This is a genomic window from Vibrio crassostreae 9ZC13, assembly GCF_000272045.2.
GTDB classification, from domain to species: domain Bacteria; phylum Pseudomonadota; class Gammaproteobacteria; order Enterobacterales; family Vibrionaceae; genus Vibrio; species Vibrio crassostreae_C.
On the sequence record NZ_AJYZ02000041.1, the window covers coordinates 105703 to 163373 of the forward strand.

General features: G+C 45.2%; 47 protein-coding genes (1 of these 47 running past the window's edge). 24 read left to right on the forward strand and 23 right to left on the reverse strand.

The window, feature by feature from the left end; genetic code table 11:
• The 5 genes from A136_RS14970 to rplS form a co-directional block, all read left to right on the forward strand.
• Nucleotides 1-1047 (forward strand): signal recognition particle protein (locus tag A136_RS14970; RefSeq protein ID WP_017063235.1); only part of this gene is annotated, 1047 nt, incomplete at its 5' end.
• Nucleotides 1048-1259: 212 nt separating this feature from the next.
• Nucleotides 1260-1508: a 30S ribosomal protein S16 gene (rpsP, locus tag A136_RS14975; protein ID WP_004410028.1), complete on the forward strand. Its 249-nt coding sequence runs from the start codon at nucleotides 1260-1262 to the stop codon at nucleotides 1506-1508.
• Nucleotides 1509-1532: 24 nt separating this feature from the next.
• On the forward strand, nucleotides 1533-2087 hold the full coding sequence (gene rimM / locus A136_RS14980) for a ribosome maturation factor RimM (RefSeq protein ID WP_017063236.1): 555 nt from the start codon (nucleotides 1533-1535) through the stop codon (nucleotides 2085-2087).
• A 26-nt stretch (nucleotides 2088-2113) separates the two neighbouring features.
• Nucleotides 2114-2854 carry a tRNA (guanosine(37)-N1)-methyltransferase TrmD gene (trmD, locus tag A136_RS14985; protein WP_017061056.1) on the forward strand — a complete coding sequence of 247 codons (741 nt, stop codon included), beginning with the start codon at nucleotides 2114-2116 and terminating at the stop codon, nucleotides 2852-2854.
• A gap of 59 nt (nucleotides 2855-2913) precedes the next feature.
• A complete protein-coding gene (rplS, locus tag A136_RS14990; protein WP_004735514.1) occupies nucleotides 2914-3267 on the forward strand; it encodes a 50S ribosomal protein L19 in 354 nt (117 codons plus the stop codon).
• A 304-nt stretch (nucleotides 3268-3571) separates the two neighbouring features.
• Here rplS and yacG read toward each other — a convergent pair whose 3' ends face one another.
• The 8 genes from yacG to nadC all read right to left on the reverse strand — a co-directional run bounded on the left by yacG (nucleotide 3572) and on the right by nadC (nucleotide 10655).
• Nucleotides 3572-3769, reverse strand: a complete 198-nt coding sequence (yacG, locus tag A136_RS14995; protein ID WP_004735515.1) for a DNA gyrase inhibitor YacG — start codon at nucleotides 3767-3769, stop codon at nucleotides 3572-3574.
• An 81-nt stretch (nucleotides 3770-3850) separates the two neighbouring features.
• Entirely contained in the window at nucleotides 3851-4591 is a 741-nt protein-coding gene (zapD, locus tag A136_RS15000; protein ID WP_017063237.1) for a cell division protein ZapD, read from the reverse strand.
• A 26-nt stretch (nucleotides 4592-4617) separates the two neighbouring features.
• Entirely contained in the window at nucleotides 4618-5232 is a 615-nt protein-coding gene (gene coaE / locus A136_RS15005; protein ID WP_017058946.1) for a dephospho-CoA kinase, read from the reverse strand.
• Nucleotides 5233-5234: 2 nt separating this feature from the next.
• Entirely contained in the window at nucleotides 5235-6104 is an 870-nt protein-coding gene (locus A136_RS15010) for a prepilin peptidase (RefSeq protein ID WP_017063238.1), read from the reverse strand.
• A gap of 65 nt (nucleotides 6105-6169) precedes the next feature.
• Nucleotides 6170-7399 (reverse strand): type II secretion system F family protein, encoded by a 1230-nt coding sequence (locus tag A136_RS15015; RefSeq protein WP_017063239.1) that lies wholly within the window; start codon nucleotides 7397-7399, stop codon nucleotides 6170-6172.
• 15 nt (nucleotides 7400-7414) lie between these two features.
• Nucleotides 7415-9100, reverse strand: coding sequence for a type IV-A pilus assembly ATPase PilB (gene pilB / locus A136_RS15020; protein ID WP_017063240.1), 1686 nt, complete (start codon nucleotides 9098-9100; stop codon nucleotides 7415-7417).
• Entirely contained in the window at nucleotides 9101-9511 is a 411-nt protein-coding gene (locus A136_RS15025; protein ID WP_017063241.1) for a pilin, read from the reverse strand.
• 253 nt (nucleotides 9512-9764) lie between these two features.
• The gene (gene nadC / locus A136_RS15030) at nucleotides 9765-10655 is read right to left on the reverse strand and encodes a carboxylating nicotinate-nucleotide diphosphorylase (protein WP_017063242.1); all 891 of its coding nucleotides are present in this window, start codon (nucleotides 10653-10655) and stop codon (nucleotides 9765-9767) included.
• 83 nt (nucleotides 10656-10738) lie between these two features.
• Here nadC and ampD point away from each other — a divergent pair, with 83 nt between their 5' ends.
• The 5 genes from ampD (at nucleotide 10739) to lpdA (ending at nucleotide 18946) form a co-directional block, all read left to right on the forward strand.
• Entirely contained in the window at nucleotides 10739-11338 is a 600-nt protein-coding gene (gene ampD / locus A136_RS15035) for a 1,6-anhydro-N-acetylmuramyl-L-alanine amidase AmpD (protein WP_017063243.1), read from the forward strand.
• 483 nt (nucleotides 11339-11821) lie between these two features.
• The gene (pdhR, locus tag A136_RS15040; protein ID WP_009847596.1) at nucleotides 11822-12583 is read left to right on the forward strand and encodes a pyruvate dehydrogenase complex transcriptional repressor PdhR; all 762 of its coding nucleotides are present in this window, start codon (nucleotides 11822-11824) and stop codon (nucleotides 12581-12583) included.
• A 62-nt stretch (nucleotides 12584-12645) separates the two neighbouring features.
• Nucleotides 12646-15309 (forward strand): pyruvate dehydrogenase (acetyl-transferring), homodimeric type, encoded by a 2664-nt coding sequence (gene aceE / locus A136_RS15045; protein WP_017063244.1) that lies wholly within the window; start codon nucleotides 12646-12648, stop codon nucleotides 15307-15309.
• A 26-nt stretch (nucleotides 15310-15335) separates the two neighbouring features.
• Nucleotides 15336-17273 carry a pyruvate dehydrogenase complex dihydrolipoyllysine-residue acetyltransferase gene (gene aceF, locus A136_RS15050; protein WP_017063245.1) on the forward strand — a complete coding sequence of 646 codons (1938 nt, stop codon included), beginning with the start codon at nucleotides 15336-15338 and terminating at the stop codon, nucleotides 17271-17273.
• Between the two features lie 242 nt (nucleotides 17274-17515).
• Entirely contained in the window at nucleotides 17516-18946 is a 1431-nt protein-coding gene (gene lpdA, locus A136_RS15055) for a dihydrolipoyl dehydrogenase (RefSeq protein WP_017059440.1), read from the forward strand.
• Between the two features lie 203 nt (nucleotides 18947-19149).
• Here the strand turns inward: lpdA and A136_RS15060 are convergent, their stop codons facing one another.
• The gene (locus tag A136_RS15060; protein WP_019824386.1) at nucleotides 19150-19755 is read right to left on the reverse strand and encodes a LuxR/HapR/OpaR family quorum-sensing transcriptional regulator; all 606 of its coding nucleotides are present in this window, start codon (nucleotides 19753-19755) and stop codon (nucleotides 19150-19152) included.
• 337 nt (nucleotides 19756-20092) lie between these two features.
• Here A136_RS15060 and hpt point away from each other — a divergent pair, with 337 nt between their 5' ends.
• Complete coding sequence (hpt, locus tag A136_RS15065) at nucleotides 20093-20623, forward strand: hypoxanthine phosphoribosyltransferase (protein WP_017059438.1); 531 nt, start codon at nucleotides 20093-20095, stop codon at nucleotides 20621-20623.
• A gap of 74 nt (nucleotides 20624-20697) precedes the next feature.
• Here the strand turns inward: hpt and can are convergent, their stop codons facing one another.
• Entirely contained in the window at nucleotides 20698-21366 is a 669-nt protein-coding gene (gene can, locus A136_RS15070) for a carbonate dehydratase (protein ID WP_017063246.1), read from the reverse strand.
• 286 nt (nucleotides 21367-21652) lie between these two features.
• On the opposite strand from can, the gene A136_RS15075 reads away from it, so the two are divergent.
• The 3 genes from A136_RS15075 (at nucleotide 21653) to A136_RS15085 (ending at nucleotide 25296) form a co-directional block, all read left to right on the forward strand.
• Nucleotides 21653-23284, forward strand: a complete 1632-nt coding sequence (locus tag A136_RS15075; RefSeq protein ID WP_017063247.1) for a SulP family inorganic anion transporter — start codon at nucleotides 21653-21655, stop codon at nucleotides 23282-23284.
• A gap of 322 nt (nucleotides 23285-23606) precedes the next feature.
• Complete coding sequence (locus A136_RS15080) at nucleotides 23607-24524, forward strand: ABC transporter ATP-binding protein (RefSeq protein WP_017059435.1); 918 nt, start codon at nucleotides 23607-23609, stop codon at nucleotides 24522-24524.
• A 1-nt stretch (nucleotide 24525) separates the two neighbouring features.
• Entirely contained in the window at nucleotides 24526-25296 is a 771-nt protein-coding gene (locus A136_RS15085; RefSeq protein ID WP_010435987.1) for an ABC transporter permease, read from the forward strand.
• 85 nt (nucleotides 25297-25381) lie between these two features.
• On the opposite strand, the gene panC is transcribed toward A136_RS15085, so the two are convergent.
• The 7 genes from panC to sfsA all read right to left on the reverse strand — a co-directional run bounded on the left by panC (nucleotide 25382) and on the right by sfsA (nucleotide 31521).
• Nucleotides 25382-26272 (reverse strand): pantoate--beta-alanine ligase, encoded by an 891-nt coding sequence (gene panC / locus A136_RS15090; RefSeq protein WP_017059434.1) that lies wholly within the window; start codon nucleotides 26270-26272, stop codon nucleotides 25382-25384.
• A gap of 8 nt (nucleotides 26273-26280) precedes the next feature.
• Entirely contained in the window at nucleotides 26281-27075 is a 795-nt protein-coding gene (gene panB / locus A136_RS15095) for a 3-methyl-2-oxobutanoate hydroxymethyltransferase (protein WP_017063248.1), read from the reverse strand.
• 22 nt (nucleotides 27076-27097) lie between these two features.
• Nucleotides 27098-27583, reverse strand: a complete 486-nt coding sequence (gene folK / locus A136_RS15100) for a 2-amino-4-hydroxy-6-hydroxymethyldihydropteridine diphosphokinase (RefSeq protein ID WP_004735459.1) — start codon at nucleotides 27581-27583, stop codon at nucleotides 27098-27100.
• A complete protein-coding gene (gene pcnB / locus A136_RS15105; protein WP_017063249.1) occupies nucleotides 27580-28935 on the reverse strand; it encodes a polynucleotide adenylyltransferase PcnB in 1356 nt (451 codons plus the stop codon). The genes folK and pcnB overlap by 4 nt, the downstream gene beginning before the upstream one ends.
• A 183-nt stretch (nucleotides 28936-29118) precedes the next feature.
• On the reverse strand, nucleotides 29119-29994 hold the full coding sequence (gluQRS, locus tag A136_RS15110) for a tRNA glutamyl-Q(34) synthetase GluQRS (protein ID WP_017063250.1): 876 nt from the start codon (nucleotides 29992-29994) through the stop codon (nucleotides 29119-29121).
• A gap of 219 nt (nucleotides 29995-30213) precedes the next feature.
• On the reverse strand, nucleotides 30214-30660 hold the full coding sequence (dksA, locus tag A136_RS15115; protein WP_004738189.1) for an RNA polymerase-binding protein DksA: 447 nt from the start codon (nucleotides 30658-30660) through the stop codon (nucleotides 30214-30216).
• A 135-nt stretch (nucleotides 30661-30795) separates the two neighbouring features.
• Nucleotides 30796-31521, reverse strand: a complete 726-nt coding sequence (sfsA, locus tag A136_RS15120; RefSeq protein ID WP_017063251.1) for a DNA/RNA nuclease SfsA — start codon at nucleotides 31519-31521, stop codon at nucleotides 30796-30798.
• A 34-nt stretch (nucleotides 31522-31555) separates the two neighbouring features.
• On the opposite strand from sfsA, the gene hrpB reads away from it, so the two are divergent.
• From hrpB to acnB, 4 genes are all read left to right on the forward strand, one after another.
• On the forward strand, nucleotides 31556-34054 hold the full coding sequence (gene hrpB, locus A136_RS15125) for an ATP-dependent helicase HrpB (protein WP_081326296.1): 2499 nt from the start codon (nucleotides 31556-31558) through the stop codon (nucleotides 34052-34054).
• On the forward strand, nucleotides 34051-36450 hold the full coding sequence (mrcB, locus tag A136_RS15130; RefSeq protein ID WP_017063253.1) for a penicillin-binding protein 1B: 2400 nt from the start codon (nucleotides 34051-34053) through the stop codon (nucleotides 36448-36450). The genes hrpB and mrcB overlap by 4 nt, the downstream gene beginning before the upstream one ends.
• Nucleotides 36451-36488: 38 nt before the next feature.
• A complete protein-coding gene (locus A136_RS15135) occupies nucleotides 36489-38822 on the forward strand; it encodes a patatin-like phospholipase family protein (RefSeq protein ID WP_017063254.1) in 2334 nt (777 codons plus the stop codon).
• A 272-nt stretch (nucleotides 38823-39094) separates the two neighbouring features.
• Complete coding sequence (gene acnB, locus A136_RS15140; protein ID WP_017063255.1) at nucleotides 39095-41683, forward strand: bifunctional aconitate hydratase 2/2-methylisocitrate dehydratase; 2589 nt, start codon at nucleotides 39095-39097, stop codon at nucleotides 41681-41683.
• 101 nt (nucleotides 41684-41784) lie between these two features.
• Here acnB and A136_RS15145 read toward each other — a convergent pair whose 3' ends face one another.
• The 3 genes from A136_RS15145 to A136_RS15155 form a co-directional block, all read right to left on the reverse strand.
• Nucleotides 41785-42918, reverse strand: coding sequence for a glycerate kinase (locus tag A136_RS15145; RefSeq protein ID WP_017059424.1), 1134 nt, complete (start codon nucleotides 42916-42918; stop codon nucleotides 41785-41787).
• Between the two features lie 16 nt (nucleotides 42919-42934).
• Nucleotides 42935-44200 (reverse strand): GntP family permease, encoded by a 1266-nt coding sequence (locus A136_RS15150; RefSeq protein WP_017059423.1) that lies wholly within the window; start codon nucleotides 44198-44200, stop codon nucleotides 42935-42937.
• Nucleotides 44201-44327: 127 nt separating this feature from the next.
• Nucleotides 44328-45482, reverse strand: a complete 1155-nt coding sequence (locus A136_RS15155) for a sugar diacid recognition domain-containing protein (protein WP_017063256.1) — start codon at nucleotides 45480-45482, stop codon at nucleotides 44328-44330.
• Between the two features lie 131 nt (nucleotides 45483-45613).
• Between A136_RS15155 and A136_RS15160 the strand changes: the two genes are divergently transcribed.
• The 6 genes from A136_RS15160 (at nucleotide 45614) to A136_RS15185 (ending at nucleotide 52023) form a co-directional block, all read left to right on the forward strand.
• Nucleotides 45614-45982 carry a YacL family protein gene (locus tag A136_RS15160; protein WP_029235118.1) on the forward strand — a complete coding sequence of 123 codons (369 nt, stop codon included), beginning with the start codon at nucleotides 45614-45616 and terminating at the stop codon, nucleotides 45980-45982.
• 238 nt (nucleotides 45983-46220) lie between these two features.
• A complete protein-coding gene (gene glnK / locus A136_RS15165) occupies nucleotides 46221-46559 on the forward strand; it encodes a P-II family nitrogen regulator (protein WP_004738200.1) in 339 nt (112 codons plus the stop codon).
• A gap of 27 nt (nucleotides 46560-46586) precedes the next feature.
• Entirely contained in the window at nucleotides 46587-47816 is a 1230-nt protein-coding gene (locus A136_RS15170; RefSeq protein WP_017059420.1) for an ammonium transporter, read from the forward strand.
• Between the two features lie 295 nt (nucleotides 47817-48111).
• Nucleotides 48112-49125 (forward strand): Fe(3+) ABC transporter substrate-binding protein, encoded by a 1014-nt coding sequence (locus A136_RS15175; protein WP_017059419.1) that lies wholly within the window; start codon nucleotides 48112-48114, stop codon nucleotides 49123-49125.
• 244 nt (nucleotides 49126-49369) lie between these two features.
• Entirely contained in the window at nucleotides 49370-50995 is a 1626-nt protein-coding gene (locus A136_RS15180; RefSeq protein WP_017063258.1) for an ABC transporter permease, read from the forward strand.
• Nucleotides 50995-52023 carry an ABC transporter ATP-binding protein gene (locus tag A136_RS15185; RefSeq protein ID WP_017063259.1) on the forward strand — a complete coding sequence of 343 codons (1029 nt, stop codon included), beginning with the start codon at nucleotides 50995-50997 and terminating at the stop codon, nucleotides 52021-52023. Before A136_RS15180 ends, A136_RS15185 begins: the two co-directional genes overlap by 1 nt.
• Nucleotides 52024-52173: 150 nt before the next feature.
• Here the strand turns inward: A136_RS15185 and A136_RS15190 are convergent, their stop codons facing one another.
• From A136_RS15190 to A136_RS15200, 3 genes are all read right to left on the reverse strand, one after another.
• Nucleotides 52174-53586, reverse strand: a complete 1413-nt coding sequence (locus A136_RS15190) for a phosphoglucomutase/phosphomannomutase family protein (RefSeq protein WP_017059416.1) — start codon at nucleotides 53584-53586, stop codon at nucleotides 52174-52176.
• Nucleotides 53587-53660: 74 nt separating this feature from the next.
• The gene (locus tag A136_RS15195; RefSeq protein WP_017063260.1) at nucleotides 53661-56066 is read right to left on the reverse strand and encodes a GH36-type glycosyl hydrolase domain-containing protein; all 2406 of its coding nucleotides are present in this window, start codon (nucleotides 56064-56066) and stop codon (nucleotides 53661-53663) included.
• Between the two features lie 127 nt (nucleotides 56067-56193).
• Nucleotides 56194-57671, reverse strand: the 3' portion of a protein-coding gene (locus A136_RS15200) for a beta-N-acetylhexosaminidase (protein WP_017063261.1). 484 nt of this gene lie beyond the right edge of the window; 1478 of the gene's 1962 nt are visible here — the last part of the coding sequence; its start codon lies off the right edge, out of view; its stop codon occupies nucleotides 56194-56196.

Below are 57671 nucleotides of genomic sequence, written 5' to 3' on the forward strand. Positions count from 1 at the left end.
GTAGGTAAGCTATCTAAGCTTCTAACTGAGCGTGACAAGAAGAAAGTCTTGGTTGTGTCTGCCGACGTTTACCGTCCAGCGGCAATCAAACAGCTTGAAACGTTAGCAAGCGATGTTGGCGTAGACTTCTTCCCATCTTCAGCTGATCAAAAACCTCTTGATATTGCAAACGCTGCAATCGACCACGCGAAGAAGAAATTCTACGACGTGCTACTTGTCGATACTGCGGGTCGTTTGGCTATCGATGAAGAGATGATGGGCGAGATCAAAGAGCTTCATACTGCAATTAAACCAGTAGAGACACTGTTCGTTGTTGATGCAATGACAGGTCAAGATGCTGCGAACACTGCAAAAGCCTTTGGTGATGCGCTACCACTAACCGGTGTTATCTTGACGAAAGTTGATGGTGATGCGCGTGGTGGTGCTGCTCTGTCTGTTCGTCATATCACAGGCAAGCCGATTAAATTCTTGGGTGTTGGTGAAAAGACTGACGCACTAGAACCGTTCCACCCAGATCGTGTTGCTTCTCGTATCTTAGGTATGGGCGACGTACTGTCTCTTATTGAAGACCTACAGAAAAACGTTGATACCGAGAAAGCAGAGAAACTGGCTAAGAAGTTCAAAGAGAAGAAAGGCTTTGACCTTGAAGACTTCCGTGAACAACTAGGTCAGATGCAAAACATGGGCGGCATGATGGGCATGATGGATAAGCTTCCAGGCATGTCTCAGCTACCAGATAACGTTAAAGATAAAGTTGATGACAAGATGTTCAAGCAAATGGAAGCGATCATCAACTCTATGACCATGAAAGAGCGTCAACGCCCTGACCTAATCAAAGGCTCTCGCAAAAAGCGTATTGCCGCTGGTTCTGGTACACAGGTACAAGATGTAAACCGTATGCTTAAGCAGTTCACCCAAATGCAGAAGATGATGAAGAAGATGCAGAAAGGTGGCATGAAAGGCATGATGCGCAACATGCAAGGCATGATGGGCGGCGGTGGAGGTATGGGCGGAATGGGTGGTGGCTTTAACCCGTTTGGTCGATAATCTACAAATGTAAGCTTTAGCTACGTTACTTTTCATAGTGTTAGCCGTGTCACAGAAAGTGTACGGCAGCTATGTTGGTGAAAAAATAGCTAAAGCCCTTGCATTGCACCGGAATAAGAGTAAAATTCCGGGGCTTTAATTTGGCACGAGACCCCAAGCTATTTACTTATACTTGGGGTTAATTATTTTATTAAGAAAGCAAAGAGGACGACATGGTAACCATTCGTTTGGCACGTCACGGTGCAAAGAAGCGCCCATTTTATCAAATCGTAGTTGCGGATAGCCGTAACGCTGCAACTGGCCGTTTCATCGAGAAAGTAGGTTTCTTTAACCCTACAGCTCAAGGTCAAGAAGAAGGTCTACGTCTAGACCTAGATCGTGTTAACCACTGGGTTGGTCAAGGCGCATCTCTATCTGATCGTGTAGCTAAGCTAGTTAAAGACGCTCAAAAAGCGGCTTAATTCTTTTTTAAAGAGAAATAGCTTATGTCGATGAAGGGTAAAGAAACTATGAGCGAGCAAAATAATAGAATTGTCATGGGTAAACTTGGGTCTACCTATGGTATTCGTGGCTGGCTCAAAGTGTTCTCCTACACAGACAATGCTGAAAGCATATTTGATTACAGCCCTTGGTATTTAAACCTAAAGGGTAAGTGGGTTGAGTACAAAGTTGAGAGCTGGAAACGTCATGGCCAAGGTTATGTATGTAAGCTAGCGGGATTAGATGTTCGTGAAGACGCGCAACTGATGACTAACTTTGAAATTGCTATTGACCCTGCTTCGTTACCTGAATTGTCAGAAGATGAATTCTACTGGCGCGAATTGTTCGGTATGCAAGTTTTTACCACTAAAGGTTACGACCTTGGTGAGGTCACTGACCTATTAGAAACTGGCTCGAACGATGTTCTAGTAATCAAAGCAAATCTTAAAGATGCTTTTGGCCAAAAGGAACGGTTAGTACCGTACCTTGAAGAGCAAGTGATCAAGAAAGTTGATCGCGAAGCTCGCCGGATCGAAGTTGACTGGGATCCTGGATTCTAACTCCAAATTACAGAGCGAGAGAACACATGTGGGTTGGCATTATTAGCCTTTTTCCTGAAATGTTCCGTTCTGTTACTGATTTTGGAGTAACAGGTCAAGCGGTTAAAAAAGGTCTTTTATCTATTGAGACATGGAATCCTCGTGATTTCACTCATGATAAACATCGCACTGTTGATGACAGACCTTACGGTGGTGGTCCTGGCATGTTAATGATGGTTCAGCCTTTGCGCGACGCTATCACAACGGCCAAGCAAGCAGCACCGGGAAAGACGAAAGTTATCTATCTTTCACCTCAAGGTCGTAAACTCGACCAGAAAGGTGTTGAAGAGCTGGCAACAAACGAGAATTTACTTCTTATTTGTGGTCGCTACGAAGGGGTAGATGAGCGCATCATTCAATCTGAAGTTGACGAAGAATGGTCGATTGGAGATTTTGTGATGACGGGTGGCGAACTGCCAGCCATGACGCTGATTGATTCAGTATCTCGGTTTGTTCCGGGTGTACTTGGAGATTTCGCTTCAGCAGAAGAAGATTCTTTTGCAAATGGTTTGCTAGATTGTCCCCATTATACGCGCCCTGAGGTGCTAGACGATAAAGATGTACCATCGGTACTCAAGTCTGGAAACCATAAGGACATTCGTCGCTGGCGATTAAAACAATCGTTGGGCCGAACTTGGCTAAGAAGACCAGAACTCCTGGAAAACCTAGCTCTGACTGACGAACAGGAACAATTACTGGCTGAATTCATTAAAGAGCAACGCTCTTAACGAAAAGCAAGCAGTAACCTATTAAATTTAGTATCAGTTTATTCTAGGAATTTATACAAATGAGCAACATCATCAAGGCTCTTGAAGAAGAGCAACTAAAATCAGACCTTCCTAAATTCGCACCAGGTGACACTGTTGTAGTTCAGGTTAAGGTAAAAGAAGGTGACCGTGAGCGTCTACAGGCTTTCGAAGGCGTTGTAATCGCTATTCGTAACCGTGGTCTACACTCTGCATTCACAGTTCGTAAGATCTCGAACGGTGAAGGCGTAGAGCGTGCGTTCCAAACTCACTCTCCAATGGTTGATAGCATCGAAGTTAAACGCCGTGGTGCAGTACGTCGTGCCAAGTTGTACTACCTACGTGAGCGTTCTGGTAAGTCAGCTCGTATTAAAGAGAAGCTTACTAAGAAGTAATTCTTTTTGCATTCTATCGATAAAAGCGGAGCCATTTGGCTCCGCTTTTTTGTGTCTGTTATTTGGAGCTTAGCAGGTAAGAGATCCCCAATTCGCTCGTACCTCACTCTTGAGGATGACAAACCAGACGAAACTCATATTTAACCGTCATTCCCTAGACTGACGAAGAAAGGAGTAGGGAATCTCTACTAGCGCCGTGTTATAGGCAATAAAAAAGGATTGACGTTAAACGCCAACCCTTCAAAATTTACTCGCTACTCGCTACTCGCTACTCGCTACTCGCTACTCGCTACTCGCTACTCGCTTAGTGCGGATCTTCCGACCAACCATCGCTATCTGACATATCTGGTGCGCCAGCGATGCTGTTCTCTTCGTCTGCCCATTCACCGAAATCAATCATCTGACATTGCTTGCTGCAAAACGGGCGGTGCGGGCTTTGTTCGCCCCATTCAACGTCAGCATTACATTGAGGGCATTTAACGATGGTGATTTTCTTCGACATAGTGATTCTTAATTTGAAGGTGTAATAATAGTGAGTTTAGGCTCGAGTGAGGACTCAAGCCAAACTATAAAAGGAAATTAATTAGGTGCAGATTGCCAATTCAAATTCGATGTCTTGAGTACAGGCTTGCCCAGTTTCAAAGCTCATGAACTTAACAGCAAAGCGGTTCTTGTGACCGGAGATCATCGGGTAGGCACCGTATTGCATCGGAATAGAAAGACGAAGGATATTCGCTTCATCGGCATCGCTCTGGAAGAAGCCAGCACGAGCGATTTGCTCTTTGAAGTGACCCGTCTCTCTGGTGAGCTTCAACCACAGTGTTAGCGCTTCATACAGAGGCTGTAGGCTATCCATCCAAGCTTTGGCATCTCGCATTCTCTTATCGAGAGGAAGGTGCAGCCAATAATGCAGTGCGGGCAGATCAAAGCAGCATGAACCACCTGGAAGATTAAAGCGTTGGCGAATTGCACTCAGGAAGCGGTCTTCCTTAAGTGACTGGCCAAAACGCTCTGCCTGCATCAGATCACGATAGATGTTACCAATGTCATTAAGTAGTGATGTCAGCATCTCTTGATCGACACCTTCAACATCCAACCAACTTTTGTAGGTTACACGTTGCTTCTCAATATCTTTTGCGAGTTCGCTCTTGAGTTGGATCTGTTCGAAGATTTCAATCAGATCAAAGATGGAACGGAAAAAGAGTTGATACTGTTGAGCATCGGAAAATGTAGAAGACAAGTGTAGCTGCCTCAAGAGTGATTCGACTCTTAAGTAGATGCGTGTTTTCTCATTTAGAGGATGTTCAAATTTATGGGTGATCATCGAGCAAACCTTCATTCAACATTGTTCTATTCTGACCCATCTACAGCACTGATTGCCAGATACTTTTGATGTAAATCTGTGATTTGAGGCAAAAGTTCTTGGTTTTTAGTATGGTTTTTAATCACGTCATCTGCAACTGCTAAGCGTTGTTCTCTTGAAGCCTGTGATTTTAAAATTGATGCAACTTGTTCCCTAGAAACATTGTCACGACTCATCGTACGTTCTATTTGAACTTCTGCTGGCACATCAACAATTAATACGCGATCGGCCATGCCTTGCATTTGGTTTTCCACCAATAGCGGTGCAACTAATAAACCATACGGGGATGTGATTTTAGACAGGTCACTGTCAATTTTGTCACGGATCATGGGATGAAGAAGATCATTGAGCCACTGCTTCTCTTTAGGATCAGAGAAGATCAGCTCACGCAGCCTACTTCGGTTGAGTGTTCCATCGTCAAGCAAGATAGACTCACCAAAGTGTTCTGTAATCTGTTTTAAGCCGACACTGCCCAGCGCAACCACTTCACGTGCCACGATATCAGCATCAACAATATCTATATTAAAATGCTCATTGAACAGGTTAGCGACCGTAGTTTTGCCACTGGCGATACCACCGCTTAATCCGATAATGATTGCCATGGTTAAATTCCTAGTACAGAAGTGAAATACCAACCCATGATGTCGTTACCCCACATCAAGCTTACCCAACCCGCAATCGCAAGGTAGGGCCCAAATGGAAAGGCTTTATCTATGCCTTGCTGTTTCAAGCGAAGTTGAATCAAACCAAACACAAGGCCAACAAGCGAAGATAAAAGGATGATCATCGGTAGGTGCTGCCAACCAAGCCATGCGCCAAGCGCAGCCAGGAGTTTGAAGTCACCGTAACCCATGCCTTCTTTGCCTGTCAGTAGTTTGAACAACCAATAAACAGACCACAGAGCCAGGTAGCCAGCCATTGCGCCAACCACAGAATCTTGCAGCGATACTGGGCTGATATTAAACAATGCTAAAGCGATACCGGACCATACTAAAGGCAAGGTGATTTGATCGGGTAACAGCATGGTATCGAGATCGATAAAGGTCGCGGTAATCAGTGCGAAGGTGAAAAAAATCAAAGCAATGGCGTAGTAACTGAAACCAAAGTGGCTAGCAACCATTGTGCAAAGTATTGCGGTAAGCAGTTCGACCAAAGGGTAGCGAGCACTGATTGGATTAGCACAGCTATGGCACTTACCCTTTAAGAGCAACCAGCTTAACACTGGGATATTGTCGACGATTCTTAATTGGGTTTTGCATTTCGGGCAGGTTGAACGAGGAATGCTGAGATTGAACTTTCCCTCTGGCGCTGGAATTTTATATTGAGAGAAATATTCCGAGCACTCTTGTTGCCATTCGCGTTCCATCATAATCGGTAAACGGTGTATGACTACGTTGAGGAAGCTGCCGATAAGAAGGCTAAAAATGAAAGCTAATACGGGGAATAGCCAAGGATAGTAGTGAAATACTTCCATAGTGTCCTTTACCACTTAATCAAGGTGAGCAGAGATTGCTGCTCATGGGTGTTTAGTTGCTTTAACTATCCTAACACACTCATAAGATTAAAGATCGGTAAGTACATCGCAACCACAAGCCCGCCAACAACCGTTCCCAAAAATACGATGATCAATGGTTCTAAAATTTTGCCTAAATTGTCGACGGTGTTGTCTACTTCAAACTCGTAAATGGAAGCGACTTTATTAAGCATATCATCAAGGTTGCCTGACTCTTCACCGATCATCACCATCTGTAACACCATTTCAGGGAAGGCATTGGTATTGCGCATTGCGATATACATCGGCATGCCAGCAGCCGTTTCTCGGTGAACTTCAATGATGGCCGACTCATAATGCAGGTTGCCTGCGGTTTTTGCCGTGGTTTTGAGGCTCATCAAAATTGGAATGCCAGAACTAAAGCTGGTTGATAAGGTTCGGCTAAATTTGGCTATGGATGCTTTGGCTAATACGCCACCAAGAACAGGGAAGCGTAATCCCAGCCGACTAACAGACAGTCTGATCGAGTGGGAACGCTGACACAGTTGGTAAATAATCAGGACAACAAGCCCGATGCCTACAGCCGTATAAAAACTGTAAGCCTGCATCCAATGAGAAAGATGAAGAACTTGTTGAGTAAACCAAGGGAGATCGGCACCAAAACCTGAAAACATCGATTCAAATTCGGGAATAACCATGGTCAGCATTAGGTAAGAGACAGTCAGTGCAACAATGACCACCATCGCTGGGTAAATAAGTGCTTTTATAACCTTAGACTTTAGCTGTTCACTCTTTTCTCGATAAGTTGCCAAGCGTTCGAATACTTGCGCGAGATTACCGGAAAGTTCGCCCGTTGCGACTAAGTCGGTATACAGATCATCAAAGTGACGGCTTGCGGTTCGCATTGCTTTTGAGATTGGCGTTCCGGCTTCTACACCTTTGCAGATATGCGATAGAATCGATTTCATTTCAGCTTTGCGGTGATTGTCCGACACCAACTTGATGGCTTGTACGATAGGCACACCAGTGGCCAGCATGGTAGCAAGCTGCCGAGTCAAAATAGTGATGTCTTTGGCTTTTACTCTATGGGTTAAACGAGTGACGGCTGAAATACTTTTCTTTTTGATTTTCTTAATTTGAATATGTTGTTCTTTGAGCTTTTCTCGTACTTCCAATTCGGTGAGCGCTAACGTTTGCCCAGACACTTTCTTGCCTGAGCTGTTAATGCCTTTCCAGTGATAGCTTTTTAATTGTGATTGTTTGGACTTGCTACTCATTGGTGCTCCATTGGTTTATATGTACAGAACACGTTGCAGCTCTTGATAGCTGGTGGTGCCTTCAAGCAATTTATCTAGCCCCGACTCTTGCAGAGTTCTCATGCCTTCTCGGCGAGCCAAGTTTTCAATGGCCAACGCGTTCGGTTTGTCGATCAGGCTGCTTTTCAGTTGATCGCTAAACGGCATCACTTCATAGATACCCACTCGCCCCGAATAACCCTGGTTACACTCATTGCAACCTTTAGGACTCGCTTTGTAGATGGTTTGGCTGTTAGGAATGGAGTGACGCAGGAATATGTCTGGCGAGTCGTCATTTTCTTTGCAGTGGTTGCATAATCGTCTTGCCAGTCGTTGGGCGATAATTAAGCTTAACGAGGACGCTAAGTTAAATGGTTCAATACCCATGTGGGCGAGCCGAGTGACGGTTTCCGCTGCAGAGTTAGTATGAAGAGTCGAAAGCACTAAGTGACCCGTTTGCGATGCTTTGATAGCGATCTCTGCAGTTTCTAAATCTCGGATCTCACCGACCATTACAACATCAGGATCTTGTCGCAAAAATGATCGCAGTGCCTCAGCAAACCCAAAGCCGATCTTAGGTGTCACTTGTACTTGATTGATACCACATAGGTTAATTTCCACAGGGTCTTCAGCTGTTGAGATGTTGCGTTCAGTTGTGTTGAGCACTCGAAGGCCAGTATAAAGGGACACGGTTTTTCCGCTGCCGGTAGGCCCTGTCATTAAGATCATACCTTGTGGGCGCTTCAGGGCATCGAGGTAGAGTGCTTTTTGATCTTCGCTATAACCTAACTTATCGATATCTAAATTAGCAGCGCTGCTATCAAGCAGTCGCAGTACGATCTTTTCACCCCATAAGGTCGGTAGAGTTGATACTCGCATATCAATCGCCAGATCGTCGTTCAAACGTAACTTAATACGACCGTCTTGAGGCAAACGGCGTTCAGCGATATCAAGCTTGGCGAGGATCTTTAAGCGAGCAGATAGACGACGACTTAAGTGAGAGGCGGGTTGTTGGATCTCGACAAGGATGCCATCGCAACGCAGGCGTACTCGGTAGTGTTCCTCGTAAGGTTCAAAATGGATATCTGATGCACCCTTACGAACCGCATCAACCAGTATCTGATTGATAAAGCGGCTGACAGGGGAGTCGTCTTGGCTGAGATCTTCAATCGACGCTATCTCGTCGTCAGACACCTCAACAAGATTGGCGAGTTCATCTTGAGTGATCTCTTTGCGTTTGGAGTCTTGCCCGGAAATCGAACGGCCATACAGCTTTCGTATTGCGCCTTCTAGTTCTGAGTAGTTGGCGACAACCAATTCAATCTGTAATCCGGTCGCAAATCGAAAGTCATCTTCCGCTTGCAAGTCGGTAGGGTCAGCAGAGGCGAGCGTGAGAGTCGAGCTAGAGACTGAAATCGGGAGAGCACGATACTTGGTTATCAGTTCACGAAGCCCTAATTGGTCACATAAGATTTCATAATCAACATTGGCAAGTTGTACTAACGGTAAGCCGAAGATGGTTTTAATGTTGTTTGCTAAGGAATCGCCGCTGAAGAAATCCAGAACGAGCAAAGCTTCAGGTGTAGAAACACCTGAAGCTTGTATATGTTCCGCAACAGCTTGTTCTTGAGTCAGGCTAAGCAAGTCAGCCTGACGAAGAACGGTCGGGAGGTTGGTTAGCACTTATGAGCAGCCTGTTAAATTAATTGTGCTTTGGTTATGGGCACATGACCATTCGCCGGTAGCATTTTGTCTAGTTAACGTTACAGTGGCATTTTCCCCTGCGCCTTCGGTGATTGTTGCAACTATTGCGTTTTGTCCGGTTGTTGTGATCGCGGCAGATGTAGAGTTAATAGTACCAATACCAAATGCGGCTGAAATTGCCGGGAATTCATTTTCAAACGCGATTGAATCTTCGATATTTGTTTTATATGCAGTTACGGAAGCTAAAGCTGCACCCAAAGCACTTTTCTTTACGTAATCTTGATATTGAGGTACCGCAATAGCAGACAATACCCCAATTACCGCCACCACAATCATCAATTCAATCAGCGTGAAACCTTTCTGATTTGTTCTTCTATTTTTGTTATTCATTGTTCTATTCCATTGTTTAGTTTGTTTCAGTGCAGGCACTGGTTGATGGAAAGAATAGAAGTTGATATGGGGTTGTGGAATGGTGTTCAGGTGTGGTCGCGAGTGGTTTGGTATTTATTGGTGTAGTGTTTCATATAGCGCGCAAAATTATGCGATCAACTTAAATAACTGCTTGAAATATTGATAATTCAGGCAATAAAAAAGGCACCGTTATTAACAGTGCCTTTACAGAAATTATTTATTATTCAGTAAATTACGCTTTGAATCTCATTGATAGATCCATTGCTTTTAGGTGCTTGGTTAAAGCGCCTACCGAGATGTAATCAACACCCGTTTCAGCGAACTCTGCAATCGTGTCTAATGTTACATTGCCTGAGTTCTCTAATGCTGCGCGGCCAGCGTTGATTTTCACCGCTTCACGCATCATGTCTGTGGTGAAGTTGTCTAGCATGATGATGTCTGCGCCAGCGCTGATCGCTTGCTCTAGCTCTTCTAGGCTTTCGGTTTCAACTTCTACTGGTTTACCTGGGTTCAGCTCTTTTGCAGTAGAGATAGCCTTCTCAATGCCACCACAAGCGATGATGTGGTTTTCTTTGATTAGGTAAGCATCGAACACACCAATACGGTGGTTGAAACCGCCACCACAAGCCACTGCGTATTTCAGTGCGCTGCGTAGGCCAGGAATCGTTTTACGAGTATCCAACAGGCGGCATTCAGTGTGTTTGATTTTGTCTGCGTAGATAGCAGTAGCAGTCGCACAGCCAGATAGCGTTTGAATGAAGTTCATTGCGTTACGCTCACCCGTTAATAGCGCGCGTGCTGGGCCAGTTAGCGTGCAAAGCGTTTGGTTTGGTTCAACCTTGTCGCCATCTTCTACGTTCCACTCGATAGTTACCTCACCGCCCAATTGCTTAAACACTTCATCAGCCCAAGCTTTACCACAGAACACACCGTGCTCACGGGTAATGATGGTAGCGCTGTTGATTGCGTCTGCTGGGATTAGACTTGCCGTAATATCAGCCGCTGGATCTAACGTTCCGCCTAGATCTTCTTTGATGGTCTCAGCCACTGAGCGAGTGATCTCTAGAGGCAGTTGCTCTTTTAAGTAGTCAAGGCGTTGGTGGCTGTTATGTGTGTTTTTCATCGCAAATCTAATCTTGAAAGGGAGTGGGAATGGAATGATACTCTTGCTTAACTTCAAATTAAAGAGGCTAGCGTGACTGCTCTATGGGTAAGGTCACATCTTATTGTGCTAGCAGAAAAGAAAGTGAGACCAAGATGACGATCAGCTTCAACGGATGGTATGACAACGCTCGGCATGTTCCTTCCCCGTATTTTGATGTTAGACCTAGCGTCGACGATATCTCTCTGCTGGTGGTTCACAACATTAGTTTACCTCCGGGGCAATTTGGTGGGCCTTACATCGAACAGTTTTTTACGGGCAAACTTGACCCGAAGGAACACCCGTTTTTTAAGGTGATTCACCAAATGGGCGTGTCGGCGCACTGTTTGATTCGTCGCGATGGGGAAGTGGTGCAGTTCGTTTCTTTCTTAGACCGAGCTTGGCATGCTGGCCAGTCGAGCTTTGCAGGGCGTGAAAGGTGTAATGATTATTCGATTGGTATTGAACTGGAAGGCAGTGACTTTGTGGCTTATAGCGAGCAGCAGTATCAAGCGCTTGCCAAATTAACAGAAACGATAGTATCGACGTTCCCTCAAATCACCAGCGAACGTATCACTGGCCATCAATACATAGCACCCCTGCGTAAAACTGACCCTGGCTTGGTGTTCGATTGGCAAAAATTTAAAAGAAAGCTCCAAGCTTAGGCCTCTGTTTTTGACGATAGCCTTACCGCTGGTGGGCGTTGAATAGTCAACGCCTATCATAATGACTTGTGAATTTTTGTTGTTGCGATGTAAAGAAAGTGGTGAAGAGAAGCGCATCAATAAATCGAGAGTGTGACGAGCTTATCAAACACTCATTTATTAAAACTTATGAACAGAATTTCCACCCTAAATGTGCGCTTGGTTCGATTTTTAAACGAGTGACACTAATCTTTCTGAAACAATTCATTTTTATCCTGAAACTTTCAAGCACGAACACTCCCCAAAAGTATTACCCCTGTAAATGGTAAGACCAATTTGGTTGCTGTTTTAAATTTCATTTGTTAAATCATGGTTAATTCACGCTGTATTCTATGATGCAGGTCAATTTTAGGCTGGACAGTGGCGTTTTAATTATGTTAATTTCTGCCCAACTTAAAATTGGTATTACCAATTGTCAGCGAAGAAAAAGAAGAACAACAAACTATGGCTTATCAAAGGATTCGTCAGCCAAAACTCTCCGATGTTATCGAACAAGAGTTAGAAAGGTTGATAGTGGAAGGAACACTGGCTCCAGGGCAGCAGCTGCCGCCTGAGCGCGAACTGGCGAAACAGTTCGATGTGTCTCGTCCTTCGATCCGAGAAGCGATACAACGTTTAGAAGCAAAACGCTTGCTTACTCGCCGTCAAGGTGGAGGTACGTTTGTTAGCGAAAATATCTGGAAAAGCTTTTCAGATCCTTTGCTTAATTTGTTGTCGTCCCATTCTGAAACCCAACTAGACTTGTTGGAATCGCGTCATGCGATGGAAGGGATTTCGGCTTACTTCGCGGCATTGCGTGGCACTGATGAAGACTTTGCTCGAATTCAAGCATGCCAAGAAAAAATTCGCGGTGCGCAAGATAAGGGTGATATTGAAGCCGAATCTGCAGCAGTGATGGCTTTTCTTATTGCTTTAACAGAGGCAGCGCACAATGTGGTGTTATTGCACATTGTTCGTAGCTTGGCTCCGTTACTCGAACAAAATGTCTTAGAAAATTTAAAGCTGTTGCATCGTCGTAAAGACGTTGTGGAGAAAGTGAGTATACATCGAGCTAACATTGTAGATGCGATCGTTTCAGGACAGCCAGAACAGGCACGTGAAATGTCACACTCTCATTTAGCTTACATCGAAGAAACATTGATGGATTTGACCAAAGAAGAATCGCGTCGCGAACGTTCTTTACGTCGAATTCAACAGGGTAAATAGCCGTAATACTTCGGCTTTTTACGTGTTTAGTAGAATCCAACTAACAAAAAGGATAGATCGCCATGTCTGACATGAAGCATGACGTTGATGCTCTGGAAACTCAAGATTGGTTAGAAGCTCTTGAGTCAGTAGTACGTGAAGAAGGTGTAGAACGTGCACAGTTTTTACTAGAACAAGTTCTAGATAAAGCGCGTTTAGATGGTGTTGATATGGCTACAGGCATCAACACAAACTACATCAACACAATTCCAGCAGCACAAGAGCCAGCTTACCCTGGTGACGTAACTCTTGAGCGTCGTATTCGTTCGATTATTCGCTGGAACGCAATCATGATCGTATTGCGTGCTTCTAAAAAAGACCTAGACCTTGGTGGTCACATGGCTTCTTACCAGTCAGCAGCAGCGTTCTACGAAGTATGTTTCAACCACTTCTTCCGTGCTCCAAACGAGACTGACGGTGGCGATCTAGTTTATTACCAAGGTCACATCTCTCCAGGTATCTACTCTCGTGCATTCGTTGAAGGTCGTCTAACTGAAGAGCAGCTAGATAACTTCCGTCAAGAAGTTGATGGTAAAGGTATTCCTTCTTACCCGCACCCTAAACTGATGCCTGAGTTCTGGCAGTTCCCTACAGTATCTATGGGTCTAGGCCCGATCTCTGCGATCTACCAAGCGCGCTTCCTTAAGTACCTTGACGGCCGTGGTCTTAAAGATACTTCTGCTCAACGTGTATACGCTTTCCTAGGTGACGGTGAGATGGATGAGCCAGAATCACGTGGTGCTATCTCTTTCGCTGCGCGTGAGAAGCTAGACAACCTATGTTTCCTAATCAACTGTAACCTACAGCGTCTAGACGGCCCTGTAATGGGTAACGGTAGCATCATCCAAGAACTTGAAGGCCTATTCAAAGGTGCAGGTTGGAACGTTGTTAAAGTTATCTGGGGTAGCAACTGGGATTCTCTACTAGCTAAAGACACTACTGGTAAGCTTCTTCAACTAATGAACGAAACTATCGATGGTGACTATCAGACATTCAAATCTAAAGATGGCGCATACGTACGTGAGCACTTCTTTGGTAAGTACCCAGAAACAGCTGCACTAGTTGCAGACATGACTGACGACCAAATCTTCGAACTGAAGCGTGGTGGTCACGACTCTTCTAAACTGTTCGCTGCATTCAACAATGCAAAAGAGACAGGTGGCAAGCCAACAGTAATCCTAGCTAAGACAGTTAAAGGTTACGGCATGGGTGAAGCTGCAGAAGGTAAGAACATCGCTCACGGTGTTAAGAAGATGGACATGACTCACGTACAATACCTACGTGACCGTCTAGGCCTACAAGACATCCTTTCTGATGAGAAAGTGTCTGAGCTTCCTTACCTGACTCTAGAAGAAGGTTCTGCTGAGTACGAATACCTACATGCTCGTCGTAAAGCCCTACAAGGTTACACGCCAGCACGTCTGCCTAAATTTACTCAAGAATTCAAAGTTCCTGAGCTAGACGCATTCGCACCTCTACTAGGTGAACAGAAGCGTGATATCTCTACAACTATGGCTTATGTACGTACGCTAAACATCCTTCTTAAAGATAAGAACATTGGTAAGAACATCGTTCCTATCATCTGTGATGAAGCTCGTACATTCGGTATGGAAGGTCTATTCCGTCAGGTTGGTATCTACAACCCACACGGTCAAGAATACACACCTGAAGATAAAGGCATCGTTTCTTACTACAAAGAAGCAACGTCTGGTCAAGTTCTTCAAGAAGGTATCAACGAACTAGGTTCTATGGCTTCATGGGTTGCTGCTGCAACTTCATACAGCACAAACGATCTACCGATGATCCCGTTCTACATCTACTACTCAATGTTCGGTTTCCAACGTATTGGTGACATGGCATGGCTAGCAGGCGACCAACAAGCTCGTGGCTTCCTATTAGGTGCTACTGCAGGTCGTACAACACTGAACGGTGAAGGTCTACAGCACGAAGATGGTCACTCGCACATCCAAGCGAACACTATCCCTAACTGTATCTCTTACGACCCAACGTTTGCTTACGAGCTAGCAGTAATCATGCAAGACGGTATCCGTCGCATGTACGGTCCTGAGCAAGAGAACGTTTACTACTACCTAACAGTAATGAACGAGAACTACGCAATGCCAGCAATGCCAGAAGGCGCTGAAGAAGGCATCCGTAAGGGTATCTACAAGCTTGAATCTCACGCTGGTGCTAAGGGCAAAGTTCAACTAATGAGCTCTGGTACTATCATGAACGAAGCGCGTAAAGCCGCTGAAATTCTAAGCGAAGAGTACGGCGTAGCATCTGACGTATTCTCTGTAACGTCGTTCAACGAACTAACTCGTGACGGCCAAGCGGTAGAGCGTGACAACATGCTTCACCCAGAAGCTGAAGAGAAAGTACCGTACATCACGACTGTTCTTGGTAAAGAACCTGCAATCGCAGTGACTGACTACATGAAGAACTACGCTGAGCAAGTACGTGCGTACATGCCAACTGAGTCTTACAAAGTACTTGGTACAGATGGTTTCGGCCGTTCTGACAGCCGTGCAAACCTACGTCGTCACTTCGAAGTGAACGCTGGCTACATCGTAGTTGCAGCTCTAACTGAACTGGCTAAACGTGGTGACATCGAGAAATCTGTAGTTGTTGAAGCAATTGCTAAATTCGATATCGACACTGAAAAAACTAACCCGCAATACGCATAAGACTGGCATTAAGGTAGGTAAATACAATGACAATCGAAATTAATGTACCAGACATCGGTGCTGACGAGGTTGAAGTAACTGAGATTCTTGTAAACGTTGGCGACAAGGTTGAAGAAGAGCAGTCACTGATCACTGTTGAAGGCGACAAAGCTTCAATGGAAGTTCCAGCGTCTCAAGCGGGTATCGTTAAAGAAATCAAAGTAGCGGAAGGCGATTCAGTTTCTACTGGTTCTCTTATCATGATCTTTGAAGAGGCAGGCTCTCCTGCGGAAGGTGCTGCAGCAGCACCGGCTGCGCCAGCAGTTGAAGCGGCGGCACCAGTTGCTGCAGCTCCTGCAGCGGCAGCTGAGCTTAAAGAAGTTCACGTTCCTGACATCGGCGGTGATGAAGTTGAAGTAACTGAAATCATGGTTGCTATCGGTGACGCAGTAGAAGAAGAACAATCTCTTCTTACTGTTGAAGGTGACAAGGCTTCAATGGAAGTTCCTGCACCATTCGCTGGTATCGTTAAAGAAATCAAGATCGCTTCTGGTGATTCAGTATCTACTGGTTCTCTAGTAATGATTTTCTCTGTAGAAACAGGTGAAGTAGCGGGCTCTGGCGCTCCAGTTGCAGCAGCTCCTGCTCCAGCGGCGGCACCAGTTGCAGCGGCTCCAGCAGCATCAGCTGAAAAAGAAGTAAACGTTCCTGATATCGGTGGTGACGAAGTAGAAGTTACTGAAATCATGGTAGCGGTTGGCGATACAGTAGAAGAAGAGCAATCTCTAATTACTGTTGAAGGCGACAAAGCTTCAATGGAAGTTCCTGCACCATTCGCTGGTACAGTAAAAGAGATCAAGATTGCAGCTGGCGACAAAGTGTCAACTGGCTCTCTAATCATGACTTTCGTCGTGGCCGGCACTCCGGTTGAAGGCGCAGCGCCTGCTCCTGTTGCAGCACCTGCACAAGCAGCAGCTCCAGCGGCGGCACCTGCTCCTAAAGCAGAAGCACCTGCAGCGGCTCCAGCAGCTGGCGACTTCCAAGAGAACGGTGACTACGCGCACGCTTCTCCAGTAGTTCGTCGTCTAGCTCGTGAATTTGGCGTTAACCTTTCTAAGGTTAAAGGTACTGGTCGTAAGAGCCGTATCCTTAAAGAAGACGTTCAGTCTTACGTTAAAGATGCACTTAAGCGTCTTGAGTCTGGTGCAGCGGCATCTGGCAAAGGCGGCGATGGTTCTGCTCTTGGTCTACTACCATGGCCAAAAGTTGACTTCAGCAAGTTCGGCGAAACTGAAGTTCAGAAACTTTCTAAGATCAAGAAAATTTCTGGCGCAAACCTACACCGTAACTGGGTAATGATCCCTCACGTTACACAGTGGGATAACGCTGACATCACTGAGCTAGAAGCATTCCGTAAAGAACAGAACGCAATCGAAGCGAAGAAAGACACTGGCATGAAGATCACTCCACTTGTGTTCATCATGAAAGCTGTTGCTAAAGCGCTAGAAGCATTCCCAGCGTTTAACTCTTCTCTTTCTGAAGATGGCGAAAGCATCATTCTTAAGAAGTACGTAAACGTGGGTATCGCTGTTGATACACCAAACGGTCTAGTTGTTCCTGTCTTCAAAGACGTGAACAAGAAAGGCATTTACGAGCTATCTGAAGAGCTAATGGCTGTTTCTAAGAAAGCACGTTCTGGTAAGCTAACAGCGGCAGACATGCAAGGCGGTTGTTTCACAATCTCTAGCCTTGGTGGTATTGGCGGCACTGCATTTACTCCAATCGTAAATGCTCCAGAAGTAGGTATCCTAGGTGTATCTAAGTCTGAAATTAAGCCAGTTTGGAATGGTAAAGAGTTCCAACCACGTCTACAGCTTCCACTGTCTCTATCATACGACCACCGTGTGATCGATGGTGCTGAAGGTGCACGCTTCATTACTTTCCTAAACAGCGCACTATCTGACATTCGTCGTCTAGTACTGTAATTGAGAAAGTAATTATTAAGGTGACTTTCGGGTCACCTTAATTCTTTATATAAAGACTATTTTTAGACAACAGTTTCCTGCATTTCTCATAATCTGATGGGGAATTGTTGTCTAGCTCACAGGCTAACTTAAAGCTACTTTCACACTGTTAACATCTCTGTAAAATGTTTCCTGTTTGAAAGCCCAATAATTTTAAGAACATCTACTCAGCCTGTTAGGGATAATGACTACAAGAGGTCACAATGAGCAAAGAAATTAAAGCCCAAGTTGTTGTACTTGGTTCAGGTCCTGCTGGTTACTCAGCGGCATTCCGTTGTGCGGATTTAGGTCTAGAAACAGTACTAGTTGAACGTTACAGCACTCTTGGTGGTGTATGTCTAAACGTTGGTTGTATTCCATCAAAAGCACTTCTTCACGTTTCTAAAGTAATCGAAGAAGCTAAAGCGATGGCAGAGCACGGCGTTGTATTCGGCGAGCCACAAACGGACATCAACAAGATCCGTATCTGGAAAGAAAAAGTAGTTGATCAACTAACTGGCGGTCTTGGCGGTATGGCTAAGATGCGTAACGTTACTGTTGTTAACGGTTTCGGTAAGTTCACAGGTCCTAACAGCATTCTTGTTGAAGGCGAAGGCGAAGCAACAACTGTTAACTTCGACAACGCAATCATTGCTGCGGGTTCTCGCCCAATCAAACTTCCTTTCATCCCACATGAAGACCCACGTATTTGGGATTCTACGGATGCACTAGAACTAAACGAAGTACCTGAAAAACTGCTTATCATGGGCGGCGGTATCATCGGTCTTGAGATGGGTACGGTTTACCACTCTCTAGGTTCTAAAGTTGAAGTTGTAGAGATGTTCGATCAAGTTATCCCTGCTGCGGATAAAGACATCGTTAAAGTTTTCACTAAGCGCATTAAGAACAAGTTCAAGCTAATGCTTGAAACTAAAGTGACTGCTGTTGAAGCAAAAGAAGACGGTATCTACGTTTCAATGGAAGGCAAAAAAGCACCAGCTGAAGCTGAACGCTACGATGCTGTTCTTGTTGCTATCGGTCGTGTTCCAAACGGTGCACTTATCGACGCTGAAAAAGCGGGTATCGAAGTTGATGAGCGTGGTTTCATCAATGTTGATAAGCAAATGCGTACTAACGTTCCTCACATCCACGCGATCGGTGATGTTGTTGGTCAACCAATGCTTGCTCACAAAGGTGTGCATGAAGGTCACGTAGCTGCTGAAGTTATCTCTGGTAAGAAGCACTACTTCGACCCTAAAGTAATCCCATCAATTGCGTACACTGAGCCAGAAGTTGCTTGGGTAGGTAAGACTGAGAAAGAAGCGAAAGCTGAAGGCATCAATTACGAAGTTGCTACTTTCCCTTGGGCTGCTTCTGGTCGTGCAATCGCTTCTGACTGTGCAGACGGCGTGACTAAGATGATCTTCGATAAAGATACTCATCGCGTAATCGGTGGTGCTGTTGTTGGTACTAACGGTGGTGAACTTCTTGGCGAAATCGGCCTAGCGATCGAAATGGGTTGTGATGCAGAAGATATCGCACTTACTATCCACGCTCACCCAACTCTACACGAGTCTGTTGGTCTAGCTGCGGAAGTATTCGAAGGTTCAATCACTGACCTTCCAAACAAAAAAGCAGTGAAAAAGAAGAAGTAATTCTTTCTTAGTCACTCGCTAATGTTTTTAAAAGCCGCTGATTTGTCAGCGGCTTTTTTATGTCTGAAGTAAGGCGCAGGAACGTTTCACTCCGAGATGCGAGTACGCTGCGCTCCGGGATACGAAGAGCGAGTGCTAAAAACAAAAAAGGATTGACGCAATACGCCAATCCCTAAGTTTTTTTCGAAGACCGAATTTCAAATCTATTTATAAATGCACAGCATGTTCAAATAGCTATCCGTTAAGCTTGAAAGCTCTTCTGGCGTTTCTACACGTTTCGCTTGGATGAATAGCGAGTAGCAAATGCCGTGGAATAGATTCGCTAGATGTTTAGGGTCGTGATCGTCACAGACTTCGCCGCGTTCAATCGCTTTGCTAAACATGTTTTGTACTAACATTTGGTTAGTGCGGTTCGTTGTTACGAATAGCGGCCATACTTCATCACGAGTCGAAGCGCTCCATTCGAACCATACATTTAACCAATGGCTATCTTGAGCCACTAACGTCACCATTTCAGTCGCAATATTATGTAGGTTTTGTTTTGCGTGAATATCCAGATCGATATTGTCTGAAAGGAAGTTAGAGAATTGGCGTACAACGTGATTTAGTACTTCATCAACCAGATCTTCACGGGTTGGGAAGTAGTTAAATACCGTTGCGACAGACACCTGAGCGATGTCTGCAATATCAGCGTGTCCACCACGACCGATGCCGCGGCGAGAGAATACCTCAAGAGCGATTTCCATCAATTGAAGTTTTCTTTTTAAAGGTGAAAGCCTAGTTCTAGGTCTCTTAGATATTGAGTCCATTTTATTTTCCTTGCCAACGAAATTTTTATATTAATGATTTTATTATTATTTAAGCCAAGATGAGTGTAATGGTGCATATGCGAATGGTCAATCCTTTCAGCTTGTTTTATAGACAGTTACATCAAACTTGATACATAAAGCGTGATCAGCATTGATGTGAAAGGAGACGAGTATTGGATAAGGCACCAGCGCACATTTCGTGGAGAATCTGACAGTAAATTCGAACCATAAGGTGGTGTGGGTATTTGAGCAGTGCTAGACTTACGCACAAAATTGAGCGACACAACTGACGAAACTGTCAACATTCGTCGCAATCACCAAATAGAATGAGAGCAGTATGAAGCATACAGTTGAAGTCATGATCTCTGAGCAAGAAGTTCAGGATCGAGTGAACGAACTAGGCAAACAGATCACGGAACACTACAACGGTAGTGAAGATCTAGTTTTAGTTGGCTTATTGCGTGGATCTTTTGTCTTTATGGCAGATCTTGCTCGTGCTATCGATTTAACTCACCAAGTTGATTTCATGACCGCGTCTAGCTACGGCAACGGCATGGAAAGCTCACGTGATGTTCGTATTTTGAAAGATCTTGATGATGATATCCAAGGTAAAGACGTTCTACTTGTAGAGGATATTATCGATACAGGTAACACGCTGACTAAAGTAAAAGAGATTCTGAGCCTACGTGGTCCTAAGTCTATCGAAATTTGTACGCTATTAGACAAGCCTTCTCGCCGTGAAGTGACTGTCGATACAAAATGGATTGGTTTCGAGATCCCAGACGAGTTTGTTGTTGGTGTTGGTATCGACTACGCACAAAAATATCGTCACCTACCGTACATCGGTAAGGTAGTACCTCAAGAGTAATCATTACGCTTGTGGTTTAGAAGTCATTAAAAAGCCCGCTTGATGCGGGCTTTTTGTATATATGACGGAATGGGTTAGCTTTGTTGACTAAGAAGAGGCGTCGTTAAGATCTTGTTTAATGCATCTAAGTGACTGTTCTCTAAAGTATCGTTACTTGAGCAACGTACGCCAAGGTCCTGTAGCTTGCCATCGCCAATACCATAAACCACACCATGGATTTCAACGTCTTGGCCACGCTCCCACGCATTTTGCATAATGGTTGAGTTACCTAGGTTATAAACCTGTTCTGCGACGTTAATTTCGCATAACTTGTCACCCCATTGTTCACGAGGAAGCCCCTCGATTTGCTTGCGGTATTTTAGGTAATTGTCACGGATGTGCAGTAACCAGTTGTTGATAAGACCAAGTTTAGGGTTATCAATCGCCGCGTTAACACCGCCACAACCGTAGTGACCACAGACAATAATGTGTTTCACTTTAAGCACATCTACTGCGTACTGAACAACAGATAGACAGTTTAGGTCTGTATGAACCACTTGGTTGGCCACGTTTCGGTGAACAAACAGTTCTCCAGAATATAAGCCAGTCAGGCGCTCGGCTGGAACTCGGCTATCTGAACAACCTATCCATAGAAAACCAGGGCTTTGACCCTCTTCAAGCGTTGTAAAATACTCAGGTCTTTCAGAGCGAATTTCTTCAGACCATTTGGAATTGTTCTCAAAAAGCTGTTTTATTTCTGGCATCTTGCTTCTTACATCCCTCAATTAAGATGCTTAACTATACACAATGTTACAAATTCAATCTCGTAAAAACTGCGTCAAAATGTACTCATCTGACGTGTTCTAGTACGGAAAATCATAAACTTAGCCCACTATCAATAATCCGGTTATAAGACATGAATAATGTGATTGAATTAACACTTTCTGAACACTTGATACATTTGCTAAAGTGATAAGGTTTGTCATTTCATCATCAGGAAGGTGTGTTTTGTTTGGAAGTCGTTTTACGGATATCAATCTCAAAGGGGATATGTTTGGCGGTGTAACTACAGCCATCATCTCGTTACCTTTAGCATTGGCATTTGGTGTTGCTTCTGGCGCGGGAGCTGAAGCTGGCTTGTGGGGCGCCATTATGGTTGGCCTATTTGCAGCATTGTTTGGCGGTTCGAGTAGTTTGATTTCTGAACCTACCGGCCCGATGACGGTGATCATGACTGCCGTAATGACGAGTATGGTTGCTAAATATCCTGAAACGGGTATGGCAATGACCTTTACTGTCGTGATGATGGCCGGTGCATTCCAGATATTACTTGGTACGTTAAAGCTAGGAAAATACGTCACTTTGATGCCATATAGCGTGATCTCCGGATTCATGTCGGGCATTGGCGTTATTCTGATTATCTTGCAGCTGTCTCCATTGTTAGGGCATGCCGCTCCATCCGGTGGTGTAATGGGCACGCTCTCTGCTTTACCTGATACGCTAGCAAACTTAAAAGTGAGCGAGCTATTTCTAGGTGCTCTGACACTCGGTATTCTTTTTGGCTTCCCCGCTAAGTATCGTAAGTATGTGCCTGCTCAACTGGTCGCGTTAGTGGCTGTAACGCTCTTGTCCGTCATTATTTTTGATACCGACTCTATTCGCCGTATTGGTGAAATCCCAGCTGGTTTACCTTCCCTCGTTATCCCTACGATCAGCGCTGAACAGTTTACTACTATGGTTATCGATGCCTTGGTGCTTGGTACATTAGGTTGTATTGATACGCTTTTGACCGCGGTTATCGGAGATTCATTGACTCGTAAAGAGCATGACTCAGACAAAGAGCTTCGTGGCCAAGGCATTGCCAATATGATCTCTGGCCTGTTTGGTGCACTACCTGGCGCGGGTGCCACTATGGGGACTGTAACCAATATTCAGGTGGGAGCGCGTTCTCCGCTTTCAGGTGTTATTCGAGCTTTAGTACTTGCGCTCGTGGTATTGGTTGCGGGTGGTTTAACAGAACCGATTCCTATGGCAGTGCTGGCTGGTATCGCGATGTATGTTGGTTTCAATATCCTAGATTGGAGCTTTATCCAGCGCGCGCACAAGGTTAGCTATGCCGGCATGGGCGTGATGTACGGCGTGATGCTATTGACTGTGTTTGTTGACTTGATTATTGCCGTTGGACTGGGTGTGTTTATCTCGAATATTCTGATTATTGAAAGATTAAGCCGAGAGCAAGCCAGACAAGTTAAGGCGATCAGTGATGGTGATGATGAAGACGATATCCCATTGACTGATAGCGAACGTCAGTTACTCGATAGTGCCAATGGTAAGGTGCTATTCTTCTACCTATCAGGGCCGATGATATTCAGCGTTTCAAAGGCGATTTCACGTCAGCACTCAAGTATCTCTGACTATGAAGCGATGATTCTAGACCTGACAGATGTACCTATGATTGATGTCACTGTTGGCCTAGCGCTAGAGAATGCGATTAAAGATGCATTGGATGCGCAGTGTGAGGTGTATCTGCTGTGTCCTAATGAGAATACTCGTCAACAACTAGAGAAGTTCCACGTGATTGACCTAGTACCTGAATCCAACACTTATCGATTCAGATATGAAGCCCTGACGGCAGCAACAAGCTATGTCGACAGAGATGAGCATCAATTTGAGTCAGTTTAATTTTTCAGTAATAAGCTGATATGAATAAGCCATAGACGCTCACTTCAAGACTGATCATTAATGCCGTTAAGTGAATCACTTAGCGGCATTTTTATATTTATTGAACGTTGATTTAGTCTTCACGTAGCCAAGACGCTTATTTGTTTTCGAAAGAAACTCTCACACGATATTTGTATTAATCGTCAATCAACGATAAACTTGTTTGCAAAATGGCCGAGTTAACAAGTTTGGGTTAGTTTTCTGCTAGCTCGTTTTAAGCATTACTCTCTTCCTCAAGCTCGGTCGTCTACATCTTATCTATAGCAAATGGCAGTCTATCTCTATGTATGCATTAGAAATTGAGCAATTAAGAAAAACTTATGCTGGGGGCTTCGAGGCTCTTAAGGGCGTTAGTTTACAAGTAGAAAAAGGCGACTTTTACGCACTACTTGGTCCCAATGGTGCGGGTAAATCAACCACCATTGGTGTTATCTCTTCACTGGTAAATAAAACGTCAGGCAAGGTTAAAGTGTTCGGCTACGACATTGATACCGATCTGGAATTGGCGAAGCAGAACTTAGGCCTTGTGCCTCAAGAGTTTAACTTTAACCCGTTTGAAACCGTTGAACAGATCGTGCTGCAACAAGCGGGTTATTACGGCGTGCCAAAAGCATTAGCGAAAGAGCGAGCGAAAAAGTACCTATCTCAACTCGATCTGTGGGAAAAGCGTGGCGAACGCGCGCGTAACTTGTCTGGTGGTATGAAGCGTCGTTTGATGATCGCGCGTGCATTGATGCATGAACCTCATTTGTTGATCCTTGATGAACCGACAGCAGGCGTTGATATTGAACTACGTCGTTCAATGTGGGAATTCCTAAAAGAGATCAATGAGAAGCAGGGCATTACCATTATCTTGACCACGCACTACCTAGAAGAAGCAGAAATGCTGTGTCGCAACATTGGTATCATCAATCGCGGTGAGCTGATTGAGAACACAACAATGAAAGCGCTGTTGGGCAAATTGAGTGCTGAGACCTTTATTCTGGATCTGGAAGAGGGCACGACTGAACCTAAGCTTGAAGGCGTGAATAGCCAAGTGATGGTCAATGGCTCGCTAGAAATCGAAATCGACAAGAACCTAGGTTTGAATACCATCTTTGCTCAATTGAGCGAGCAACAGGTTAAAGTCCTCTCTATGCGTAACAAAGCAAACCGTCTAGAAGAGCTATTTGTGAGTATCGTCCGTGAGGGGAGTAAATAATATGTACAGCCTATATTGGACCGCTTTCTGCAGTTTGTTGACCAAAGAGATCAATCGCTTTACTCGTATCTGGGTGCAGACTCTGGTGCCGCCAGCGATTACCATGACGCTTTACTTCATCATCTTCGGTAACCTGATTGGTGCGCGTATTGGTGAAATGAACGGCTTTAGCTACATGGAATACATTGTTCCCGGTCTGATCATGATGTCGGTGATCACCAACTCATATTCCAACGTTGCTTCATCGTTCTTTAGTGCCAAGTTCCAGAAGAACATTGAAGAGCTGCTTGTAGCGCCTGTTCCTAACTACGTGATTATCGCCGGCTTCGTAATGGGTGGTGTGGTTCGTGGCTTGTTAGTGGGTACCATAGTAACCTTCGTGTCGTTGTTCTTTGTCGACTTACAAGTTGACCATTGGGGCGTGATCATTGCGACGGTATTTTTAACGTCGGTAGTATTCGCTTTGGGTGGCTTGATTAACGCGGTATTCGCACGCACGTTTGATGATATCTCTATTATCCCAACCTTTATCTTAACGCCGCTGACGTACCTTGGTGGTGTGTTCTACTCGATCAGTCTATTGCCTGAATTCTGGCAAGGTGTATCGAAGTTGAACCCTATCGTGTACATGGTTAACGCGTTCAGATATGGCTTCTTGGGTGTGTCTGATGTGGGGATCGTGACGTCGTTTGGCGTACTAGGTGTGTTTATCGTGCTGTTGTATGGCATTGCACACTACCTAGTGACAAAGGGTATTGGCTTACGTAGCTAACCTTTGGTTCATCTAAGTAACAGGTAAAAAAAAAGGTCGATATAACATCGACCTTTTTTTGTTTTGCGTTAAGAGCAGAAGCCGACTATTCAGTCGTTTCTTCTTTCACTTCTTCTTTGGTTTCCGTTACCAAATCGAGAACTTGGTTATCGATAAGACGCGTCTTACCTAGGAAAGCCGACATTAGAATCACTGCTTGAGTTGATTCTGAAGTGATCGCTTGCAGAGTTTTAGCATCACAAATGAAGATTTCGTCAGGTTGAAGATCTGCAGCGCGTAGCTGGTCAGTAGCATCTTCAATCACTGATGCGTAATCATCGCGACCACCACGAATAGCGCTGCTGATCCAGCGCATAGTACGCGCTAAAACGGGCGCTCGTTGGCGCTCGTCAATCGTTAGGTTGCTATTGCGAGAGCTCATTGCCAAACCATCCATTTCACGAACGGTCGCAACGCCGACAACTTCAATGTCTAATGCTAAATCAGTGGTCATCTGGCGAATAACAGCAAGTTGCTGAAAGTCTTTCTCGCCGAAGCATGCAAAGTCTGGCTGAACGATATTAAACAGTTTAGTGACAATGGTTGATACACCACGGAAGTGACCTGGACGAGAGGCACCTTCAAGCATGTGAGATATGCCAGGGACCTCAACAAACGTCTGCTTGTCTAATCCATCTGGGTACATCACCTCTGGCGTTGGTGTAAATACTAGCTCAACCCCTTCACCTGTTAGTTTGCTTAAATCTGCTTCTAACGTTCGAGGGTAGTTGTTTAGGTCGTCTGCACGGTCAAACTGCATTGGGTTTACAAAGATGCTTACCACAACGATGTCGGCCAGTTCACGAGCTTTCTTTACCAGAGTCAGGTGGCCTTCATGCAGGTTTCCCATTGTCGGTACAAAAGCAACCGTACGTCCATCACGCTTAAACTGTTTAATCTGCTCACGAAGAGCCGCTATTTCAGCAAAAGTTTGCATACTTACTCCTAAGCGATTGTATGAGCTTCATCAGGGAAGCGCGCGCTCTCTACTTCTTCTTTGTATAGAGCTACTGCCTTACGCATATCACCTGTTTCTGCTAGGAAGTTCTTAGAGAACTTCGGCATGTAGTTCGCAGAAATACCGAACATGTCATGCATAACCAAGATCTGACCATCGGTAACATTACCTGCGCCGATACCGATAACCGGTACGTCACAAGCTTCTGTAATTCGTTTTGCCAATGAAGCTGGCACACATTCAAGTAGAACGATTTGAGCGCCTGCGTTTTGCAGTGCTAACGCGTCAGCAACCATTTTGTCGGCTTGCTCGTCGTCACGACCTTGAATCTTGTAACCACCAAAAATGTTCACAGACTGGGGCGTCAAGCCTAAGTGTGCACATACTGGTACTGCACGTTCTGTTAGCATCTTCACAGTATCAACCAACCAGCTTCCGCCTTCGATTTTTACCATGTTCGCACCAGCACGCATCAAAGTCGCTGCGCTCTCACAAGCTTGTTCTGGCGTCGCGTAGCTCATGAAAGGCATGTCAGCCATAAGAAGACAATTTGGGCTACCAGCACGCACTGAGCGAGTATGGTAAGCAATGTCTTCAACGGTTACTGGTAATGTAGCGTTATGGCCTTGTAAAACCATACCCAGTGAATCACCGACAAGCAGAACTGGCATTTCTTGGCTTTCGAATAATTGAGCAAAGCTCGCATCATAAGCTGTCGAAGTCGCAAATTTACGGCCTTCACGTTTGCATTTGATCAGGTCGTTAATGGTTACTTTTTTCATTGGTTTTCCTTAATGCGCTTGGCTATTGTTGCCAAACATTGAGCCCGTTCTTATCTACTATTTTCAGTAGTTCTGTCAGCTCAGTCCCATCAGGGAGTTGTAAACTTGGTGCGATTTCAGCAAGCGGGTAGAGTACAAACTCTCGTTCTTTCATTCCATAATGAGGAACGATTAAGCGCTCTGAATCGATCACCTCATTGCCGTATAGCACAATGTCGAGATCCAAGGTTCTTGGTCCCCAACGTTCGTCTTTACGGACGCGCCCTTGCTCTAGTTCGATCTTTTGAGTGCAATCAAGCAGTTCAATTGGCGTTAATTCGGTTTGGATAGCGACTACCGCGTTGATGTAGTCTGGTTGATTTTGCGGTCCCATTGGAGTGCTACTATATAGCTGAGAGGTCGCAATAAACGTTGATCGCGGTAGGCTTTTTAGCGTTTCGATAGCCAAATTTGCTTGGCTAACTGGGTCGGCAAGGTTGCTGCCGACCGCAATGTAAGCAGTTATCATTCTGATTGCTTACTCTTTTTGTTTCGGTAAGTCTTACGGCGACGATGGCCTGACTTTGATGGTGCTGCAACGTCGTTAGCCATTGCTTGACGCATGTTACGACCTGCAGTCTGATAACGCTCCCACCATTTTGCTAACTCTTTGGTTTCGCCACCTTCAATCTCACCACGCATTTCTAGGAAATCGTAGCCTGCACGGAATTTGTTTAATTCCATTAGACGAACAGCGCGTTTACCGTTGCGACGAGGCAGTCGAAGTTGCAGTTGCCAAACTTCGCGAATGGTTGCTGTGTGACGACGAGGAATCGCAATAGACTTTACTTGCTGATCTAGAATGATGTTACTCGCTTCCATGATCGCATCGTAGTGTGCCATACCCTGTTCAGCGACAAGTTTGTCTGCCAGCTTGTTCATTGGGTACCAAAGCATCGCTGCGAACATGAATGCTGGGTTTACTCGCTTACCATCTTCGATGCGAAGGTCGGTTGAATCGAGAACCAAATCAAGCATCTGCTCTGTGTGTGAGTCGTAATCTTCGGTGAAGTGCTCCGCTACCGTTGGGAACATCTGTTGGAATAGATTGTACTCGCGCATCAAGTGGTAGGTTTCTAAACCGTGACCTGATTGCAGTAATTTCAGAGACTCTTCGTAAAGGCGCGCTGCTGGGATATCTCTTAGAAGGTGAGCTAACTCTTCAATCGGGTCAGCCGTGTCTTCTTCGATGTCGAAATCCAGTTTAGCGGCGAAGCGCATTGCACGTAGCATACGTACTGGGTCTTCGCGGTAACGCGTTTCTGGATCGCCAATCAGGCGGATCAGTTTATCTTCTAAATCTTCTACACCACCCGCGTAATCGTGGATGCTGTAGTCTGCAATGTTGTAGTACATCGCGTTGATTGTGAAATCACGACGCTCTGCATCTTCATCAACACTGCCGTACACGTTATCGCGAAGTAGCATGCCTTCTTTCGATTGTGCAGAAACGTTCTTCGATGGTTCTTGGTGGTGACCACGGAAAGTTGCCACTTCAATGATGTCGCGACCAAACATGATATGTGCCAAGCGGAAACGGCGACCGATAAGACGACAGTTTCTGAAGAGGTGTTTGATTTGCTCTGGCGTTGCGTTGGTCGCAATATCAAAATCTTTTGGCTGAGAGCCTAATAAGATATCGCGCACACCACCACCGACTAGAAATGCGTCAAAACCCGCACCATTCAGGCGATATAGCACTTTTAGTGCGTTGTCGCTGATCTGCTTGCGTGAAATATTGTGCTCTTGACGAGTATAAATATTCAGAGCTAATTCGTGGAATCCGCGTTGTTCGCTTGGGGTATTGTCGTTTGTATTCATTAGTTTAGAACAAAGTAGGTATCGCCAACTTTGTTTTTCTCTTAGTCCAAAGTGGTAGTGCAGAGTTTAATTGCGGCTAATAATAGCTTAGCGCGAGCCATTTGAGAACATCGTCTGCTTAACCACAGTGGTTGGTTATGGCATTTTTATGTGTCGTTTTTGCTATTTGCCGTGAGTTTCGAGCTAATTACAGTGCTCTTTTTGTAAACTATCAGGTAACTGACTGACGTTCCATTGTTGGCAGCCCCACAATAAAACCTCATCCATTGAAGCCTCATAAAGGGCCGTCGGGATATCAAAACCTAAGAATCGCATCGCGTTGAGTAACGTTGGTTTTGGGTTGTCTAGATCTATCGCGGTGGCATGGTTCTGTTTTGACAGTTTATTCCCCAAGCCATCGGTTGCCAATGGTAAGTGCAAGTAGCTCACTGTTTTTTGCTTGAGCGTCTTATACAAACTGATTTGTCGACCTGTTGGTTCTATCAGGTCTGCGCCTCTTACGACTTCTGTTACTCCTTGGTCGATGTCATCAAGAACAACGGCCAAGTTATAGGCAAACAATCCATCTCTGCGTTTAATAATAAAATCTTCTGCAGCTAATGCTTTAGGGATTTGAATGGTGCCGTGGCGAACATCATCAAAGGACTCTACTGGAAAGTCCATGCACAAGCGCACCGCCTGTTCACCTGAATCGATTAGGCCTACATCTCGACAGTGACCATTGTAAAAGCCGCCCAAAGCCTTTATCTGCTTGCGGGTGCATTGGCAGTAGTAGGCTTGATTGTCAGCAACCCATTGATCGATTTGAGCTTGATACAAGTTATGACGCTGGCTTTGATAGACGACTTCACCATCCCAAAATAGATGGTAAGCCTCAAGCGTCTTAAGAATGAGGTCTGCAGCGCCGGCCATTTCTCTTGGTGGATCTAGGTCTTCCATACGAACTAACCATTTTCCTTGGTTAGATTTCGCTTGAAAGTAGCTACCAAGAGCAGCAACAAGTGAGCCAAAATGAAGAGGACCTGACGGTGATGGTGCAAAGCGCCCGATATAATTCATGAGTGAACAACCTAATCTAAATGGTACCGCAGTAACCGATTCTTAAGACGTTTAACAAGAGCTTTAATGCGTAGAACTAAGCTTCAATCTATAGAAAAAAGGTTTGATGCATAGAACTAAGGCTTAAAGCTGCTATTTACTATCAAGCGTGTGAAATACTTCGCTTGGATAACAAACAAAAAAGGGAGCCAAGGCTCCCTTTCTTTACATCTGCAAGAATTAACCTTGCATCTGTTTCTCTTTGATCTCTGCAAGTGTTTTACAGTCAATACAAAGATCAGCAGTTGGACGAGCTTCAAGGCGACGAATGCCAATCTCGATACCGCAAGAATCACAGAAGCCGAAATCGTCTTCTTCGATCTTGTCTAATGTCTTCTCAATTTTTTTGATAAGACGACGCTCACGGTCACGGTTACGTAACTCTAAGCTGAATTCTTCTTCTTGAGAAGCACGGTCAACTGGGTCTGGGAAATTCGCTGCTTCGTCCTGCATGTGGTGCACAGTACGATCAACTTCTTCCCTGAGCTGGTTGCGCCAAGCTGCTAAAATTTTTGTAAAATGTTCCGTTTGCTCAGGTGACATGTACTCTTCACCTGGCTTCTCTTGGTACGGTTCAACACCTGCGATGGCTAGGATGCCTAGCGCTTTTTTCTTAGATTCTGGCATACAGCATCTCCTATTTACACCTAGTCAACTGCAAAGCAGCTAATTTTAAGGCGGGTATCTATAGCAGAAAGAACGAATGGTGGCAAATACTCTTATTCAAACTTGCAATCAATGTGATTAGTTCAGCATCTTTGCTTAGCTATTGATAAATTCAACAGCTTGTTTTAGTTGTATTTGAGTACTGCTGAGCTCTGCTTTATAGCAAAGCACTTCAACTCCAGCGTCTTGTGCTTGTTTTAGTAATAACGAATATTTGGCGTCTATATGGTGTGCCGCAGACACTTTTTCAATACCTGAATGTAAAACAGTGAATAAAAGTACGGCTCTATTTCCAGATTCGACCATTTCTGTGAGTTCACGCAGATGTTTTTGGCCTCTGGTTGTGACCGCATCAGGGAAAAAACCTTGCCCTTTAGTTGACGTTTCTTGCTCGTCGAGCAAAGTGACGCTTTTCACTTCGATATAGCAAGGCGGCTTTTCGTTATCTTCAAGCAGAATATCAATGCGACTATTCTCACTGCCATATTTCACTTCGGTTCGTAACGCGTTATAACCTAAGAGTTCAACTATAGTCCCATTTTTAATTGCTTCCACTGCTAGCTGGTTTGCCCGCGCAGTATTTACACAAATACGATGACCTTTGTCTGTTTCTGAGATCTCCCAGCTGTTTGGGTACTTTCTCTTTGCATTATCGGAGGTTGAGTACCACACCGTATTGCCAGGAGTCGCACATCCTGTCATCGCTCCAGTGTTAGCGCAGTGGATAGTGCGCTCGCTACCGTCTGGAAGTTGGATGTCAGTGAGAAAGCGTTTATAGCGTTTAATAAGAGTCGCTGGCTCTAATGGAGGATTGAAGTGCATATTACTTATTTAGACAGGTAGGTTTTTATGTACAATGTTGCCAACATTACACCACAAGGTTCTCCCATTGCCACAACTGCCCATAGAAGCTGTGATGCCAGATCTGCTCGCTGGCGTAGAAACACACACTCAACTTATTCTAAAGGCCGCTCCCGGTGCGGGTAAGTCAACATTCTTCCCTTTACAGTTAGTTAAGACCAACGCCGTTCAAGGCAAAATCATCATGCTTGAACCGAGGCGTTTGGCTGCAAGGAATATTGCTACTTACTTAGCGAGCCAATTGGGAGAAAAGGTGGGAGAGAGCATTGGCTTTAGAGTTCGTGGTGAATCTAAAAGCAGCAGTACGACTCGCTTAGAGATTGTTACTGAAGGGATCATGACAAGAATGATCCAAACCGACCCTGAATTGACAGGGGTTGATATGGTGATCTTTGATGAATTTCATGAGCGCAGCATTCACGCAGATACCGCATTGGCGTTTAGCTTAGAGATCCAAGACGCGCTGCGTGACGATCTAAAAGTGGTTGTGATGTCGGCAACCTTAGATCAACAAGCGCTACAAACTTTGCTACCGGATGCCAAATACGTTGAATCACAAGGTCGCACCTTTCCGGTCGATTTCCGTTATCAGCCTCTTAGTGCAAATGAATATCTAGCCCCTAAAATGGCTAACGTGATTCGCTCTCTGATGGAGAAAGAGTCAGGCTCACTTCTGGCCTTTTTGCCGGGCGTTTCTGCGATTAAGCAGGTGGAATCTCAACTAGAACAATTCGCCAATGATATCGATGTGTGTCCTCTGTATGGGCAACTCAGCTTTTCTCAACAGCAGAAAGCGATCGCGCCATCAGAGAAAGGGCGTCGAAAGGTGGTGTTAGCGACCAATATTGCTGAGACTTCTTTGACGATTGAAGGTATTCGATTGGTGGTTGATTCCGGGCTTGAACGTGTGGCGAAGTTCGATCTGAAAACCGGTATTACTAAGCTTGAGCAAGTGAAAATCTCGCAATCTTCAGCTGAACAACGAGCGGGCCGTGCGGGACGAATTGAAGAGGGCTTGTGCGTTCGTTTGTACAGCGAAACGCAGCTGATGCAGCAACCAGCTATACCAGAACCTGAAATTCTTCATTCTGATTTGTCTTCGCTGGTGTCTGAATTGACGCAATGGGGCGCTGCGAGTGCTGATGAACTGCAATGGTTAGACGTTCCACCCAAAGCTTCTATCGGGCAAGCCAAGCAACTCTTACAGACTCTTGAATTGTTAGACGATAATGGTCAATTTACGGCATTAGGAAAACAGGTCCAACGTTTAGGTCTAGAGCCTCGTATTGCCAGCATGTTGGTTAAAGCGCAGCAAGGTAGTCCTGCTCTGTTGAATGTCGCGATTGTTGCTGCTGCTTTGCTGGAAGAGCCGGAGCGCAATGTGACGGATATTCAACACTCTTTGCATCGACTTAAGCAAAGAAAACATTCCAAAAATAGCGTTGTGATGCAGCGAGCGAAAAGTCTCGCGAGCAAACTCAATCATCACTTAGATTTGTCACAAGCTGACGAATCATTGCTACCATTAGTGCTTTGTTTTGCCTTCCCAGACCGGATTGCACAAGTGAGAAGCGCGACCAGCAGTGCTTTCCTTTTGGCGAATGGCCACGGTGCTGAGGTTCGTGATGATGATCCACTGGCGAACAATAACTATATCGTAGTGATTGATTTGATGCGCAGCACAGGGCGAGCCAGTCAGATTTTCTTAGCCACCGCGGTTGATATCGCACAGTTAGAAGCTGAATTTCCAAAACTGTTTGTGCGTTCCGATTACGCCGATTGGGATGAGAAACGTGGCCGTTTAGTTGCTGAGCAGCGTGTATCTCTGGGCAAGTTGATTATCAGCACCAAAGCTTTACCTGATCCCGATGCGAATCAGGCGAGCCAAGCGCTGCTCAATTATGTCGCTCGATGTGGGTTGGATCGCTTAAATTGGACAGCTTCGGCTAAGCAGTTGGTTGAGCGTGTGCGCTGTGCAGCACTTTGGATGCCTGAGCATGATTGGCCAGCGATGGACGATGCGAGTTTGATTGAACACCTTGATGAGTGGCTATCTCCCTATCTGAATGGCATTAAGTCGGCAAAAGGGCTGGCTAGTGTTTCGATTGAGCAAGCATTGTCGGCTTATCTTGGTTGGCCTTTGAATCAAGAAATCGACCAATGGTTGCCAACGCACTATCTGATGCCAACAGGCAGCAAGAAGGCCATTCGTTATCAATATCAATCTGAACCAGTGATCTCAGTGCGAATGCAGGAAGTCTTTGGCGAACAAGACTCGCCATTGATCGCGCAAGGGCGTAAAAAAGTAGTGCTTGAGCTCCTTTCTCCAGCACAGCGACCACTACAAATTACTCAAGATTTAGCTGGCTTTTGGGCTGGCGCGTACAAAGAAGTACAAAAAGAGATGAAGGGCCGTTACCCAAAACATCCTTGGCCGGATGACCCTGCTAACCATGTAGCAACCACTAAAACCAAACGACAGTTGAATCGATGATGACCAAAATGTTAACGCCAAAAAAGGCACCACCTAAAAAAGCGCCAGCAAAGAAGTCACCAGCGACCAAAGCCAAGCCAAGAAAACCAAGAGCGGCTGCGAAAAAGACCAAACCTAAGGCTAAGAAATCTGGCAAAAGAGGTTGGTTGAAGATCCTATGGGGCATTTCTTGGAAAGCGGGCTTAGCGCTTGCGGCATTGCTGTTGTTCGTCGGTATTTATCTTGATTCTGTGGTCAAACAGCGCTTTGAAGGTCAGCTGTTTGATTTGCCAACCGTGGTTTATGCGCGAGTGCTAGACCTGTCTCCGGGAACTCCGGTGAGTTTGGTTCAGGTTAAGAATGAGCTCGATGTACTTAATTACCGTAAGGTGAACGCGCCTCGTCACCCAGGCGAATACTCTTCTTCTTCGACCAAGATTGAAATGATTCGTCGTCCGTTCGAGTTTGTTGATGGACCGGAAGCGGATCGTCATGTGATGCTGCACTTCAATGGTAACGAATTAACTCGCATTCAGTCGCTGGAGAAGAAAGGCGACATGGGCTACCTGCGTGTTGAACCGAAAATGCTTGGCATGCTTGAGAAAAGTAACGATGAGCAGCGCCTGTTCTTAAAACGCAATCAGTTCCCAGAAGTGATGGTTGATGCCTTACTGGCAACCGAAGACCGAAACTTCTATCAACACGATGGTGTGTCGCCACTGGCCATCGCTCGTGCAATGGTCGTTAACGTCAAAGCTGGGCGAACGGTACAAGGTGGTAGTACGCTGACACAACAGTTGGCAAAAAACCTGTTCCTGTCCAGTGAACGTACATTGTGGCGTAAGGTTCGTGAAGCCTACATTGCACTTATCTTAGACCATCGTTACAGCAAAGACCGTATCCTAGAGGCTTACTTAAATGAGGTTTATCTTGGACAGAATGGTGGGCAAGCGATTCATGGCTTCGGTTTAGCGTCTCGTTTGTATTTTGGTCAACCTATTCAAGAGCTGCGCATCGATCAGCTAGCACTGCTGGTGGGTATGGTGAAAGGACCGTCGTATTACAATCCGGTTCGCTATCCTGAGCGTGCTAAGACTCGACGCGATCTGGTTCTTCGCTTATTGATGCAACAAGACATCTTAACTCCGCGACAATACGAAGAGGCGGCGAGTCGTGATTTGGATATTCAAGACAACCCACGCATTGCTAGCCGTCAGCCCGCTTATTTCCAACAAGTAAACATTGAGCTTAAGAAGTATGTCGGCGATCGATTTGAGGCGAAAAAAGGGATTCGAGTCTTTACCTCTCTGGATCCGGTATCTCAAGACAAGTTAGAGAAGTCGATTGCTCGTAAGGTGCCTGATTTATCGAAAACCGCAGGTAATAAGCTGGAAGCAGCAGCTATTGCCGTGGATAGAAATACCGGTGAAATCCGGGCGATGGTCGGTGGTAAGCGTACTGGCTACGATGGCTTTAACCGTGCCTTGAACGCGAGTCGCCCAATTGGTTCTTTGGTCAAGCCTGCAATTTACTTAACCGCACTAGAGCAGCCTCAGAAGTACACGTTGGCGACAACATTGAAAGACACGCCACTGAGCTTGAAAGGCAGTAAAGGTAGCGTGTGGAGCCCGAGAAACTTCGATCGTAAGTTCCGTGGCGATGTGCCTTTGTATGTGGCGCTTTCTAAGTCTTACAACGTACCTACTGTTCGTTTAGGCATGCAATTAGGCATTGATAGTGTCTCGGATACGATTGGAAAACTGGGGGTCGATAAAAATGAGATTCGCCCAGTGCCGTCGATGTTTTTGGGTTCGTTCTCACTGACTCCGTTCCAAGTTGCGCAGATGTATCAAACCATTACCAATTCTGGGCGTATAGCACCTTTGTCTGCGCTTCGCTCAGTTGTTGATAACGATGGCGAGGTTCTGTATCAGTCGATCCCTCGTGTATCACAAAGCGTTGACCAGCAAGCCGCTTGGCTTACAACCTATGCAATGAAACGTGGCGTGTCGGAAGGCACGGGCCGTTTCCTACAAGGTCAGTTTGCATGGGCAGGGTTAGCTGGTAAAACTGGCACTAGTAATGACAGCCGAGACAGTTGGTTCGTGGGCGTAGATGGCCGTGAAGTGACGACCATCTGGCTAGGACGTGATGATAATAAGCCGACTAAGCTTACTGGTTCGAGTGGTGCGTTACGTGTTTATGCCGATTATCTCAAACAGAGAACACCCGAGCAGTTATTACTGCCTTGGCCGACAGGAATTGTCACCGCTAACTTTACTCGAACTTCTGAAGGGGCTTTAGAGTTTGATTGTGATGGTGCAGTTAAACTGCCACTTTGGGATGAGGGTGGAAACATTAAAAAGGGCTGTGAAAGTCAACCAAAACAGTGGCTAAAGAAGCTTTTTCAGTGGTAAAGTCGTAACAAGAAAGAATGACAAGGACAGTTAAAATAATGATTTCTCGTTGGTTAGTGAGTGGCTTAGGTGTTGTCGGTACTGTGATCAGTTTTCAGCTGTTTGCATCCACCGCGACACAGATTGATCAATCTCAGCAGGCTGAACAAGCTCATAAAAGGCCAACCGTTGCTGTCGTTCTTGCTGGTGGTGGGGCAAAAGGTGCAGCTCACATTGGTGTGCTTAAAGCTCTAGAAGAGATGCAAATCCCGGTTGATTACATTACCGGTACCAGTATGGGCTCATACGTTGGTGGTCTTTATGCGACAGGGATGAGTGCTGATGAGATCGAGAGCTTTATTTATACGGTTGATTGGAATCGCGGTTATCGTGATCGCGTTAACCGTAGTGATCGCCGTGTACGTGACAAAGAATATGAAGACCGCTACCAACTGAACACCGATCTCGGTTTAGGTTGGGGCGAAATCAAAGCTAGGAAAGGCGTGGTTCAAGGTCAGAATATGTTGCGTATTCTGCGTGAGACCACAGGTAACCTATCTCCACTCGACTCTTTTGACCATCTTGCTATCCCATACCGTTCAGTCGCAACCGACATTATTGAGCTTGAAGAAGTGGTCATCGACCATGGTCACCTTGTTGATGCGATGATGGCCAGTATGTCAGTTCCCGGAGCGCTTCCCCCTTATGAATTAGATGGCCGAATGCTGGTTGATGGTGGTGTCACCAATAATATGCCAGTCGACGTTGCTAGAGCGATGGGCGCGGACATCGTCATTGCGGTGGATATCAGTACCAATTACAAAGGCAAAGAAGACTTCACGAATTTTCTAGCGGCAGCTGACCAACTCTCGAATTATTTGGTCCAACGCAGCACCCAAGAGCAAGCTGAAACTTTAACAGACGATGATGTCTTCCTGCGCCCAGATGTTGGGGAAATGGAGACGACAGAATTTGATAAAATGCCATCGGCTTTCCTCGCGGGCTATGAAGCTGCTAAGCAGCATACTGATGAACTTTCTAAGCTATCGCTCTCAAATGCCGATTATCAGCATTATATCGAGGACAAACAAAAAGCACGCAGACAGCTGAAACATGGCGATAAGACTGTCGTCGATAGGGTTGTCATCAACAACAACACCCACTATTCAGATAAGTTGATCGAAAACCGCTTAAATCTCGATTCTGGTGAGGTTTTGAAAACCAGTGAAATCGAATCTAAAGTGAAAGATCTCTATGCACTGGATAGATTTGAGTTGGTCACTTATGAATTTGACAACGTTGACGGTGAAGATCAACTTCAAGTCGATGTGAACGAAAAGTCTTGGGGCCCAAACTACCTCAACTTTCGATTCTTTCTTGAAGATGATTTCTCTACTACCAGTCAGTACTCGATCGGTGTCTCAGCCAACTTTACCGATATTAATAAGCATGGTGCAGAGCTAAGAACTAACGTCGAGATGGGTACTGACAAACGAATTGAAGCGGAACTTTACTCGCCCTTCTTTTCGAGTCAAAAACTGTTCACTTCTGCATCGGTTGTTTACAGCAAAGAGAACAGAAACCTACCCGCAGATATTGATGATATTGAAGAACCGACACTGGACGTAACGAAAGATTATCTCCCTATGACGTATAGTGAATATGTCGGTGAATTGGCATTAGGCTATCAACCAACCTTGTGGCAGGAGCTGACATTTGGTGTTCGTTATACAGATGGGGATGTTGAGGTTTCTTCGTTACCTTCATTGGGCAGTGGTGGCTACAAGCGTATTGGTGGCTTCATGGGTTACCGACTGGATACTTTGGATAATTTCAGCTTACCGACCAAGGGTTACTTTGTCGATTTAGAGTACCTCGTTTCTCATGATGATTTTGATAATGACAGCTCTCTTGGTGAATCGGATTTAACGTCTGAGAGTGATACGGTTTATGAGTTTTCGGCTAATTTCATGGCAGCAAAGAGTATTGAGAAGCATACTTTAGTCGCAAAGCTGGATTACGGAATTGTAGAAAGTAAAAACTCTGTTTTTCCAATCGACCCCAAAGAGCTTGGTGGCTTCTTAAACCTGTCAGGTATTCCAAGGAATAGTATGATAGGTCAGAACTTGGCCTACACCAGCCTTATCTATCGTTATAAGTGGTTTGAAAATGACTTCGGCCTCTTTAAATCACCGTTCTACGTAGGTGCATCCATAGAACATGGTGGTGTTTGGTCGAACAATGATTTAACCATTGATGAAGCACCAATGTACACCGCAGGTTCTGTTTTTGCTGGTGTTGATTCGCCAATAGGACCGATCATTTTGGCTTATGGCCGAACTGAAGATAACTATGATTCGGTCTATTTGATTGTCGGTACTTCCTACAAATAATCATGCGTAGAGTAGCCGTTTAACTGCGTAATTAGGCAAAAATAGTGGGACTTTCGTCTTAACTTGCTATGTTGGTCAAAATGATAAGATTTTAATTTAACGTTAAATTTGCTATTCTATCGCCCACAGTTTGGCCTCTATGACGCCGCTCATCAATACAAATTGAATGACAAAAATGGCAATGGAGAGCCAAGTTTCCAAGGATGTTCACTTCTTTATTTTACTAACAATTATGAAGGTAAGAAGTGAACCGCAATGAGAGGAAAAAAGTCGTGCTTGAAGCCTACCGTAAACACGTCGAAGAACGTGCTGCCGAGGGAGTTGTTCCAAAACCACTAGATGCTGAGCAGGTAGCTGGCCTAGTTGAACTTCTGAAAAATCCACCTCAAGGTGAAGAAGAAATCATTCTTGACCTACTAGAAAACCGCATTCCACCGGGTGTAGATGAAGCTGCTTATGTAAAAGCGGGCTTTCTTACGGCTATCACTAAAGGTGAAGTGACATCTCCACTAGTAAGCAAAGCAAAAGCTGCACAACTGCTTGGTACTATGCAAGGCGGTTACAACATCGAATCTCTAGTATCTCTACTAGATGACGCTGAACTTGCTCCAATCGCTGTTAAAGCCCTGTCTCATACTTTACTTATGTTCGATGCGTTTTACGATGTCGAAGAGAAAGCGAAAGCAGGTAATGCTTCAGCACAACAAGTGCTTCAATCTTGGGCTGATGCTGAATGGTTTACAGCTAAAGACAAAGTAGCGGAAAAAATTACCGTTAAAGTATTTAAAGTCACTGGTGAAACGAACACCGATGACCTATCTCCAGCGCCTGATGCATGGTCACGTCCTGACATCCCAGTACACGCGAAAGCGATGCTGAAGATGGAACGTGATGGCATTACTCCTGATGAACAGGGTAGCGTTGGTCCAATCAAACAAATTGAAGAAATGCAAAAAGATGGCATTCCACTGGCTTACGTTGGTGATGTTGTTGGTACAGGTTCTTCACGTAAATCGGCAACAAACTCAGTACTTTGGTTCATGGGTGAAGATATCCCATTCGTACCAAACAAGCGTACTGGCGGTGTTTGTCTTGGTGGTAAAATTGCACCAATCTTCTACAACACAATGGAAGATTCAGGCGCACTACCCATTGAACTGAACGTACAAGACATGAACATGGGCGATATCATTGATATCTACCCGTACGAAGGTGTTGTTCACAAGAACGGTTCTGTGATCTCAAACTTTGAGCTAAGCAAAGTACTTCTTGATGAAGTGCGTGCTGGTGGCCGTATTCCACTGATCATCGGTCGTGGTCTAACGGGTCGTGCTCGTGACGCTCTAGGTCTAGCTGAAACGGATCTGTTTGCTAAACCAATCGATCCATCTGCATCTGATAAAGGCTACACGCTAGCTCAGAAGATGGTTGGTAAAGCATGTGGCGTTGAAGGTGTTCGTGCTGGTCAGTACTGTGAACCTAAAATGACGACAGTCGGTTCTCAAGATACGACCGGTCCTATGACTCGTGATGAGCTTAAAGATCTGGCGTGTCTTGGTTTCTCTGCAGACCTTGTAATGCAGTCTTTCTGTCACACATCGGCATACCCTAAACCAGTCGATGTAAACACTCACCATACGCTACCTGATTTCATCATGAATCGTGCGGGTGTTTCACTTCGTCCGGGTGATGGCGTTATCCACTCATGGCTAAACCGTATGCTTCTTCCTGATACTGTAGGTACAGGTGGTGACTCGCATACTCGTTTCCCTCTAGGTATTTCATTCCCTGCGGGTTCTGGCTTGGTAGCATTTGCTGCAGCAACAGGCGTTATGCCTCTTGATATGCCTGAATCTATCTTGGTTCGCTTTAAAGGTGAAATGCAACCGGGTATCACGCTACGTGACCTAGTACATGCCATTCCTCTTTACGGCATCAAGCAAGGCCTACTAACGGTAGAGAAAGCCGGTAAGATCAACGAATTCTCTGGTCGTGTACTAGAAATTGAAGGTGTTGAGCACTTATCTGTTGAGCAAGCATTTGAGCTTTCTGATGCATCTGCTGAGCGTTCTGCTGCAGGTTGTACCGTTAAGCTTTCTGAAGAGTCTATCTCTGAGTACTTGAACTCGAACATCGTGATGCTGAAGTGGATGATCGCTGAAGGTTACGGTGATGTTCGTACGATTGAGCGTCGTATTACAGCAATGGAAGAGTGGCTAGCTAATCCTGAGTTGCTGTCTGCTGATTCAGATGCGGAATACGCGCACGTTATCGAGATTGACCTTGCTGATATCGATCAACCAATCCTATGTGCACCAAACGATCCAGATGATGCTCGTCTTCTATCTGACGTTCAAGGCACAGAGATTCAAGAAGTGTTCATCGGTTCTTGTATGACCAACATCGGTCACTTCCGTGCCGCTGGTAAGATGCTAGAAGAGTTTAACGGCTCGCTAAATACTCGCCTATGGGTGGCTCCGCCAACGAAGATGGATAAAGACCAACTGACAGAAGAAGGCTACTACGGCATCTTCGGTCGTGCTGGGGTACGTATCGAAACTCCTGGCTGTTCACTATGTATGGGTAACCAAGCTCGTGTTGCTGATGCTTCGACGGTTATGTCGACGTCAACGCGTAACTTCCCGAACCGCTTAGGTAATGGCGCGAACGTTTATCTGGCTTCTGCTGAGCTTTCTGCTGTTGGCGCGATTCTAGGTCGCATCCCAACGAAAGAAGAGTACTTAGAGTACGCTGAGAAGATTAATGCAACGGCTGCTGATACATACCGTTACCTGAACTTCCATAAAATGGGTCAGTACACGGAAAAAGCAGACACGGTTATCTTCCAAGAGCCTGCGTAACGTCTGATTTTGTTGTAAATATAATTAAGGCCGCTGTGAATAGCGGCCTTAATTGCTTTTAGCATACAGCGAAAATTGCTTTTAGCTTACAGAGAGCTCGATTAGTGCTTAATCGTATACATTGCTGCAACATTGCGAGCAGTAAGTTCAATATTTTCAGCCGCTTCAGCCAAAGCTGTCGGCAAGTCTACTGAACGGTTCACTACCGCAAATACCGCGTCGATACCATGCTCATGAACCACACCACAATCACTGGCTAGACAGCCGGCAATACCGATGACAGGCAGTTTATGTTTTTTGGCTGTGCGAGCGACACCAATCGGTGTTTTGCCATGAATGGTTTGGCTATCAATGCGCCCCTCTCCTGTAATCACAAGATCAGCATCTGAGACTATTTCATCTAAATTGACGGCGTCCATTACGATGTTAATACCAGGGCGAAGCTCCGCATTTAACAGGCCAACAAGTGCCGCGCCTAGACCGCCTGCCGCGCCAGCACCAGGGAGATCAATGACATCGACGCCTAACTGGTTTTTCATGATACTGGCATAATGAGCAAGGTTAGCATCTAACAGCTCAACCATTTCTGGTGTTGCGCCTTTTTGCGGACCGAATACCTGTGATGCCCCTTTTGGTCCGCATAATGGATTATCGACATCACAAGCGACCTCTAAGCGTACGTTTTGTAGGCGTGGGTCGAGGTTGGTGAGATCAATGGTTGTCAGTTTTGACAGTTCACCACCACCAAACACCAGCTCGTGACCCTCTGCATCTAGCATACGAATGCCTAGCGCTTGAGCCATTCCTAAGCCACCATCATTGGTCGCACTACCACCAATGCCAATAATAATATGCTCAACACCTTTATCTAATACGGCTTTGATCAACTCACCCGTACCATAGGTAGTGGTTTTTAGTGGATTACGTTGTTCTGGAGAGACTAAATCTAGGCCGGAAGCGGCCGCCATTTCAATAATGGCAGTTTTACCGTCACCGAACATACCGTAGAAGCCTTCGACAATTTCACCTAATGGACCAATCACTGGATGTTGGATGATAGAGCCATTGGTCGCATCCACCAGAGATTGTACTGTGCCTTCACCACCATCAGCCATTGGTAATTTTACGTATTCGGCGTTTGGTATTAGCTGTTTAAAGCCATCTTCAATCGCTTGAGCAACGCCCATTGCTGATAGGCTTTCTTTATATGAGTCAGGAGCAATTACAATTTTCATTTTGATACCTTTAAACTTAAACAAACAGACCAAATACACCGAAGATCATTACTGAGACGAAGGCGATAACAAGACCGACCGCTGACTCATAAGGGATGAGTTTTAGACGTTCATGAATACTCATATGTACCGCACCACCCGTGGCATGGAAGAAGCTACCATGTGGCATATGGTCAAGTACTGTCGCACCAGAGTGGATCATTGCTGCGCCTGCGAGAGCTGGAACACCTAGCTCAAGAATGGTGCTGGCAAATACATTCGATGCCACTACTGTTCCGGCAGTTGTCGATGCGGTTGATAGTGCCATCAGTGCGCCAGAAAACGGAGCAAGTAAGTAAGAAGGCAGCCCAGACATCGTCAGCACTTCAATCAGATCAGCTTTTAGTCCTGAGTTAGCAATGATGCCTGCAATGGTTCCTGTGCCCAGTAGCATTACAGCAACCGGTGCCATACGTGACAAGCCTGAAACCGCAAAGCTATTGGCTTGTTTGAAGCGACCCATAGCCAGTGCACCCAGCAATCCACCCAAGGGTAATGCAATTAGAGGATCAACATTGATATCAGCGAGTGGTCGCAGCGCGAGTAGGGCAATAGCCACTAACGGTGCAACGATTGAAGAAGAAAAGCTTGGCAGTGAACTTTGATCCGCTTTGACCACTTCACTTTCCGCTACTTTTGAACCTTTATTGACGAGGCGCTTTGCCAAGAAGTAGGCGAAAAGCAGCCCAAATAGACCCGGAATCACGCCTGCAGCCATCACAGAGGTTAACGGAACATTGAACGCATCAGCCGCCGCAATGGCATTTGGGTTAGGCGACATGACATTACCTGCTTTACCGCCACCCACCATCGCCAAAAGGATCGCGGTTTTAGAAAGGTCTGCGCGGCGAGCAATAGCCAGTGCAATAGGAGAAACCGTGATAACGGCCACATCAACGAAAACGCCAACAGCGGTTAAAATCATGGTCGCAATGGCAAGAGCAAGTAAGGCGCGAGTTTCGCCTACTTTTTTGATGATGGATTCTGCAATCGAGGTAGCCGCCCCTGATTCAATTAGTACGCCGGCCAACACACCAGCGGCGAGAATTCGCATCACTGAAGTGACGATCCCTTGGGCACCACCTATCATTAACTCAACGGTTTCGGTGAGAGAAACGCCGCCAACCACGCCGCCAACCAAAGCACCGATGATCATGCCGTAGGTGGGTGGCACTTTTTTAAGAATGAGCGCGATAGCAACAATCAATGCTGAAAGTGCGCCAAGAGTTGAAACTTCAATCATGTTCTATTTCCCAGATAACGATGTGTCATTTTCGGCAAATATAAAGATATAGGGTTGGTAAGTCTTTGTCATTCTCTACAAATAAGTGCTCAAATCGGTCCTTTTAAATTGTGCAGTTGCACATTTTTTAGTTCGACCAGTGGAATAGATTTATTGCAATGTAGAGTTGAAATAGATCGTCTATATTGTTGATATTTAATGATGTTATTTGGTTTATCTTGTCTGTTCGATAGCGTAGCGTATTGCGATGGATATGTAGTTCGTTACAGGTGAGAGCTGAATCACAGTTCTGCTTTAAATATGTCTTCAAAGTTTTGATCAGTATCCCTTTACTGTCCTGTTGTTGAAGATGTAGGTAAGACTGCTCCAGTTGCTCACGAATCCATGGATCTTGTAACAGGCTACTCATAATGGCCGGCAGTCGATAGTCTTGATAGAAAAACATGTCTCCGGGGCGGTTACCGACACTGCGCATAGTGAGCTCAGCGGTATCATATGAGCGTGCTAAACCAGAAAGTCCGGTAAAGTAATCCCCAAGCGCAATCTTGATTTGAAACTTAGCTTCTTTCTTTATTCTTTTGAGTAGCAATTTCACGCGCTTGGCTTCTGCATCCTTGGACCAGCTGTTCCCTATCAGGGTTATAGGCTTGAGTACCACCACTTCGTTTTGTGAAACAGACAAGATACCGACTAAATTATCGCGCTCGGGATATTCAAGTAAATGTACTAATTGCTGTAAGTTTTCCAATGAAGGCGCAGTGTCTCCTATCGGTAACACCTTGACGATGGCGGCAATCCGCGGTTGTGCAAGGTCGAGATCCAGACGCTGTGCGATGGATTGCAGTTGCATGTCATTAAGCGTGCTACCTCGGATTAATTGCAATACCAATTCTTCACGATGCCTCTTATTCCATTCTACTTGAGACATAAGTACAGCTTGTTCAACAATAAGCTCAGCGGTCATCTTCACCAGCTCACCAAAATGATGAACTTGCTGCAGTGTCCCAGAAACCCCAATCGCCCCAATGACATTATCCTGAAATAGAATCGGTAAATTAACTCCAGGCTTAACCCCTTTTAGGTGTTCGGCAGTGGCTTCGTCAATATTAACGACTCGTGATTCGGTGATGGCAAGTACCGCTCCTTCATGTTTTTGGTATAAGCGAGTAGGATCACTGGATCCAATAATGCGACCTTTATTATCCATCACATTAATCGAGTGTGGGATGATCTTCATGGTTCGTTCGACAATTTGTTTGGCAATCATTTCGTTCAACTGCATAGAGCCCTCCTCTTCATTGACTGTGTAGGTTGGATCGTAACGATAAATTCGTCAATACGCTCGTTTCTGACAAGACAATGGTATACTCAGAAATAGTATCGCTTGAGTATTAATGCAGTATAGGTTGAGTTATGGAGTTTGAATTTACTAGAAACACTCTAATGGGTGAATACTATGTGAAATGCAGCATGGGCCATGAGGTTGTTGGCCGTTGGCTTCAAGAAGAGATCGGTAAAGATAAGCAAAAATTAGATCATGTGATGGCGTTGATTGAGCAATCTCGACAGGACTTGAGCAATGAAGTGACGTTGCTTGGCAAAGAGATTAGCCTTGCGATTAATGAAGACGAAGTAACGATTCAAGAAAACGTGTTAGCGCATGAGCAAGAGATGGAAGAGGGCAGTGAGTTCGACTTCTATAACTGTGAAAGCCAAGCAAGCTGTGGAATCGACGATTTCGAACTGCTCATCGAACGCTGGATGGATTTTTTAGGTTACTAGTCCTAAGACCTATTTGTTAGTCATTCAGAGCTTTGAAGGCTCCGTTGCCCAAAACTGGAGCAATAAGAGCATCGCGCATTAAGATAGTGAAAAGGCTGCACCATGTTGGTGCGGCCTTTTTCGTTATTACGACCTTATTATCTTCATCTTATTTAAAATCAAGCACTTAACTTTTTGGCACGCTACTTGGATTGTAATAAGAGAATTAACGGATTAAGTAAGAATTTAAGGAACGAATATGAAATTAATAAATGCCATTGTTAAGCCATTCAAATTAGACGATGTACGCGAAGCGCTCTCTGATGTGGGTATTGAAGGTATGACTGTTTCTGAAGTGAAAGGCTTTGGTCGTCAGAAGGGACACACTGAATTGTATCGTGGTGCAGAGTACCAAGTGGATTTCCTACCAAAGGTGAAGCTAGAGATTGCTACCCAAGCTGAGAATGTTGACCGAGTTGTTGAAGCGATTAGCCAAGCGGCACACACCGGAAAAATCGGCGACGGCAAAATTTTTGTGTATGACCTAAGCCAAGCCGTACGAATTCGTACTGGTGAAATGGATGCTGAAGCACTTTAAAGAATTACAAGGACTGGAGACTTTAATATGGAACTTACAACAACAGTAACGGAACTGCGTTACGCACTAGACACTTTTTTCTTCCTCATTTCAGGTGCGTTGGTAATGTGGATGGCAGCAGGCTTCGCGATGTTAGAAGCTGGCCTAGTTCGTTCAAAGAACACCACAGAAATTTTAACTAAGAACATCTGTTTGTACGCAATTGCTTGTACAGCTTTCTTAGTGGTTGGTTACAACATCATGTATGTCGACAACGGTGAAGGCGGTTGGTTGCCATCATTTGGTACTCTAATTGGTACACAAGGTGAAGGCGCAGATCACTCTCTAGAATCAGACTTCTTCTTCCAGGTAGTATTCGTTGCAACAGCAATGTCTGTAGTATCTGGTGCGGTTGCTGAGCGTATGAAGCTTTGGTCATTCCTAATCTTCTCTGTAGTACTAACAGCGTTCATTTACCCTGTTGAAGGTTATTGGACTTGGGGCGGTGGTTTCCTATCAGAAGCGGGTTTCAGTGACTTCGCAGGTTCAGGTATCGTACACATGGCTGGTGCAGCAGCAGCGTTAGCTGGTGTTCTACTACTCGGTGCTCGTAAAGGTAAATACGGTAAGAACGGTGAAATCTACCCGATTCCTGGTTCAAACATGCCACTTGCAACGCTAGGTACATTTATCCTTTGGTTCGGTTGGTTCGGTTTCAACGGCGGTTCTCAACTGATGGTTTCGGATTTTGAGAACGCAACAGCAGTAGGTCAAATCTTCCTTAACACCAACGCAGCAGCAGCAGCAGGCGCAATTGCAGCACTACTAGTATGTAAAACAACTTGGGGTAAAGCAGACCTAACAATGATTCTTAACGGCGCGTTAGCTGGCCTAGTAGCAATCACTGCAGACCCTCTATCACCATCACCTCTATTTGCTGTAGCGATTGGTTCGGTATCTGGTGCATTGGTTGTATTCAGCATCATCGCACTAGATAAAGCTAAGATTGATGATCCAGTAGGTGCTATCTCTGTACATGGTGTATGTGGTTTCTTCGGTCTAATGGCTGTGCCACTAAGCAACGCTGATGCAACGTTTGGTGCTCAGCTAATGGGGGCAGCAGTCATCTTTGCATGGGTATTCGGTGCCAGCCTAGCAGTATGGGCGGTGCTTAAAGCAACAATCGGTATCCGAGTAACGGAAGATGAAGAACTTGAAGGTATGGACATGCACGATTGTGGTGTCGGCGCTTACCCTGAGTTTGTATCAGTAAAATAATCAACAGTCGTCGCCTAATCTGAATGGGTTAGGTTGGACAAAGAAAGCCCCGCAACTCTTGTTGCGGGGCTTTGTTGTATTTACGGTTGCACAATATATAAACACGAACGTTGAAGTTAGGCTCATTGTTTAAGGGGAACGACAAGACACAAAGTTGAAATGGTTTGTTACAAAAGTGAGAGTTTGAATGGTCTGAGTAGACGGATTTTTTGTTGGTCGTCATTGTAATTATGTTAATGATGAATATAATAACGCAACTGATAGACATTATCATTTCGATATAAAGGATTTTACAATGAAGAAACTGCTAACACTTTCAGCTCTAGCGTGTGGTGTAATTGCCCCGACAGCAATGGCTGCGGAAGAAGTAAACGTATACTCTTACCGTCAACCTTTCCTTGTTGAGCCAATGTTCAAAGAGTTCACAAAAGAGACTGGTATTAAAGTAAACGTTAAGTTTGCTAAAAAAGGTTTAGCAGAGAAGTTAGCTCAAGAGGGTGAATACAGCCCAGCTGACGTTGTCTTAACTGTAGATATCAGCCGTCTATCTGAGCTAACTAAACAAGGTCTGGTTCAATCTGTAGAAAGCGATGTACTTGAAAAGAACATCCCAGCTCAATACCAAGATACAGATAACGAGTGGTTCGCTCTAACAACTCGTACACGTAGCGTTTATTCTTCACGTGACCGTGTTGGTCGTCTAGGTGAAGAGTTCACTTACGAAGATCTAACTAAGCCTGAATTTAAAGGCAAAATCTGTACTCGTAGTGGTAAGCACCCATACAATGTTTCTCTAGTATCTTCGATGATTGCTCACAAAGGTGAAGCTGAAACGAAAGAATGGCTAGAAGGCGTAAAAGCAAACCTAGCACGTAAGCCTCAAGGTAACGACCGCGCGCAAGTTAAAGCGATTAAAGAAGGTCTATGTGATGTTGCTCTTGGTAACAGCTACTACCTAGGTAAGATGGTTAATGATAAAGAGCAAAAAGCTTGGGCTGACTCTGTTTACATTAACTTCCCTAACCAAGAGACTACAGGTACTCACGTAAACATCTCTGGTATGGCAATGGCTAAATACTCTCCAAATGAAGAGAATGCCGTTAAGCTGATGGAATTCCTATCTGGTGACACAGCACAAAGCATGTACGCAGAAGTGAACTACGAATACCCAGTGAAAGCAGACGTTAAACCTTCTGAGCTTGTTGCTTCATGGGGCGAGTTCAAAGCGGATACTATTTCTCTAGACGAAATTGCAAACCACCACGCGGCTGCAATCAAGCTATTAGACGAAGTTAAGTTCGATCTATAATTTATTACGGTAGGCTTCGGCCTAAGTAAAATGACAACCTCAAGTCGCCATTTTGGCTACTTGGGGTTGTTTGTTATTGGAAAATCACTTTTTGATACAAAGCACCCCGTTGATCCCTTGAGTTATTAGCATCTCACCTTGAAGTCATTAGAGTATATGGGTATAAATAACCCCACCATTAAAAGGATATGAGATGTATTTGCAAATGCATTTGTGTTTCATTAAGCCTCGTTGTAGTTAGGCGATGAAAGAAAAGAATTATTTATGGAACACCAGTAGCGGCATTATTGCTGTATTACTGGTCTTACCGATCTTAGCGATTTTTACGACGGCTGTTGGAGAAACAGATGAGCTATTTTCTCATCTGATGTCCACAGTGATGCCTACCTATGCCTACAATACGGTGGTTTTAGTCATAGGAACCATGTTCCTGTCTTTAGTTTTTGGTATTCCGTCGGCTTGGGTTATGGCAATGTGCCGTGTTCCGGGAGAGCGTGTTTTGCAGTGGGCACTCGTCCTGCCATTAGCAATGCCAGGCTATATTGTTGGCTATATCTTTACCGATTGGTTCGACTTTGCCGGCCCTGTTCAGGTTCTACTGCGAGATCTTACTGGGTGGGGACCCGGTGAGTATTGGTTCCCGGATATTAGAACCTTATCCGGCGCTATTATTGTTCTGTCTCTCGTTCTCTATCCTTATGTTTATTTGCTGTGCCGCGCGGCATTTATGGAGCAAAACGTCTCCTTATTACAATCTGCTCGTTTGCTAAAATGCTCGCCTTGGGAAAGCTTCCGTCGTATCTCCTTACCACTTGTTCGTCCATCAATGGCGGTCGGTTTATCGCTTGTTGCTATGGAGACCATCGGTGACTTTGGTACCGTGAGTTACTTTGCGGTAAATACTTTAACGACTGCGGTTTATGATACTTGGCTAGGCTACTCAAGCTTAACGGCAGCTGCGAAAATATCGGCAATCATGCTGGTTATCGTGATCCTACTGTTGAGCTCAGAGCGATACAGTCGCCGTAAGCAGAAGCTATTCCAGAATCAGTTCAGCAGCCGCGAAGATTTTCGTTACGACCTTTCTGGTTGGAAAAAATGGCTGGCACTATTCTGGTGCTGGGGATTAGTTTGCGTTGCGTTCTTATTCCCTCTTGGCCAGCTCATTATTTACGCCTACAAATATTTTGCTCAAAGCTGGACCCCTGAATTCAGAGAATATGCCATCAACAGCCTTTACGTTTCGGTAGCTGCTGCGATTATTGGCGTGATTATCGCGATGATTGTTAACTTTAATCAACGCGTTAGTCCGAGTAAGAAAAATCAGGCTTATATGCGTCTCGCTTCGATGGGCTATGCCGTTCCAGGCACCGTGTTAGCGATTGGGGTGATGGTACCTGTTTTGTTCATGGATCACTTGGTCAATGACATTGCGAAAGTGATGGAGTGGGGGCGACCTGGTTTGATCTTCTCTGGCTCCATGTTCGCGCTAATTTTTGCCATGGTCGTACGTTTCTCTGCAGTGGCAATTGGCAGTATTGAAAGCAGCTTGAGTAAAGTATCCCCTTCATTGGATATGGCCTCAAAAACCATGGGTTGCAATACCAATCAGATGTTACGCCGTGTTCATTTACCTTTGATTAAACGTGGCGCATTGATCGCTGGCTTACTGGTGTTTATCGAATCAATGAAAGAGTTGAATGCGGCCTTGCTGCTGCGTCCTTTCAACTTCGAAACATTGGCGACTTATGTTTATAACTATGCCTCAGATGAGCACCTCGAATTGGCGGCGATGCCTGCTGTATTACTGGTGTTAGTAGGTTTAATTCCTCTGATCATCGTAAACCGTTCTTTGGAGCAGAAACACTAATGAGTTGTGCATTATCAATTAAAGATCTGACTTGTAAGTATGAGTCGCAAACCATCTTGGAAGCGCTCTCGTTAGAAGTTGAGCATGGTGAAATTGTTTGTCTTCTTGGTGCAAGTGGTTGCGGGAAAACCACCTTACTTAAGGCGATTGCTGGCCTGCTTCCATTGAGTAGTGGCGTAATGAGTTTAAACTGTCAAACCATCGATGATGGCGATAATTGGTTGCCACCGGAGCAACGAAATATCGGTATGATTTTCCAAGACTACGCTCTGTTCCCGCACTTGACGGTCAACCAGAACGTTGGCTTTGGACTAAAAGAACTCTCAGAGCAGCAAAAGAAAGACAAAGTTCAAGAGATGTTAGAGTTGGTTCACTTAGATGAGTATGGTGAACGATACCCGCATCAACTTTCTGGTGGTCAACAGCAGCGTGTTGCGATTGCCCGATCTTTGGCATACAAGCCTGACTTACTGCTGTTAGATGAACCATTCTCGAACATTGACACTCAAGTTCGTCATGAGCTGATTTCTCAAATTCGTAAGATCTTTAAGAAGCAGGGTGTGACCGCTATTTTTGTGACTCACAGTCGCGAAGAGGCATTTGCTTTTGCAGATAAGATGGCTGTGATGAACCATGGTGTGATTGAACAGTATGGTTCGGCATCTGAGTTGTATTTCCACCCTTCGAGTAAGTTTGTTGCAGACTTTTTGGGTGGCGGTAGCTACCTCAATGCACAGCGTATTTCGGAGCATGAATTTGAAACCAGTTTGGGTATGGTTGAAGCCAAACCGCAAACGGAGATTGAGTTCGGCAATACATGTGAGCTTCTGCTAAGGCCCCAGCATATCCAAGCAAGTTACGAGCAAGATAGTGCTATTTCGGTGCTAGAACAGCAATTTATGGGTGATCACTGTCGTTATGTAATCGAAGCGCATGGTCAGAAGTTATTAGCAACCTCGTCAGAAGCACTTGAAGTGGGTATGCCGGTCAACGTAAAAGTCGATACCAAAGGCGTATTGGCTTTTTAAAGAGATATAACGCGATACTAATCGTTACAAGAATCGCGATAAAAAAGCCCAGCACTTTAATCAAAGTACTGGGCAAGAGTTCTTCACTTATAGGCTTTAACAAGGCAGTGATTTGTTAAGTCCCATACAAAACTGCTGCACTCTATAAGCTTATAGAGAGAGGAAGTCTTTCACTTTTTGAAGAACACGTTCTGCAGTGTCTTTATCTTCCATTTCTGCGAAGATTCGTAGTAACGGCTCTGTTCCTGAGAAGCGAGCAATCACCCAGCCGCCATTCTTGAAGTACACCTTGGCACCATCTTCATAGCTTACTTTTTCAATTTCGTATTCAAATTCAGGCAGTTGCTTCTCGACGTAGATCTTAGTGTAAAGCGCTTCTTTCTCTGAAGGTTTAAACTTACAATCGCCTTCTGCGGTGTAGGCATAGCCATATTTAGAGTAAATCTCATCAAGTAATTCAGACAACTTCTTGCCTGTCACACTGATCATCTCAACCAGTAAGCTTGAAGCAAATACGCCATCCTTACCTTTGATGTGACCACGAATGGTTAAACCACCTGAACTTTCGCCACCAATCAGAGAGTCATCGGCCTCCATTTGTGAGCTGATATGCTTAAAGCCTACAGGAACCTCAAAGCTCTTCTCACCATGATCTGCCGCCACTTTATCCAGTAGGTGTGTGGTTGCGATGTTACGAACGACAGAGCCCTTCCAGCCTTTGTATTCCAGCAAGTAGTAGTAAAGTAGGAGTAGCACTTCGTTAGGGTGAATGAAGTGACCTTTCTCATCGATGATTCCCAAACGGTCAGCATCGCCATCAGTACCAATACCAATGTCATAGCCTTCTGCTGCAACTAAGTGCTTCAAGCGATACAGCGTTGCAGCATTTGGCGACGGCATTAAGCCACCAAAATCTGGGTTTTTGCCATCGTTGATGACGTCGACATCACAGCGACCGTTAATCAGCACGGTTTGCAGAGCATTTTTTGCAACGCCAAACATTGGGTCAATCAGTACACGTAGGTTAGCTTTCTTGATCGAATCGATATCGATGAAGTTGATGATTGAATCAACAAAGTCGTTCATCGGGTTGATGATCTCGATTTCTTTGTCGTTTAATGCTTGCTCGAAATCGACACGAATAATATCTTCGTTGGTCAGTGTTGCGATTTGCTGTTCGATCTTCTCTGTGATGATCTCATCAGCATCACGGCCACCTTCAATGAATACCTTGATGCCATTGTAATCGGCTGGGTTGTGAGAGGCGGTAATACACGCCGAGTAGGTGCATCCCATCTCTTTTGCTTGGAACATCACGATAGGTGTTGGAACAAACTTATCGATGAAGCTTACTTTGATGTTGTTCGCCGCAAGTACTTCTGCAAACCAACATGCGGCTTTATCGGAAAGGAAACGACGGTCATAGCCGATCACAAACCCATTCTTGGCTGCATCTTCGTTGTTGATGATGTTAGCGAGTGCTTGCGCTACCAAACGGACGTTTTCTCTAGTGAACTCCTCACCAATGAAAGCGCGCCAGCCACCTGTACCAAATTTAATCATTAGAAAATCCTTTTAGTCTCATTGTCTCAAGCCTGTAAAGACTTGAGACAAGAGCTGTTCGTTAAATTGCGTGACTAGCCTAGAACAACGACAACATCGTTCACGCTGCCTTCTGCTTGTACTGGGATAGCGCCTTCAACTGATTCACCATTGATAGTGATAGAGGCAACGCCTTTGCTTACTGCATTCGGGTTTTGCACTGTGATGTTGTAAGTTGCGCCACGCCATTGACGAGTAACCTCGAATTCTGGCCAATCAGTCGGGATACAAGGATCAACCGTTAAGCCTTCAAAGCCTGTACGAACACCAAGAATGAAGTTGGTTACCGCGAAGTAAGCCCAACCAGAGGTACCGGTTAACCAAGGGTGGTTTGCACGGCCGTGGTCTTGGTGATCTTTACCCATGATGAACTGCACGTACGAGTATGGTTCTGCGTAACGCGTTTCAATCATGTCGTTTTGGTTGTATGGGTTCAGTGCGTCATAGAATTTCATCGCACGGTCACCACGGCCTAGTTTCGCTTCTGCTACCCAGGCCCATGGGTTAGGGTGAGAGAAGATTGCGCCGTTCTCTTTTACGCCTTGGTAAACGCGAGTTACGAAACCGATATCATCGTTTGGTGTTGTAAATGAAGGAGAGTTTAGGTGTAGGCCGTATTCTGAGAAAAGGTTCTCATCAACAGCGTCCATCGCTTTCTCACCGCGTTCTTGAGATACAGCACCAGATAGAACGGCTAGCGTGTTTGACTCAAGGTGTACACGACCTTCAGCTTGTTGAGCGGTACCGATCTTGTCGCCATTTTTAGTTAGACCACGGATGTACCAGCCGCCTTCGTCATCCCAAAGGTGCGTTTCACACGCTTCGCGAACGTTAGCTGCCATTTCAGTGTATTTCGCAACATCAGCATCGTTATTACGGAACTTAGCAAGATCTAGGAATTCTTGTAGCGCCCAGAAGTGTAGGAATGAAACCATTGAAGATTCACCACCACCTAGGTTCAAACAGTCATTCCAGTCAGCTCGAAGACCTTTACAGATACCCGTTTGACCTACGTATTCAGCAGAGAAGTTCAGTGCCGCTTTCATGTGTTCATAAACTGTCGCCTCGCCACCGTCTGCGTATGGAATCACTTCATCGAAGAAGTCGTGCTCACCGGTTTCCATTACGTATTTGATAATGGTCGGAACGATCCATAGGTGGTCATCAGAACATGTGTCTTCAATGCCGTGGATCTTGTCGTCATCTGACGGTGTTGGAACAACTGTTGGTGATTTTGATGGCTCAACGTCGGCTTTCTCTGGATCGAACCAGTCAGGATCGAACAAGTGTAGACCGTAGCCCGCTTTCACTTGGCCGCGAAGCAGGTCGATAATACGTTTCTTGGTCATTTGTGGGTTGGCATGGGGTACTGAAATAGCATCTTGAGCCGTATCACGGTAACCAAGACCAGTACGACCGCCAACTTCGATGAATGATGCAAAGCGTGACCAAACCACACAGGTTTCCGCTTGGTATAGCGTCCACGTGTTGATCATTGTGTCTAAGCCTTCGTTTGGCGACTTAACTTGGAATTTGTTGCAACGCTCGTCCCAGTGATCTTTGATGCCTTGGAAAGCGGCGTCTACGTTTGCTGTGTCTTGGTACTTCTCACGTAGGCGTTCACCGTTGCCTTTACCGATACCGAGTACATACGCAAAGCGAACTTCTTCACCGGGTTGAATCGTAAATTGCTTGTGCAGAGAACCACAATGGTTGTAACAAGTTTGAGCGCTGTTAGAACACTTACCGTTTTCAACCGCAATTGGATTTGCTTCATCACGGTACATACCAAGGAAGTTGTCACGTTGGCCATCGTAGCTGTCTGGTGAGAAAGTTGAAGCTAGGTAGTAGAAGCCTTCAAAGTCGTTAGTGTTGTAGTACAGGTCGTATTCCAGAACACCTTCTTGGTAAGACGTGCCCGCAGAGTACAAAGACATCTGATGGTTTTGATTGTCTGATTGAATATGGCTGAAAGAGAACTCAACAAACGAGAAAGTGCTGATAGTACGTGGCTTGTCAGTGTTGTTCTTTAATACAACGTCCCAAACTTCTGCATCTTCACCCTTAGGTACGAATAGCGTCTTGGTTGCGGTAATGCCGCTGTATTCACATTTGAATTTTGAGTATGACAGGCCGTGACGAACTTCGTAGTTCGCTTCATCTAGGCTCTTTGCCACTGGTTGCCAAGAGATAGACCAGTAATCACCTGTCTCATCATCACGCAGGTACACATAGTGTCCAGGACGGTCAAAGGTGCCGTTTGGACGGAACTTAGTAACACGGTTGTATTCCGGAGAATTGTAGAACGAGTAACCGCCCGCATTGTGCGAAATCACGGTACAAAACTTTTCAGTACCTAGGTAGTTTGTCCAAGGTGCTGGTACATCAGGGCGAGTGATGACGTATTCGCGATTGTCGTTATCGAAATAGCCGTATTTCATTGTCATTTCCTTTTTAACAAACTGCATCTATGCAGCTAATTTTTAAATAGTGATGCTGAGTCTTATCTGACTGAGCACCTTAATTTGAGTTAGCAAGCGCTCGATGTGAGTGTTGCTTTGGTTTGTTTTATTGAGCTTTCCAAGGGTTGCGATAATCAACATTGAGTTTGTCGAGTAATGGCAGATGCCCCTTTAGGCGAGATAGGTAATCTAGCCAGTTTCGGTTGTTTTTATGTGTCCAACATCCTTCAGCTAAAGCGCTAATTCTTGGGAATACCATGTAATCCATACGCTTTTGGTTGGTGACGATCTCACACCATAGAGCACACTGAATTCCGCGGATCCGCTTACGAATTGGGTCGGTGTCGGATATCTCAGCAAGTGCTTCGTAGGTATAAGCTTGTTCTAATGGGATAACGGCAGCCCAATCTACGCCCGGTTCTTCCGGTGCATAATCTTGGGTCATGTCGAGATAGGTAAACTGTGCAGGTTGCAACACCACATCAAAGCCTTGGCGAGCGCAATTGACAGCCGCTTCTTCACTGAGCCATGAGTAGATGATGGTCTCTTTACTCACTTTGTCGCCGTGCTGTGCTTCTTCCCAGCCGACCATGCGTTTGCCGAGTTGCTTAAGCTTGTTTTCGGCATAGCGGAATAGGTGACCTTGTAGGTCTTTGCTGTCTTGGTACTGGTGTTCTTTCATCAACGCTTGAGCAGCAGGGCTGTTGCTCCACACTCCCGGTGGCACTTCGTCTGCACCCATGTGAATTAATTCGCTCGGGAACAGCTCTGCGACTTCTTCAATAACTGCATCTAGAAATTGGTAAGTGCCTGGTAAACCTGGGTTTAGGACGTTGTCGTTGTAGTGCTGAATGCTTTTGTATTGAGTAGTGTCAGCTTGCTCTACCAACATGTCAGGCAGTGATTTGATTGCGGCACGGCAGTGTCCCGGAATATCGATCTCTGGGATCACCGTGATGCTGCGTTGCTCTGCATATTCAATGACTTCACGAATTTGTTGTTGCGTGTAGAAGCCGCCGTAGTTTTCCGCAATGTGGGTATATTGCGGCTCTAGTGCATGATCAGGGCCACGCCAAGCGCCAATTTCTGTTAGCTGTGGCAGGCTCTTTATCTCAATTCTCCAACCTTCATCGTCAGTTAGGTGCCAATGAAATACGTTGAACTTGTAGTGCGCCAGTTGATTGATTAAACGCTTCACTTGCTCTACTGAGTGGAAGTGACGAGCGCAGTCCAACATCATGCCGCGGTACTTAAAGCGCGGTTGGTCGGCTATCTTGCAACATGGTAGAGAGAAGTTCTCTGCGTCCAGTTGTTGAACTAGTTGAATCAAGCTTGCCACAGCGTGTGTAAAGCCCGACTGGCTGCCTGATTCAGCAATAATCTGTTGTGCAGTGATGGTCAGTTTGTATTCGGCTTCATCTAACGTCGGGTTGCTGCGAAATAGAATGTTGCCGCTTTCGTCTTTTGAAAGTTCAGCTGAAAGCGCGGTCGAAAGAGACAGCTCAAAGGTCGAGAGCAACTCTTGCTGGAACCAAGAGACTGCCTTATCAGCAAGATGAGATTGAACCTCAATTCTGCAGTCGT

What these genes read in the sequence shown, in the direction of transcription:
- A136_RS15010 (WP_017063238.1), bottom strand. Translation starts at nt 6,104, where the DNA reads ATGGAAGTATTTCACTACTATCCTTGGCTATTCCCCGTATTAGCTTTC.
- A136_RS15075 (WP_017063247.1), top strand. Translation starts at nt 21,653, where the DNA reads ATGTTTGGCGGTGTAACTACAGCCATCATCTCGTTACCTTTAGCATTG.
- A136_RS15160 (WP_029235118.1), top strand. Translation starts at nt 45,614, where the DNA reads ATGGAGTTTGAATTTACTAGAAACACTCTAATGGGTGAATACTATGTG.
- rplS (WP_004735514.1), top strand. Translation starts at nt 2,914, where the DNA reads ATGAGCAACATCATCAAGGCTCTTGAAGAAGAGCAACTAAAATCAGAC.
- dksA (WP_004738189.1), bottom strand. Translation starts at nt 30,660, where the DNA reads ATGCCAGAATCTAAGAAAAAAGCGCTAGGCATCCTAGCCATCGCAGGT.
- A136_RS15135 (WP_017063254.1), top strand. Translation starts at nt 36,489, where the DNA reads ATGATTTCTCGTTGGTTAGTGAGTGGCTTAGGTGTTGTCGGTACTGTG.
- nadC (WP_017063242.1), bottom strand. Translation starts at nt 10,655, where the DNA reads ATGAAAAACACACATAACAGCCACCAACGCCTTGACTACTTAAAAGAG.
- hpt (WP_017059438.1), top strand. Translation starts at nt 20,093, where the DNA reads ATGAAGCATACAGTTGAAGTCATGATCTCTGAGCAAGAAGTTCAGGAT.
- trmD (WP_017061056.1), top strand. Translation starts at nt 2,114, where the DNA reads ATGTGGGTTGGCATTATTAGCCTTTTTCCTGAAATGTTCCGTTCTGTT.
- pcnB (WP_017063249.1), bottom strand. Translation starts at nt 28,935, where the DNA reads ATGAATACAAACGACAATACCCCAAGCGAACAACGCGGATTCCACGAA.
- rpsP (WP_004410028.1), top strand. Translation starts at nt 1,260, where the DNA reads ATGGTAACCATTCGTTTGGCACGTCACGGTGCAAAGAAGCGCCCATTT.
- A136_RS15025 (WP_017063241.1), bottom strand. Translation starts at nt 9,511, where the DNA reads ATGAATAACAAAAATAGAAGAACAAATCAGAAAGGTTTCACGCTGATT.
- aceF (WP_017063245.1), top strand. Translation starts at nt 15,336, where the DNA reads ATGACAATCGAAATTAATGTACCAGACATCGGTGCTGACGAGGTTGAA.
- A136_RS15080 (WP_017059435.1), top strand. Translation starts at nt 23,607, where the DNA reads ATGTATGCATTAGAAATTGAGCAATTAAGAAAAACTTATGCTGGGGGC.
- panB (WP_017063248.1), bottom strand. Translation starts at nt 27,075, where the DNA reads ATGAAAAAAGTAACCATTAACGACCTGATCAAATGCAAACGTGAAGGC.
- A136_RS15060 (WP_019824386.1), bottom strand. Translation starts at nt 19,755, where the DNA reads ATGGACTCAATATCTAAGAGACCTAGAACTAGGCTTTCACCTTTAAAA.
- gluQRS (WP_017063250.1), bottom strand. Translation starts at nt 29,994, where the DNA reads ATGAATTATATCGGGCGCTTTGCACCATCACCGTCAGGTCCTCTTCAT.
- yacG (WP_004735515.1), bottom strand. Translation starts at nt 3,769, where the DNA reads ATGTCGAAGAAAATCACCATCGTTAAATGCCCTCAATGTAATGCTGAC.
- rimM (WP_017063236.1), top strand. Translation starts at nt 1,533, where the DNA reads ATGTCGATGAAGGGTAAAGAAACTATGAGCGAGCAAAATAATAGAATT.
- hrpB (WP_081326296.1), top strand. Translation starts at nt 31,556, where the DNA reads ATGTTGCCAACATTACACCACAAGGTTCTCCCATTGCCACAACTGCCC.
- A136_RS15150 (WP_017059423.1), bottom strand. Translation starts at nt 44,200, where the DNA reads ATGATTGAAGTTTCAACTCTTGGCGCACTTTCAGCATTGATTGTTGCT.
- panC (WP_017059434.1), bottom strand. Translation starts at nt 26,272, where the DNA reads ATGCAAACTTTTGCTGAAATAGCGGCTCTTCGTGAGCAGATTAAACAG.
- A136_RS15185 (WP_017063259.1), top strand. Translation starts at nt 50,995, where the DNA reads ATGAGTTGTGCATTATCAATTAAAGATCTGACTTGTAAGTATGAGTCG.
- A136_RS15085 (WP_010435987.1), top strand. Translation starts at nt 24,526, where the DNA reads ATGTACAGCCTATATTGGACCGCTTTCTGCAGTTTGTTGACCAAAGAG.
- A136_RS15170 (WP_017059420.1), top strand. Translation starts at nt 46,587, where the DNA reads ATGGAACTTACAACAACAGTAACGGAACTGCGTTACGCACTAGACACT.
- aceE (WP_017063244.1), top strand. Translation starts at nt 12,646, where the DNA reads ATGTCTGACATGAAGCATGACGTTGATGCTCTGGAAACTCAAGATTGG.
- lpdA (WP_017059440.1), top strand. Translation starts at nt 17,516, where the DNA reads ATGAGCAAAGAAATTAAAGCCCAAGTTGTTGTACTTGGTTCAGGTCCT.
- A136_RS15155 (WP_017063256.1), bottom strand. Translation starts at nt 45,482, where the DNA reads ATGCAGTTGAACGAAATGATTGCCAAACAAATTGTCGAACGAACCATG.
- A136_RS15190 (WP_017059416.1), bottom strand. Translation starts at nt 53,586, where the DNA reads ATGATTAAATTTGGTACAGGTGGCTGGCGCGCTTTCATTGGTGAGGAG.
- can (WP_017063246.1), bottom strand. Translation starts at nt 21,366, where the DNA reads ATGCCAGAAATAAAACAGCTTTTTGAGAACAATTCCAAATGGTCTGAA.
- A136_RS15195 (WP_017063260.1), bottom strand. Translation starts at nt 56,066, where the DNA reads ATGAAATACGGCTATTTCGATAACGACAATCGCGAATACGTCATCACT.
- sfsA (WP_017063251.1), bottom strand. Translation starts at nt 31,521, where the DNA reads ATGCACTTCAATCCTCCATTAGAGCCAGCGACTCTTATTAAACGCTAT.
- folK (WP_004735459.1), bottom strand. Translation starts at nt 27,583, where the DNA reads ATGATAACTGCTTACATTGCGGTCGGCAGCAACCTTGCCGACCCAGTT.
- A136_RS15145 (WP_017059424.1), bottom strand. Translation starts at nt 42,918, where the DNA reads ATGAAAATTGTAATTGCTCCTGACTCATATAAAGAAAGCCTATCAGCA.
- A136_RS15175 (WP_017059419.1), top strand. Translation starts at nt 48,112, where the DNA reads ATGAAGAAACTGCTAACACTTTCAGCTCTAGCGTGTGGTGTAATTGCC.
- A136_RS15180 (WP_017063258.1), top strand. Translation starts at nt 49,370, where the DNA reads ATGAAAGAAAAGAATTATTTATGGAACACCAGTAGCGGCATTATTGCT.
- zapD (WP_017063237.1), bottom strand. Translation starts at nt 4,591, where the DNA reads ATGATCACCCATAAATTTGAACATCCTCTAAATGAGAAAACACGCATC.
- mrcB (WP_017063253.1), top strand. Translation starts at nt 34,051, where the DNA reads ATGATGACCAAAATGTTAACGCCAAAAAAGGCACCACCTAAAAAAGCG.
- ampD (WP_017063243.1), top strand. Translation starts at nt 10,739, where the DNA reads ATGGGTAAGGTCACATCTTATTGTGCTAGCAGAAAAGAAAGTGAGACC.
- pdhR (WP_009847596.1), top strand. Translation starts at nt 11,822, where the DNA reads ATGGCTTATCAAAGGATTCGTCAGCCAAAACTCTCCGATGTTATCGAA.
- glnK (WP_004738200.1), top strand. Translation starts at nt 46,221, where the DNA reads ATGAAATTAATAAATGCCATTGTTAAGCCATTCAAATTAGACGATGTA.
- A136_RS15015 (WP_017063239.1), bottom strand. Translation starts at nt 7,399, where the DNA reads ATGAGTAGCAAGTCCAAACAATCACAATTAAAAAGCTATCACTGGAAA.
- coaE (WP_017058946.1), bottom strand. Translation starts at nt 5,232, where the DNA reads ATGGCAATCATTATCGGATTAAGCGGTGGTATCGCCAGTGGCAAAACT.